Raw genomic sequence first — 55,424 nt, 5'->3', positions numbered from 1 at the left:
ATGGCAGCAAGCCGATGCGCTGGGCGTATCGCAGGGTCACCAGATAGCGATCAGTGCCGCTCGGGCGCGATGAACAGCTGGGGCCCGGGCCAGGGGCCGTCCCAGCAGGGCTGGCGGTCATCCGGGCGGAACCTTGCCGGATCGCGCGGGGCGATCAGCGACGGCGCGCGGGAAAGCGGCGCGACATAGGTCATGTAGCCACCGGGCACGACGCCGAAATAACTGCAACGGATATGCGGCGCGCGCGGCAGGGTGACGGCGCGCCAGATCTCGAAGGCCGGAGTGATCGCCCCGATCGCGAGCGATGCGACCAGCAGGTTCCACCACAGCCGCTTGCCCGGTGATGGCGCCTTGACCAGCTGGTCGGCTACCGCGAACGCGAGCACCACCAGAGCGGGGATCGACGCGCGCATGGTGAAGTCGTTCGACTGGCCGACCTGGCCATAGGGAACCACCAGCAGCACCAGCGTGACGATCGCCAGCGTTGCCCCACCGAAACGCGCATTGCGGCCGATGAACCAGAGCGGCAGCAGATAGAGGTCGACCTCGCAGATCTCGAACACGATATATTGGTGGAGCGGCAGCGCCGCCGCACTGCCGCCGACCGCGTCGCTGCCCGTGGCCAGATAGAGCAGGGCGGGGATCGCCATCAGGGTCGCCGCGGCGGGGGCGATCACTGCAGCAGGGTTCAGGCTCCCCTTGCGAAGCGCCTCGATGCCGGCATGAGCGGCGAACGGCATCAGGCCGATCAGCGACAGCGGCGACCAGAGGGCGAGCAAGGGCAGCGGGGTAAGGAAGCCGGCGAGCGTGAGCCGGTTGTCGCGCCAGAGCAGATAGAGCAGCGCGCCGATCCAGCCGGCCAGGCAGTGCGGCGGCGTCCAGAACAGCTGGCTGATATGCGAGGAATAGACCGCGACGCTCCAGCGCTCGGCATTCCAGCTGATCGGCTGGCCCGCCAGGACCTGGCCCATCGCGTCGAGTCCGCTGAAGCCGATCAGGATCGTCAGCGCGATCACGCGGGCGCGGGTGGTGGAGAAGAGCGTGGCGCCGAGCGCGAGGATCGCGGCGAGGATCAGGCTGTTCTGGACGAGCAGCGCCAGCTCCGCTGCATATTGGCCTCCGACCCGGCCGACCGCGGCGGGCGCCAGATACATGCCGAGCGGCGCGCGCAGCATCTGCGGCGAGGGGGCGACATCATAGACGAAGGGCCAGGGATTGAGCGCCATGTCGCGCAGCACCGCGCCGCGCACCTGCCAGTCGGTGGTGGCGTAGAAGAAGCGCCCCTCGCCGCCGAGGAGGAAGACGACCAGCGCGATGCCGGCGCAGAAGGCGAGCAGGCGCAGGGTCGGACCGTTGCCGCGATCGGGCACCCGCCTTGCGATCCAGATGACCAGACCGGCGACGAGCAGGGCCAGCAACGCGGTGACCCCGGTCGAGATCAGGCCGAGGAAACGCCAGAGCAGGATATTGTCGAGGGCGAGCCACCCGCCGAGCAGCGCGACCAATATGCCGGGAGCAACGGTGCGGTCGCCGAGGCGGGTCGATCCGGTGGGCAAGGCTGCCTGCGGCGCTGCGGATGTTGCCATCGTTCCTCCCCCCGGATGCCGGGCTAGCGGTCATGCGAGAAGAAATGGTTACCGGAGGGGAAGGGCGATGGACAGGGGGCGCCGGGGCACATCGGGCGGCGAAGGCAGCATCCGGGATGCTGATTCACGGCGGACACCGAAAACAGAAAAGGCCGGGCATTGCGCCCGGCCTCGTCCAGCCCTGCCCATTCGGGCGGGCGAGTTTCGGGGCGGCCTTAGCCGGCCTTTTCGGCGAGGACCGTCAGGCCCTTCTCGTTCACTTCGGCGAACCCGCCTTCGATGCGGATCGTCTCCGGCGTGGTCGCACCGGCCTTGTAGATCTCGAGATTGCCGTCGCGGATGGTCGACATCAGCGGGGCATGGCCTTCGAGCACGCCGAAATCGCCCTCGGTGCCGGGGACGACGACCATGTGCACTTCCTCCGAGCGGAGGAGCTTTTCGGGGGTCACGAGTTCGAAGTGCAGGGACATTGCTTTTCTCTCAAAGCCCCTCCCCTTCAGGGGAGGGGTTGGGGGTGGGGCAGGAGTCTCACCGAGACCGGAGCCCGCGGACAGGCCCCACCCCAACCCCTCCCCCGAGGGGGAGGGGCTAGATTTGGCTTACGCCTCTTCGGCCAGCTTCTTGCCCTTGGCGATGGCGTCGTCGATGCCACCGACCATGTAGAAGGCTGCTTCCGGCAGGTGGTCATACTCGCCGTTCACCACCGCCTTGAACGAGCGGATCGTGTCCTCGATCTGCACGAAGGCGCCGGGGATGCCGGTGAACACTTCGGCGACGTGGAAGGGCTGCGAGAGGAAGCGCTGGATCTTGCGGGCGCGCGAGACGGTCAGCTTATCTTCTTCGCTCAGCTCGTCCATGCCGAGGATGGCGATGATGTCCTGCAGCGACTTGTACTTCTGCAGGATCGACTGGACCGCACGGGCGGTCTCGTAATGCTCCTGGCCGACGACGCGCGGCTCGAGAACGCGGCTGGTCGAGTCCAGCGGATCCACCGCCGGATAGATGCCGAGCTCCGAGATCGCGCGGTTGAGCACGGTCGTCGCGTCGAGGTGGGCGAACGAGGTTGCCGGGGCCGGATCGGTAAGATCGTCCGCGGGAACGTACACTGCCTGCACCGAAGTGATCGAGCCCTTGTTGGTCGAGGTGATGCGCTCCTGCAGCGCGCCCATGTCGGTCGACAGGGTCGGCTGGTAGCCCACGGCCGAAGGAATACGGCCGAGCAGTGCCGACACTTCGGCGCCCGCCTGGGTGAAGCGGAAGATGTTGTCGACGAAGAACAGCACGTCCTGGCCTTCGACGTCGCGGAAATATTCGGCGATCGTCAGGCCCGAGAGCGCGACGCGGGCGCGGGCGCCCGGCGGCTCGTTCATCTGGCCATAAACCAGGGCGACCTTCGAACCTTCGCTGATGGCGTTGCCGTCGGCATCCTTGGCGATCACGTTCGCGTCGAGGAACTCGTGATAGAGATCGTTGCCCTCACGGGTACGCTCGCCCACGCCGGCGAACACCGAGGTGCCGCCATGGCCCTTGGCGATGTTGTTGATCAGCTCCTGGATGAGCACGGTCTTGCCCACGCCGGCGCCGCCGAACAGGCCGATCTTGCCGCCCTTCGCGTACGGCGCGAGCAGGTCGATGACCTTGATGCCGGTGACGAGGATCGCGCTCTCGGTCGACTGGTCGACGAACAGCGGGGCCTCGGCGTGGATCGGCGCGCGCAGGTCGGTGGCGACCGGGCCGCGCTCGTCGATCGGCTCGCCGACGACGTTGAGGATGCGGCCGAGCGTCGCCGGGCCGACGGGCACGGAGATCTGCGCGCCGGTGTCGGTCACGGTCTGGCCGCGGGTCAGGCCCTCGGTCGCGTCCATGGCGATCGTGCGGACGGTGTTCTCGCCGAGGTGCTGCGCAACCTCGAGGACGAGCTTGTTGCCGTTGTTGTCGGTCTCGAGCGCCGAGAGGATCGCCGGCAGCTCGCCTTCGAAGGCGACGTCGACGACGGCGCCGATCACCTGGCTGATGCGGCCAACATTGTTGGTCGTCGTCGGCGCAGTGGCCGGAGCGTCGGCCTTGGGCTTCGCGGCGCGCGGCTTGCGCGCGGGCTTCTCTGCGGTCGGGGCTGCGGTGGCCATCTTACTTTCCTTGGGTCTGATTGGCGGGGGCACTAGTCCCGACGCGGGTGAAAGTCACGGTGATGTGGCGATCCTTGGCGTTGCCGCCGCTGATCGGGTTGGCATCGACGACGATCGAGACGCCGTGCTGGACGTCCTTCGCCGATTCGCGGCGCTGGAGCGCGCCGTTGATCGTGTCGCCCGGGCCGACTTCGAAGCGCGACAGGAAGCCGAGGACGATGCGGCGGACATAGCCATAGGAATCGCGGGCGCGCTCCCCGGGCTTCGCGTCATGCTTCACGTCGAAGGTGAAGCGGACGGTCTCGATCCTGTCGGCCGCGGGGCCGGTCGCCTCGAAGACACTCTCGACGGCGATGCCGTTGGGCTTTTCGGGCCAGGTGACCTTGCCGGTGGCGGCATAGCCCTTGCCCGATGCCTTATAGCCTTCGGCCTTGAAGCCGAAATCGTTGGCGGCGGCGACCACGGCGGCCGGATTGGTGAAGATGCCGCTCCAGCGATCGGCCATCACCTTGTCACGGTCGGGCGCGCGGTTCTGTGCGGCAGCCGCCTGCTGCTCGTTGAGCGCCGGATCATGCGCAGCCCCGCAGCCCGCGAGCGGGGCCGCAGCCACGATCAGCAGGAGGGGAGCCGCGAAGCGCATCAGAGGGCTTCGGCGCCCGAGATGATCTCGACCAGCTCGGTGGTGATCGCAGCCTGGCGCTGGCGGTTATACTGGGTGTTCAGGCGCTTGATCAGGTCGCCGGCGTTGCGCGTGGCGTTGTCCATCGCGGTCATCTTCGAACCCTGCTCCGACGCGGCGTTCTCGCGGATCGCGCGGTAAAGCTGGATCGCGACGTTGCGCGGCAGCAGGTCGGCGAGGATCGATTCCTCATCCGGCTCATAGGTGACGGCGGCGCCGCTCGACACGGCCTGGGCCTCGCCCTGCGGGATCGCGACCGGCACGATCTGCTGCGCGGTCGGCTCCTGGGTAAGCACCGACTTGAAGTTCGAATAGAAGAGCGTCGCCACGTCGAACTCACCGGCCTCGTAGCGGGCGATGATGTCGTTGGCGAAGGCGCGCGCATCGGCGAAGGTCAGCTTGCCGAGATCGCCCGGCTCGACCGAATGCACGATGTGCTTCGGGAACAGGCGGTTGAGCGGCGCGCGGCCCTTGCGGCCGATCGTGTAGATCTTCACCGTCTTGCCCTGCGCGATCAGGCTTTCGGCATGACGGCGGGCGAGGCGGGCGATGTTGGTGTTGAACGCGCCGGCCAGGCCCTTGTCGCTGGTGGCGACGACGAGCAGGTGAACGTCATCCTTGCCGGTGCCGGCGAGCAGCTTGGGCGAGCTCTCGCTCAGCGTCACCTTCGAGGCGAGGCTGGCGACGACGCCTTCGAGACGCTGGGCATAGGGGCGCCCGGCCTCGGCCGCTTCCTGCGCGCGGCGCAGCTTGGCGGCGGCGACCATCTTCATCGCCTTGGTGATCTTCTGGGTCGACTTGACCGAGTTGATCCGGATCTTGAGTGCCTTGAGGCTTGCCATTTAGGTATTCCGAGCAAGGGCCAGACGGCCCGCGAGACCAACAAATGCGACGCCGAGAACGCCTTCGATCCAGCGCATCGCGCTGCTCTGCTTGGCGGCACGGCCCGCGCGGGCAGCGACGAATGCGACACCGGCGAGCCAGAAGGCGCCGAGCACATAGGGCACCGCGATCAGCAGCGCGCCCTTGAGCGGCGCCTCCGGACCGGTGCCGACGAACTGCGGCAGGATCGCGAGGAAGAACAAGGCGACCTTGGGGTTGAGCGCGGTGGTGAGCAGGCCCTGCCAGAAGGGCTTGCCAAGCGCCGGCGCCGCAGTGGTGGCGGCCGGTGCCGGGCGCACCGCGCCGCGGATCAGCTTGTAGCCGAGCCAGGCGAGGTAGATCGCACCGGCGGTCTTCACCACCGTGAACAGCGCCGGGAAGACCGTGAGCACGGCGAGGAAGCCGAAGCCGCACAGCGCCATGTACCACAGCCCGCCCAGGGCAACCCCGGACACTGCTGCCAGGCCGGCCCGCACGCCTCCGCGCGCCGCGTGACCCGCGACGAGCATCGTGTCCGGGCCGGGCGTCAGCACAAGGCCGACGCTCAGCAGCGTCCACGCGAGGAGGGAGTGGTCGGCCATCGACTGCGGATCAGGCGAAGGTCTTGGCGAACGCTTCGAGCGCGGCCTTCAGCTTCGCCTTCACTTCGTCGCCCAGATCCTTGGTGTCGCGGATCGTGGTGAGGACATCGGCATGGTTCGCGCGAAGGTCGGCGAGCATCGCCGCTTCGTAGCGCACCACGTCCTGCACCGCGACGGCGTCCAGGAAGCCCTGGGTGCCGGCGTAGATCGACGCGGTCTGCTCCTCGAACGGCAGCGGCGAGAACTGCGGCTGCTTGAGCAGCTCGGTCAGGCGCGCGCCGCGGTTGAGCAGCTTCTGGGTCGAGGCGTCGAGGTCCGAGCCGAACTGCGCGAACGCAGCCATTTCGCGATACTGGGCGAGCTCGAGCTTGATCGAGCCGGCGACCTTCTTCATCGCCTTGGTCTGCGCCGACGAACCGACGCGCGACACCGACAGACCCACGTTGATCGCCGGGCGGATGCCCGCGAAGAACAGGTCGGTCTCGAGGAAGATCTGGCCGTCGGTGATCGAGATCACGTTGGTCGGAATATAGGCCGACACGTCGCCCGCCTGGGTCTCGATGATCGGCAGCGCGGTGAGCGAGCCGTTGCCATTGGCGTCATTGAGCTTGGCAGCGCGCTCGAGCAGGCGGCTGTGGAGATAGAACACGTCGCCCGGATAAGCTTCGCGGCCCGGCGGACGGCGGAGCAGCAGCGACATCTGGCGATAGGCGACGGCCTGCTTCGACAGATCGTCGAACACGATCAGCGCGTGCATGCCGTTGTCACGGAAATACTCGCCCATCGCGGTGCCGGTGTACGGCGCGAGGAACTGCAGCGGGGCGGGGTCCGAAGCGGTCGCGGCGACGACGATGGAATATTCCATCGCGCCATTCTCTTCGAGCGTACGCACCAGCTGCGCGACGGTCGAGCGCTTCTGGCCGACGGCGACGTACACGCAGTAGAGCTTCTTGCTCTCGTCGGTGCCGGCGTTGACGGTCTTCTGGTTGATGAAGGTGTCGATCGCGACGGCCGACTTGCCGGTCTGACGGTCGCCGATGATCAGCTCGCGCTGGCCCCGGCCGACGGGCACGAGCGCGTCAATCGCCTTGAGGCCGGTCTGCACCGGCTCGTGCACCGACTTGCGCGGGATGATGCCCGGCGCCTTCACTTCGACGCGGCTGCGCTTCTCGGCGATGATCGGGCCCTTGCCGTCGATCGGGTTGCCGAGGCCGTCGACGACGCGGCCGAGCAGGCCCTTGCCGACGGGAACGTCCACGATGGTGCCGGTGCGCTTGACGGTGTCGCCCTCGCGGATTTCGGCGTCCGAGCCGAAGATCACGACGCCGACATTGTCGGCTTCGAGGTTGAGCGCCATGCCCTGCACGCCATTGGCGAACTCGACCATCTCGCCGGCCTGGACATTGTCCAGACCGTGGATGCGCGCGATGCCGTCACCGACGCTGAGCACCTGGCCGGTTTCCGAAACCTGGGCCTCGGTGCCGAAATTGGCGATCTGGTCCTTGATGACCTTCGAGATTTCTGCGGCGCGGATATCCATTGTCTTAGCCTTCAGCCTTTCATCGCGTGCGCGAGGGAGTTCAGTCGGGTCTTGATCGAGCTATCGATCATCTGGCTGCCGATCTTCACGACCAGCCCGCCAAGGAGCGAGGGATCGACCGAAAGGTCGACGGCCACTTCCCGGCCGATGCGGGTGCGCAGCTGCTGCTTGAGCGCGTCGACCTGATCGGCGGAAAGCGGATGGGCGGAGGTGACCAGCGCGGTCGTCTCGCCGCGATGCGCGGCTGCGAGCTGACGGAACGCGCGGATGATCGCCGGGAGCTGGCCCAGGCGACGATTCTCGGCGAGCACGCCCAGGAAGTTCGCGGTGGTGCCGTCGAGCTTCAGGCTCTTGGCGACGGCGGCAACCGCCCTGGCGGCATCGCCGCGCGAGATCAGCGGGCTGGCGGTCAGCGCCTTGAAGTCGGCCGATTCGGCAAGTGCCTTGGCGACGGTGGCGAGGCTGTCCTCGACCTTGGCCAGGGCCTTCGAATCACGCGCGAGCTCGAACAGGGCGGTAGCGTAGCGTCCGCTTAGGCTTGCCTGGATACCGGCGGAATTCTCCACGCGTTTCGGTTCCTCTCGGAGGTTCGGGTTACTGCCCATATGAATTGGGGGCCGATTTCCGGCTCCACCAAAGTATTACTCCGGTGGCAACCCCATACGGCCCCCTATGGGTCGCGGCGCGGTTAGCATCGGTGTCACGGGGATGCAACCCGAGTCCGATTCGCTCTCGTGGAAGACTCTCTCACCGGCGGCAAAAGCGCGCGTGGACCGAATCGTTTCATATGGTAAACGATGACCCCATCATCCTTTTGGGGGAAGGGTTGGGGAAATGAACAAGCGGATTCTTGGCGGCGTCGTGCTCGCCGCTCTCGTCGCGGGCATCGCGCATGCCGAAGTGCTGAAGATCACCGGCGAGTTCGCCGCGCCTAGGCGCGAGGCCAGCCTGCTGCGCTCGCTTTCGATCGACCGGATCGGCGGCCAGGACGGTTCGGCGCTGGCGCGCGCGATCGAGCAGGGCCTGTCGGGCACGCATTTCGACCTGATGGGCGGCTATACCGGCCAGGGCAATGCCGAGGGCTCGCTGACCGGCGGCATCACCACCGGTGTGGACGAGCAGCCCTTCAAGCGGCGCGAGAAGCGCTGCGTCGAGAAGGACAGCGCCGACCAGAAGAAGTGCATCCGCGAGGAAGAGGTCGAGCTGCGCTGCCGCCGCCGGATCGTCAGCCTGAAGGCCGACCTGCGCATCGTGCGCAACCGCGACGGCCGGATCGTCTATTCGGCGACCAAGCCGTTCAGCCAGGAAAGCAGCTGGTGCGAGGGCAAGAACGACCGCCCGGCGCCGGTGGAGGACGTGATCGCCGACGGCGTGCGCAACCTGGGCTATGCGGTGCGCGAGGATATCGCGCCGACCATTTCGACCTATGACATCCGGGTGCGCGAGAGCGACAAGGGGATGAGCAAGGATCAGGCGAAGCGGTTCAAGGACCTGGTGAAGCTCACCAAGCGCGACGTGCGCGGGGCGTGCGACGGCTGGGAGGCGATGGCCGGCGAGCTGCCGGGCAATCCCTCGCTCACCTTCAATCGCGGGCTGTGCGCCGAGCAGGCGGGCGACTATCCGCGCGCGCTGCAGCTCTACCATGCGGCCCAGCGTGCCGGCGCGGCCGAAGGCGGCGTCGGTGCCGACCGGGCGATGCGGCTGATCGCGGGCAAGGAAGACGCGGCGATCCGGGCGCGGCGGCGCTAGGACGTATCGATACTAGTCATTCGCCGGCGAAAGCCGGAGCCAAAAGAAAAGGCCAGGCGTTGCGGCCCGGCCTTTCCTGTGTGTTTTGTGGCAGGCTGACGGGATCAGCGCCCGCGATTGCCGCCCTGGCCGCCCTGACGGCCACCGCCGCCCTGGCTACCCTGGCGCTGGCTGCCGCCGCTACCGGTCGGGCGGGGCTGCCACTTGCGCTTGGGACGGGCATAGTTGCGGGGCTGCTCGCCCTGCGGCTGCGCGTCGAAGCGGCGCGGACGCGGCTCGCCTGCGGCGGCGCCGGCGGCTTCCGGACGCGGGGCATGGCCGTCGCGGCGCGGCTGGTCGCCACGTGCGCGATCGTCACGCTGGCCACCGGGGCGACCGCGCTGCGGCGGGCCACCCGGACGGCGACCGTCGCGCTGCATCGCGCGACCGTTGCGGCCATTCTGCTCGTCGCGGCTGGGCGCGACATTGACGCGGCTGGTCTTGATCTTCTCGGCGGCGGCGACGAAGCCCTCGGGCAGCGGCACGACGCTGAGCTTCTGGCGGATCAGCCGCTCGATGTCGCGCAGATAGGGGCGCTCGTCATCGGCGCAGAAGCTGATCGCCTCGCCGTCATTGCCGGCGCGCGCGGTGCGGCCGATGCGGTGGACATACTGGTCCGCCACGTTCGGCAGCTCGAAGTTGAAGACGTGGCTGACGCCCGACACGTCGATGCCGCGCGCGGCGATGTCGGTGGCGACCAGGATCTTCACCTTGCCGGCGCGGAACTCGCCGAGCGCGCGCTCGCGCTGCGGCTGGCTCTTGTTGCCATGGATCGCGTTGGCGGCGATGCCGTTGCCCGCGAGCAGACGGACGACGCGGTCGGCGCCGTGCTTGGTGCGGGTGAACACCAGCGCGCGATCGATCTCGGTATCGCGCAGCATCATGGTGAGCAGCGCCTGCTTCTCCGCCTGCTGGACAAAGGTCACGCTCTGGTCGACGCGCTCGGCGGTGGTCGCCTCGGGGGTGACCTTCACTTCGACCGGTTCCTTGATGAACTGGCCGGCGAGCTCGCGGATCGTCTTCGGCATGGTCGCCGAGAAGAACAGCGACTGCCGCTTGGCGGGCAGCTCGCGGACGATGCGCTTGAGCGCGTGGATGAAGCCGAGGTCCATCATCTGATCGGCTTCGTCGAGCACGAAGATCTCGAGGCCCATCAGGATCGCGTAGCACTGGTCCATCAGATCGACGAGGCGGCCCGGGGTGGCGACAAGGATGTCGACGCCCTTGGCGAGGTCGGTCTTGTTCTTGTGGATCGAAGTGCCGCCGAAGATGGTGGCGACGCTCAGTCGCGTGCCCTTCGAATAATGGCGGGCCTGGTCGGCGATCTGGCTGGCGAGCTCGCGGGTGGGGGCGAGCACGAGCATGCGGCAGCCGCGCGGCTGGGCGCGCTTGCCGCTGGCGACCAGACGGTCGATCGAGGGAAGCATGAAAGCGGCGGTCTTGCCGGTGCCGGTCTGGGCGATGCCGAGCAGGTCGCGCCCTTCGAGCAGCGACGGGATCGACTTGGCCTGGATCGGCGTCGCCTCGCTATAGCCCTTGGCGGCAAGCGCGGCGAGAACGGTCTCCGAGAGACCGAGTTCATTGAACTGCATTGAATATCCTGTGCATACGGCCGGCGCACGCCGGACGGACTCCAGGTGCGAAGGCGGGGTCAAAAATGACGACCCGCGTGACTAGGGAAGCCGTGGAAACAATCGAGACGGAGCCTGGGCCCTTGGGGTTTCCCCGCATGCCCGATCACGCTGCCATAACGCCTCGTTGGCGGCGCATATGGCGATGAAATCGGTTTCCGTCAAGGAAGTGGCACGGACGGCGTCGGGGCACGCCGCCCGTGCCGGGTGATCGGAAGGGTCAGTTCCCGATCACCGGTCCCGGATATTCGCGGGGGCGATAGCCGAGGCGGACCGCCTCGAGCTGGCCGTGGAGCGCGGGATCCTGATAGGCGCAGCGACCGTTCATCTGGGTCGGGCAGCTCGTCGGGGTCACCTTGTCGAAGATGTCGGCGATCAGCGCATCGTCGAAGCTTCGGGTGGGGAAAGTGCCGAAGCGGATGTTGATCAGCCGGGCGAGCAGCAACGGGGTGACCCAGGAGGTGGTGGGCGTGGTGATCGGCTCCAGCGCCAGGCCGAAGCCGTCCAGCTGGAGCAGCGGGGTGGTATTCCACTGGAAGGGGCGCTGGGGCTCGACGCCGGTGTTGAGGAACACGTCCGCATCGGCCCGCGCCGGCCAGATCGGGAAGCCGCCGATCCCGCCGCGCCCGACCTCGTCGAGGTTGGAATCGAGCACGGCGAAATAGCCCGCGCGCAGGCGGTTGTAATATTGCGCGATCTTCTGGTCATAGGGCGCGTTGACGAGCCCGTCATTCTCCACCGCCGCATGGGCGGTCATCACGCCGGGCGTGCTGAACAGCGCGGCGTAGATGGGGGCATAGGCGGCCAGCTTGTCGCGCAGCACCGCTTCACCAGGCGCGGCGGTGCCGCAATCGGTGGTCCAGCTGTCGCGGATCACCTCGTAGCTGTGGCCCGCGCTGTAATTGACGTAGCGGACATTGTTGGCGCGCATCATCGCAACGAGATTGTCCGCGGTGGTCTGCGCGGCGGCGGTGAGGCGCGTCTGCACCGCGGCACTGCCCGAGATGTCGCAATAATCGGCTCGGGCGACATCGACCAGGTCGATCTTGTCGAGCAGCACCAGCGGCTGGGCCGGATTGGTGTCGGCGATCAGGCGGAAGACGGTGGCGCCATGCCCGGTATTGTCGAGGTTGAGTCCCGGATACATGCGATAGGCCATCTCGGCGACGGCGCGCAGCTGCTCGGTGGGGTCATATTCCGGATAGGCGAAGCGATCGAGCGCCTTCCACAGCGAAGTCGGCACGCGCCAGGTCGAGGTGGCGTTGGCCAGCGCGCCGGCGGTGCCGAACCGGTAATAGTTCTTGATCCGCTTGCGGAAGCGGATCGCCGCGCCGGGCAGGCGCGGGAAGTCGTCGACGACCAGCACGGCCTCGTTGCTATTCGGGTCCATGGCGAAGTCGCCCGGGCGATAGGGCTGGTCGGTGAAGCTGCACCCGGTGGTGACGCCGCCCTGGAAGCAGGTGTCCGCCTGCATCTCGGCGCGCGCGGCGGTGATGCGCTCGGCGAGCGGCCCCCGGGGCGGCTGCGGGATCGGGGTGGAGGTTGGCGTAGGGCTGGGTGTTGGCGTGGGCGCCGGGCTGGGGGTCGCGGTTGGCGTGGGTGCGGGCCCGGGTGCGCCGGCGCTGCCGCCACAGGCGGCCAGGGCAAGAGGGAAGAGGAAAGGCGCGCTGCGCGAAGCCGGGCGCGGGAAGCGGAGCAGGGGGAGGGATGCGGACATGGCCCGCGCCCAATAGGTGTCTTGCGTCATTAACTCACCGTTTCAGTTGTAACGATCGTGTTTCGACGCAGAAACATCCCTGTGGCGGTGGAATTAGCCCGGATCGCCGGATCCGCAAAGCTCTCGTTAACGCCTCTCCGGCTAGGCTCGGGGCGCCAACCATGGAGCCCAAAATTGCTCGTCGCCAAGCTTGAGATCCTCGGAGATATCGACCGCCGCGGCGCGATCCGTTTCGATGCGGATTCGCCCTCGACCCTGCGCACCCCCGATGGCGCGCCGATCGACGTGCAGGTCGAGGATTTCTCGCGCACGGGCTTCCGCTTCGGCTCCGAGCTTGACCTGCCGGTGGGTACGCTCGTCTCGCTCGGCCTGTCGGGTGCCGGATCGCGCGCCGCCAAGATCGTGCGCCGCTCGGGCAACACCTATGGCTGCGCGTTCATGAAGGCGCTGACCGAGGAAGAGATCGCGCATGCGTTCCGCGGGCAGGAGCATATCCTGGCCGATCTATCGGCTGCGCTCGCCGCGCGTTTCGGCACCGGCAAGCCGGGCACGAAGCCGACGATCCCGCCGCTGCGCCGGCTTATGCGCCGTCCGGTCCGCGAGGACTGAACTCCCGCTCCCGATAGCTGAACCAGTCGAAGTCCGCGTGGAGCCCCGCGCCGGACAGGTCCTGGCATGCCATGCCGACAAAGGCCCCGGTGAAATTGGGCTGACCCGGCGCGCTCGCTTCGTCCGAGAGGATCGACGCGTCGAACTGTTCCGGGAGCCAGTTCCACGCGTCGCCGGGCACGCGCCAGGCGAAGCGCAGCCGTTCGCAATCGACTTCGACGCGCAGCTCGATCGGGCCCTCCGGGATCGCGATGGGTGCGGTGAAGGCGTCGGCCTGGGGTGAATCGGGCAGCGCCGACATCACCCGGATATGGCGGCCGACTTCCTCGTCCCGGCTGACATGGAGGTAGTGGAATTTGGACGCATTGTACCAGGCGACCAGCCCGGCGGCCTGCTGGAAATGGCGCGGGGCATAATCGAGCGTGCAGCTTGCCGAATAGCAAAAGGCCTGTTGCCGCCGCGCGACCAGCGCCTGGGTGAACAGGCTGCCGATCGTCTCGCGGCCATATAGCCGAAGATGGCCCGGCCGGGCGGCGAGGCTGAAGATCGTCTCGGGCTCGGGCGTGCGCAGCCACTGGAAGTCGATCGGCAGAGCCGTGCTGTCGAAATCGTCGCGGATATCGACTGGTGCGCTGCCTTCGGGGCCGGGCACTTCGAGCATCGGCATGCCGGGATTGCCGGTGGTGTAGAGCCAGCCATCCTCGGCCCAGCGCATCGGCTGGATCGCGGTCTCGCGGCCAAGCACGCAGCGCCCACGATTGGGGAGTGGCCGGCCGCAGAGATAGACCAGCCAAGGCTCGCCCTCGGGCGTCTCGACCAGATCGGCATGGCCGGCGCGCTGGAGCGGTGCATCGGGGCGGGTGCGGCTGCTCAGGATGTAAGTGTCGGGGTGCAGCTCGTACGGGCCGGTGAGGCTGCGCGAGCGCGCCATGGTCACGGCATGGTTCCAGCCGGTGCCACCCTCTGCGGTCAGCAGATAATACCAGCCGTCGCGCTGGTAGAGATGCGGTGCCTCGGTGAGGCCGAGCTGCGTGCCGGGGAAGATGTTGACCCGCTCGCCGATCAGGCGCTGCTTGGCCGGCGAATATTCCTGCGCGACGATCCCGGCGAAGCGGTTGCGGCCCGGGCGGTGGTCCCACAGCATGTTGAGCAGCCACTTCCGCCCATTCTCATCATGGAAGAGCGAGGGGTCGAAGCCGCTGCTGTTCAGATGGATCGGATCGGACCAGTCGCCGTCGATGGTCTCGCAGGTGACGAGGTAATTGTGAAAGTCGCGCAGGGACGCGCCCGATGCGCCGCCGACCGTGGTGCGGCCATAGCGTTTCACATCGGTGTAGATCAGGTGAAAGCGCGCGCCATCGTGGGAGAGGCAGGGCGCCCACACGCCGCAGCTGTCCGGATCGCCGCGCATGTCGAGCTGGCTCGCGCGGTTGAGCGGCCGGGCGACCAAAGTCCAGTTGGCGAGGTCGCGGCTGTGGTGGATCTGCACGCCGGGGAACCACTCGAAGGTGGACGTGGCGATGTAGTAATCCTCACCGACGCGGACGATCGAGGGATCGGGATTGAAGCCGGGCAGGATGGGATTGCGGGTCATGCGGGCTTTCGTACGAGCGTCCAGAGCACGGCGGCGGCGATCAGGTCGAGCAGGCCGAGCGCGATGAAGAAGGGGTTATAGCCGATCGAGGCGACGAGGCTGCCCATCAGCAGCGAGAAGATCAGGATCGAGGCATTGGCGCAGGTGCCCGCCATGCCCGCCACGGTGCCGAGCTCGTCGCGGCGGAACAGGTCGCTGGCCATGGTGATGACGGTGACCGATAGGGTCTGGTGCGCGAAGCCGCCGAGGCAGAGCAGCGCGACCGCCGCCCAGGCATTCTCGACAAAGCCGACGAACATCATGCCGGTCATCAGCACCGCGCCCAGCGTGAAGGTCCAGCGGCGTGCGTCGATCAGGTTGATCCCTCGGCGCTGAAGCCACAGCACCAAAGTGGGGCCGAACAGGCAGCCGAGATCGGCGGCGACAAAGGGCAGGAAGGCGCTGAGCGCGATCTCGGCCAGGTCGAAATGGCGGATCTTCACCAAATAGAGCGGCAGCCAGAAGGTGAGCGTGCCCCAGGTCGGATCCGCCAGGAAACGCGGGATGGCGATGCCCCAGAAGTTGCGCTGGCGCAGGATCGATCCGATCGAGGGGCGTGCGCCGGCAGCCTGGATATGGGCTTCCTGGCCGGCGAGGATATGGGCGCGCTCCTCTTCGCTGATGTCGGGATGCTCGGCGGGACTGCGGTAGAAGCGCAGCCACAACAGCACCCAGAGCAGCGCCATCGCGCCGGCGACGACAAAGGCCGCGCGCCAGTTCCACATCCAGATCGACCAGGCGACCAGGGGTGCGGCGAGCGCGGATCCGGCCGAGGCGCCGAGATTGTAGACGCCGCCGGCAAGGCCACGCTCCTTCGCCGGAAACCATTCCGAGACGACCTTGAGCCCGCCGGTGTGCGAAGTGCCCTCGGCAAAGCCCAGCGCGCCGCGCAGCCCGAACAGCATCTGCCAGTTGAAGGCGAGGCCGTGCGCCATGGTCAGCAGCCCCCAGCAGCTCGCGAAGATGGCGAGGCCGGTGCGCAGCCCGATGGTGTCGAGGATATAGCCGACCACCGGCTGGAGCATGACGCCGGCCTGAAAGGCGGCGGTGATCCAGCTGTACTGATGCTCGTCGATGCCGAGATCGGGCATGAACACGGGCGCCGCGACCGCGAGGGTCGATCGGGTGAGATAGTTCACGATCGTGCCCAGCATCACGATCGCGATGATCCACCAGCGCAGGGCGCGCGTGCGTCGCCAGAAGGACATGGCCTCTCCCTTGCGGGCGTCGGGGTCGCGCCCGTTAGCGCTAACGGTGGCGGGTTTGGCCGGGCAGGGCAATAGGCTTATTGTATGAGTTATTCTTGCTCTCTTTCCTGGAAGGGAGGGGCTGGGGGTGGGTGGAGGCATGGCGATACTGTGGCCGACCGCCTGACCGCACCGTATCGCGCGCAAATACCCACCCCCGACCCCTCCCTTCTAGGGAGGCGAGCTTGCGGTGTAGCTTTGACCGCAAACGCCGGGATGTGGGGCAGGGGATAGAAGCCTATATCACTCCCATGCCCCACTCTCTCTCCCTTCCCGAAGACGCGGCCTGGGCCGCCTTCGAAGCGCGCGACCGCGCATTCGAGGGGCGGCTGATCGTCGCGGTCACCACCACCCGCATCTATTGCAAGCCGACCTGCCCGGCGCGGCGGCCCAAGCGCGAGCATGTCGAGTTCTTCGACGATGCCGAGGCAGCGCGGGCGGCCGGCTATCGCGCTTGCCTGCGCTGCAAGCCCGATGAGGTGGGGCGCGACCGGGTGGCGGTGGCGCGTGCCGTCGCGCTGATCGAAGCGGCCGAGGAGAATGTCTCGCTCGACGCGATCGCGACGGCGGTCGGCTATGCGCCGCATCATTTCCACCGGCTGTTCAAGCGCGCCACCGGCGTGACCCCGGCTGCTTATGCCCGCGGCCTCAAGGCGAAGCGGGCGGCGGCGGCGCTGGACGAAGGCAGCGTCACCGAGGCGATCTACGAGGCCGGCTATTCGGCGCCGAGCCGCTTCTACGAGACCGCCAATGCCCGGCTGGGCATGAGCCCCAGCGTGTGGAAGCGCGGTGGGGCCGGCGTGACGATTCGCTGGGCGCTCGCCGAGACCAGCCTGGGGCCGCTGCTGATCGCGGCGACCGACAAGGGGCTGTGCCGGGTCGCGTTCGAGGAGAATGCGCTCGATCTCGCGACGCGCTTCCCGGCGGCGGAGATCGTCCAGGGCGGCGCCGCGCTCTCCGCATTAGCCGCGCGGGTGGTTGCCGAGGTCGAGAGCCCCGGGCGCGATACCGACCTGCCGCTCGACGTGCAGGGCACCGCTTTCCAGGAAGCGGTGTGGCAGGCGCTGCGGGCGATCCCGCCGGGCGAGACGCGCAGCTATGCCCAGCTCGCGGCGGCGGCCGGCAGCCCGGGCGCGGTGCGCGCGGCGGGCACCGCCTGCGGCGCCAATCACGTGCCGGTGATCATCCCCTGCCACCGCGCGCTGCGCTCGGACGGCAGCATGGGCGGCTATGCGTACGGCGTCGATCGCAAGCGCGCGCTGCTCCGGCGCGAGGGAGGCGACGAATGAACTACGTGATCCAGGGGATCGACCCTGCGCCCTTCCGCCGGCTGTACGGCATGACGGACGAGGCGCTTGCCGCCGAGCAGGTGGTGCGCTTCACGGTCGAGAAGAAGCCCGATGCGCCGTGCCGGGTCGAGCTGGTCGATGTCGATCCGGGCGAGACCGTGCTGCTGGTCAACCACGCGCATCTGCCCGTCGCCTCACCCTATCGCAGCGCGCATGCGATCTTCGTGCGCGAAGGCGCCGAGGTGCCGGCCCGGTTCGAGAACCGGATACCCGAGCCGTTGGCGATCCGCCTGCTCTCGGTCCGCGCGTTCGACGGCGCGGGGATGATGACCGATGCCGATGTGGTCGAGGGCAATGCGCTCGAGCCGCTGATCGCGCGGATGTTCGCCGATCCGGCGGTCGATTATCTGCATGTCCACAATGCGAAGCGCGGCTGCTTCGCCGCGCGGGTGGATCGGGCCTGATCCAGTAGGCCCATTCCCTCGGCACCCCGGCCTTGCGCAGGGGTCCCGCTGCACTTGTCTCGTGGAGGAAGAAGCGGGATCCCGGCGCAAGGCCGGGGTGACGGAAGTTACTTCGCCGCCGGCGTCGCCGCTGCGGCCGGGGCCCCGCCCGAAGCCGCGCACTTGTATACCAGCTTCTCGTTGTAGACCGCCGGCAGCGCGGTGCGGATGTTCTGCTGCTGCGTCGCCAGCTCGGCGCGCTTGGCCTGGTCGGACGAGCATTCCTTCAGCGGCACGCCCTTACGCAGCGCCCGCGCCTGCTTCATCTGCTCGGAGGAGAGCAGGTAGCGGGTATTGGTATAGGTGCCCGTGGCGGGATCGAAGTCGAGCACCGAGACATTGGCTTCCTGGTCCGGTACCAGGATGCGCTGCCAGTGCGTGCCGGCCTCGGCATATTGGGTGCGGCTGTTGATGCAGCCGTCCTTGCCGACATCGAGATCGACATTGTCGGTGGCAGAGACGATCACCCGGCTGCGTTCGGGCACCAGGGTGCAGACCAGCTTGCCTTGCGCCGCCGCGGTCGCCGCGCCCGCCGCTGCCGCCGCCTTGGGCACCGGCACCACCGACGCTTCGTCGAAGCCCGGCCGGCTGAGGAACAGCGCCACCGCGCCCAGCATCAGCACGCCGCCGCCCGCCGCGACCCAGATCGCCTCTCGCTTGCGCTCGCGCGAGAGCAGCAATCCGGCGCCGCCCACGGCAAGCGCGCCGAGGACGAGCAGCACCGCGGCGCCGGCCATGTAATTCTCGCGCGTGGTCTCGGCGCGGTTGCGCGCCCGCGCGATCGCATCGTCCCGTTCCGCCTCGGCCCGGGCGGCATCGGCGCGCGAGGTCTCGTCGGCTGCCAGCCGCGCCTTGTCGTCGGCGCTGCGCTCCTGCGCCATCTGCTCCTCGACCGAGGTGCAGGGCATTTCGATGGTCGCTACCGGCTGCTTCGCCTCCGCCAGGAACGCGGCAAGCTCGCTGTCCGCGATGGCGAAGGCAAAGGTCGAATCGCCTTCGTCATTATGCGTGATCGCCGAATTGACGCCGAGCACGCGGCCGCAGCGGTCGAGCAGCGGACCGCCCGAATTGCCGCGCGCGATGCTGGCGGTGTGGAGCAGCACGCTCACGCCGCTCAACTGGCGCAGTCCCGCGAATCCGCCCTGCGAGCGCACCGGCGATTGCGGCTTGATGAAGTCGGCGGCCGAACGCGCGGTGGCGACATCGACATTGCCCGGATAGCCGAGCGCAACCAGCGCGTCGCCATCGGCGATCTTGCCGGTGAACAGGGTGAGCGGCGGCAGGCGCACGCCGGTGAACTCGATCAGCGCAAGGTCGCGCGCCTGGTCGATCTTGATCACCTTGCCCTGGTAGGACTTGTCGCCCTCGGACGGGACGACGCCGATCACGACATTGTCGGGATAGCGCGAGGCAAGCTCGACGACATGCGCGTTGGTGACCACCCTGTTGGGCGCCACCGCGAAGCCGCTGCCATGGCCGAAGCCGACCACCTCGTCATCGACCACCGCGATAGTGACGATGCGCACCACGCCGCGCGCCGAGGCGGAGATGTCGTCGGCGTGCGCGGGCCCCGCCCATGCGAAGAGCAGCGCCACGACCAGAAGCAACCGACGCATCATCGAACCCGAACCCTTTGTTTCTGGCCGGCAGCTTTCGGGCAAAAGCGGCGCGGGTTCAAGCGGGAGGCGGCGCGGTCCGTACCCCCGGACCGCGCCACCGCGGGTATCATCCCGCCTTCTTCTTGTTCTTGGCGTCTTCCTCGGCCTTCTTGGCCTTGGCCTCGGCATCCGCGATCACCTTGAGCGCGGCCTCCTTGCCGTCCTTGTCGAGCGCTTCCAGCACCTTCAGGGAGACATTCTCGCCGCTCTGGTGCGGGCCATAGGCGATCTTCTCGAACGCGATCTTGGCGCCGGGGATGTTGCCCTGCTCGAGCAGCACCTTGCCCACCTCGAAGCGCAGCCCGTCGTCGAACGGCGCATAGGTATAGGCGCCGACCAGCCCGTCCTGCGCCATCTTGGGCACCGGCTGCCCTGCCGCCTCGTAGCTCTGGTAGAAGAGCACCAGCGGCTGCGGATAGGTGGGGTCGAGCTTGTTGGCCTTGATGAACCAGCCGCGGATCGCCTTCCAGCGGGCCGCATCGGTCACCTTGGCGTCCTTGGCGATCGCCTGCTGGGCCATGCCCTTGTAGAGCAGCGCATGGATCGAGTTCGGATCGGCCGCGAGCGCGCGATCCGCTGCTGCTTCCGCCGCGACATAATTCTTCGCGTCGAACTCGGCTTCGGCCAGTTCGTTCTGCGCGCCCGGGTCGTTGGCATAGGGGGCCGCCGCCTGGCGTGCCCATTCGACCACCATCTTGGCGCGCTCCTCGTTGACGCCGCGGGTGGAATAGATCCGCGCCTTCATCGTCGCGGCCTCGCCCGCGCTCAGCCTGCGCATCGTGACTTCGCCCACCTGGACCTTGCCGGCCGGCACCGCGATGGTCGGCAGCGCGCCGCGTGCGCCATAGGCGTTGAGCTTGGCGTCGAGCTGGCCCAGGCTGCCGAACGCCTTGTTCGCCTCCTCCACCGACTTGCCCTCGTTGAGCGCCTGGATATAGGCGCCCAGTTCCTTGGCATGGCCGCCGAGGACGGAATAATGGGTGAGCAGCCAGCCGCGCCCATAGAGCGTCTGGGTGTCCATCTCCTTGTCCTTGGGATCGAGCTTGAGCAGCCGCTCGGCCGGCATCTGCGCAGTGCGGCTGATGCCATAGGCGCGATATTCGGGCGCCTTGCCGATCACCAGCGTATCGTCACCCCCGCGGTAGAAGGCGGTGCCGACGAACTCGGCGAAGCCCTCGACGAACCATTTCGGGAAGACCACGCTCGGCCAGCTCGAGAACATGAAGCTGTGGCCATATTCGTGCTGCAGGATCGTCTGCGCGTTCAGCGAATTGCCGCCATCGTCCCTCGGCACGAATGCCACCGGCCCGGTGGCACGCGCATCGAAGAAGCCGGCCGGACCGCTGCCGCCGTACAGGCGCTGGATCTCGCCGACATTGGCGACGACGAACACGTGCACCCGCATCATCGGGCTCAGCGGCTTGTCCGGCGTGCCGGTCAGAAAGCGAAGCGTCTGGTCGAATCGCTCCAGCTTCTCGGTATAGGCTTTGAGCTTCTCCGGGTTTTCTTCCGAATAGACGACGAAATGCTTCGAGCTCGCCTCATACCAATCGGCATGCGCGAGCGATGGTGCCAGCAGAAGCGTGGCAGTGATGAACAGGCGTTTGAACATGATCTTGTCCCCCAACAACTCGGAAGCTTAGGAATGACTTGGCGGCTCGGCAAGGCGGCACGATCCGTCGTTCGTGCCGGTCTTCCTCAGGCGGCGTTCGCCCAATTGCCGGCCGTCATTTCCCGCTCTTTTCGTCCGCCGGTTTCTCCAGCGTCTCGATTGCACCCTCGATGTCGCCCGCATCGATCTTCGCGATCAGGGCAGTGGCGATCTTCGCCGTAGCGCGGCCATGCGGGTCATAGGCGAGGGGGGCGAGCAAGGTCCGCGCCGCTTTGCCATTGCGCTCCTGAAGGTACATCGCAGCGGTGTCGAAGCGCAGGCCCTTGTCATAGGGTGCGAGCTGGAAGGCCGTCGCGAGTCCGTCCTTCGCGATCTCCGGCGGCGCGGCGCCCTGTTCGGCGAAGCTGCGGTAATAGAGCCAGAGCGGGAGCGGATCGCGCGGATCGAGGCGATTGGCGGAGGACAGAAGGCTGCGCACGCCGTTCCAGGTTTCGGGCCGGGTATCGCCGGCCTTGCGGGCAGCGACCATTCGCGCGGTCGCCTTGAAAGTCAGCGCGCGCAGCAGCTTCGGGTCGGCCGCCAGCGCCCTGTCCGCCGCGGCCACGGCGCCGGCATAGTCGCTTGCGTCGAGCGCGGCGCCGGCCAGCACCAGCTGCGCATCGGCATCGTTGGGCCAGGGCGCGGCGGCGCGCCGGGCATCGGCATAGATGTCGGCAGCGTTCGCGGCAGTCACGGCCACCCGGGAACGGATCCGCACGTCCATGATCGCGGAGGCGCCGGCGGGAAGCTTGCGCACCGCCACCGGACCGATCGCCAGCCGATCACCCGGGATGGTCGAGATCGGCAGGTGCCGTTTCTTGTAGACGTCCAGCTCACCATCGAGCCGCTTCAGGTCGCCGAACGCAGCCCTGGCCGCCTCGAGCGACGGCTTGCCGCTCTTGAGTGCGGCGATATAGGCGCCGAGCTGGGTGCTGCGCTGCTGCGCGCCGATCCGCAGATAATGGGTGAGCAGCCAGGCGCGCCCGTAGAAAGCGCTCATCTCCTCCTCGCTCAGCGACCTGGCGTCGGCGGTGAGCAGCTTCTCGATCGGCATGGTCTCGCCCAGGATCGCGATGCCGCGATAGAGCGGTGGCTCGCCGAGCGTCACCGATCCGTCCTTGCCGAAACGGGCAGTGGCGTTGAACTCGGCAAAGCCCTCGATCAGCCACCCTGGATAGGCCGTGTCCGGATCGAGGCTCCACATCAGATGATGCCCATATTCATGGAGCAGCACCTGCATCGGCTTGAGCGCCAGGTCGCCGCTTCCGGCGCGTTCCTGGGTGACGACCGCGAAGGATCCGCTGGCCCGGGCGCTGAAGAAGCCGGCAAGCCCGGACCGGGAGAGTTTCTCCACCGTCGCCACGTCATCGACCATGAACACGGTGACGCGGCTGGCCCGGGCGATCTCCGTATCCTTCTGGCCCACCATCAGCCGGATCGCGCGATCCAGCCGTTCCAGTCGCGTGGCGAAGGCCTCCAGCCTGTCGGGATTGCCCTCGGCATAAACGACGAAATGCGGTGTGCTCGCCTCATACCAGTCGGCTCGCGCGACCGCGGGCATGGCAAGCAGCACTAGCGCGAGAAGCACACGCAACATGATGGAAATCCCCCCGATTCCATCGCGATGCTAACCGGCGGGGCAGGCGCCCGATAGCGGAAAACCGACCGATTCAGACGAAACTATAGGGATCCACATCCACCGCCACGCGCACCTTCTGGCTCCAGCTCAGGCTGCCCAGCCAGTCGCGCAGCACCTGCTGCACGTCGAAGCTGCGCCGGGCATGGACGAGCAGCCGGTAGCGGTGGCGCCCGCGCAGCATCGCCAGCGGGGCGGGAGCGGGGCCATAGACGTGCATGTCCTCGCCGATCTCGGGCGCCGTACGGCCGATCATCCGGGCGGTCTCCTCGGCGGCCGCGCGATCCTCCGAGCTGACGATGATCGCGGCGTAGCGGCCGAAGGGCGGGGCATCGGCGTCTCGCCGCGCTTCGGTCTCCGCCGCATAGAAGCTCTCGGCATCCCCCGATACCAAAGCCTGCATTACCGGCGCGTCGGGTGCGTGGGTCTGGATATAGACGGTGCCCGGCTTCTCGCCGCGCCCGGCGCGGCCGGCCACCTGCATGATCTGCTGGAAGGTGCGTTCGGAGGCGCGCAGGTCACCGCCGTCGAGGCCCAGATCGGCGTCGATCACGCCGACCAGGGTGAGGTTGGGGAAGTGATAGCCCTTGGTGACCAGCTGGGTGCCGACGACGATGTCGATCGCGCCATGCTCCATACGGGCAACGAACTCGGCGGCCTTGGCCGGCGACCACAGCGTGTCCGAGGTGACGATCGCGGTGCGCGCCTCCGGCCACAGCGCCGCCACTTCGTCGGCGATCCGCTCGACACCTGGGCCGCAGGCGACGAGCGTGTCCTCGCTCTTGCACTCCGGGCAGATCTCGGGTGCGGGGATGGTGTGGCCGCAGTGATGGCAGGACAGGCGCCGCAGCAGCCGGTGCTCGACCATCCACGCCGTGCAGTTCGGGCATTGGAAGCGGTGGCCGCAATGCCGGCACAAGGTCAGCGGCGCATAGCCGCGCCGGTTGAGGAACAGCAGCGACTGCTCGCCTTTGGCCAGCGTCTCGTCGATCGCCTTGACCAACGGCGGTGCGATCCAGCGGCCGCGCTCGGGCGGTTCCTGGATCAGGTCGATGGGGACGATCTCGGGCATCTCCGCCAGCCCGTAGCGGCCGGGCAGCTTGAGCTCCTCGTACCGGCCGAGCTCGACCTGGTGCCGCGTCTCGATCGCCGGGGTGGCGGAGGCGAGGATCACCGGGCATTCCTCGAACCGGCCGCGCATTACCGCCACGTCGCGCGCGTGGTAATGGACCCCGTCCTCCTGCTTGAAGCTGGTCTCGTGCGCTTCGTCGACCACGATCAGGCCCAGGTTCGGATAGGGCAGGAACAGCGCCGAGCGCGCGCCCACCGTCACCATCGCCTCGCCGCTCGCGATCGCTCGCCAGGCGCGGCGGCGCTGCGAGGTGCGCAGGCCCGAATGCCAGGCGACCGGATCGCAGCCGAAGCGCTTCTCGAAGCGGGTGAGGAACGGCTCGGTCAGTGCGATCTCGGGCAGCAGCACTAGCGTCTGCTTGCCGGCGGCGATCGCGGCGGCGACCGCTTCGAAATAGACTTCGGTCTTGCCCGATCCGGTCACCCCGTCGAGCAGGAACGGCTGGAAGCTCTCCGCACCCACCGCCTGGCGCAGGATCGATGCGGCATCGGCCTGGAGCGGATTGAGCTCGGGCGGCGCGAAGCTCGGGTCCGGCATCGGATAGGGCGTGTCGGTGTCCACGACGACTGACTCGATCGCTCCGACCTTCACAAGGCCCCTGATCACCGCGTCGGACACATCGGCGACCAGCGCCAGTTCCTTGACCAGCCCCTGGCGCTCGCCGATCCGCTCCAGCGCCTGCGCGCGCTGCGGGGTCAGCCGGTCCGGAATCTCGCCCGTCGCGCGATATTCGGTGATCGTCGGCGCGCTTTCGAAGGCTGCGGAGGTGCGCAGCGCCATCGCCAGCACGGCCGAGGGCGGGCTCAGATAATAGTCCGCGGTCCACTCGACGAGCCGGCGCACCGGCGCGGGGATCGGCGGCGCGTCGGCCACGGCCATGATGTTGCGCAGCCGGTTGTCGCCGATCTCCTCGGTCGGCAGCCGCTCGGCTTCCCAGACCACGCCGGCATATTGGCGGGGTCCGATCGGCACGACGACGATCGACCCCGGCGCGACCTGCATGCCGGCGGGCACGCGATAGTCGAGGGGGCCAAGCGCGGGATGGAGGACGAGAACGCGGGCGCGCGACATGCGGCCCCTCATATGGGGTTTTGCGCGCGAAACGGAATCCCCCTATTCCGGCCGACGAAGGAGATCCCCCCGATGTTGCTCGCCGCTGCCCTGCTGCTGCTCCAGACCGCGCCCGCGCCTGCCGCCCAGACCACGGCGTGCAAGGCGACCGATGCCAGCCTGCCCACCGCGCTGCTCGGCTGGGTGAAACCGGGCGACGAATTCGTCCCCGGCAAGGCCGTCGAGCTCGACACGATCGATGCCGCGGCGCTCAAGGGGCTGCCGGCCGGCACCAAGCCGGGCAAGGCGGCGATGATCGGGTTCAAGGTCGAGACCGCCGGCGTCTATGGCGTCGCGCTCGACCAGGGCGGCTGGATCGACGTGCTGCCGGGCACCGAGGGCGGCGCGGCGCTCACTTCGGTGAAGCATGGCCATGGCCCCGAATGCTCGACGATCCGCAAGATCGTCCGATTCGATCTCAAGCCGGGCCTCTACCGGCTCTACGTCTCCGGCCTGCCTGGCGCCAAGGTGAAGGCGATGCTGGTCGTGGGCGAGTAGGAAGTCTTGCCGTCCCGCCCTGTTACCCTGGGCTCCGGCTTTCGCCGGGGAACAATTTGGGGGCAGGGCGACTAGGGCCGCAGCGTCATCCCGAAGGTGATGGCGTGGTCCATCTGGTCGCGCGCGCCGTTGCGGCCGAAGCGATACTGGTTGAGATAGCCCGTCTCCAGCCGCAGCTGGCGACCGATCGGCACGCCGATGCCGATGGTGTGGCGCACGCGCTCGATCCCGCGGCGCTGGCCCCAGCGCGTGTCGTTGAAGTTGAGATAGGTCTCCTGCGTCGCGAACAGGCCCAGCCCGCCGCGGGTCAGCGGCGTGTTGAAGCGCAATTGCCCGCGCACGCGGTGGCCGATGCCGGGTCCGGAACTGTTGAAACGCTGTTCCACGCGGATGCGGGTGGCGAAGCCGGCGCCGAGCGGGATGATGATGTGCTGGCGGGTGCGTTCCTCGTTCGGCAGCACCCGGCCGTCGTTGAAATCCTCGACATGGCGATAGCCGATTCCGAGCTCGACCTTGCCGATCTTCCAGGCGAACAGGCCGCCGATCTCGGTGTGTGCCAGCCCTTTGGCGCGATCGCCGAAGCGGACGATGCTCTCGACCGTCGCTTCCTCATGCTCGCCCACCCGCACGATCCCGCTTGCCTGCAGCCACAGCTGGTCGTCGGTCCGCTGCGCGAGCACGGGCGTGGCGGCGAACAACGGGAGTAAGGCAAGAAGCAAGCGCATCGCGCCTAAACGCATCGTCTTCATTTCGGTGCAAGCTTTTGTTGCTGGCGGTGGAACATTCATGGAACATTCCGCCGATCAGCAAGGGGGATGACAATGATTCTCACGGCACTCGCCCTGGCCGCGGCGATCCAGGGCCGCTGTACTGCGCTCGATACCCGGCTTCCGCGTCCGCTCGCCGGCTGGACCCGCGACGGCAAGGGGCTCGACACGCGGCATGCGGTGACGCTTCCCGTGCGGAGCGGCACGCTGGAGACGCGAATCACCATCCGCAAGGCGGGGCTGGTCGGTATCGCGATCGATCGCGAAGGCTGGATCGATGCCTTCCCGGCGACCGGCAGGCGGCCGTTGCGCATGACGTCGGAGCGCCGGGGCCCGCGCTGCTCGACGATCCACAAGATCCTCACCTACCGGATGCGTCCGGGCACCTATCGCGTCACGGTGAATCGGCTTAAGGGCGGTCGCGCAAAGCTCATGCTCACGCACGACTGACAAGGATTGCTCATGAAGTTCTTCGCCGACACTGCCGATACCGCAGACATCCGCGACCTGGCCGATACGGGCCTGCTCGACGGCGTCACCACCAATCCCTCGCTGATCCACAAGGCCGGCCGCGACTTCCTCGAAGTCGTCAAGGAGATCTGCGAGATCGTGCCGGGCATGCCGGTCTCGGCGGAAGTCGTCGCGCTGGATTTCGAGGGCATGATGCGCGAGGCGGAGATCGTCCGTAAGGTCGCCGACAATGTCGCGGTCAAGGTGCCGCTGACCATCGACGGCCTCAAGGCGTGCAAGGCGCTCACCAGCGACGGCACGATGGTCAACGTCACGCTCTGCTTCTCGGCCAACCAGGCGCTGCTCGCGGCCAAGGCCGGCGCAACCTTCATCTCGCCCTTCGTCGGCCGGCATGACGATATCGGCTATCCGGGCATGGACCTGATCGCCGACATCCGCACCATTTACGACAATTACGCCTTCGACACCGAGATCCTGGTCGCGTCGGTACGCAACCCGATCCATGTGCTCGAGGCCGCCAAGATCGGCGCCGACGTGATGACCGCCCCGCCGGCGGTGATCCGCCAGCTGGTCAAGCACCCGCTGACCGACGCCGGCATCGCGTCGTTCATGGCCGACTGGGCCAAGACCGGCCAGAAGATCGGCTGACTTTCTAACTCCTTCTCCCCTTGTGGGAGAAGGAACGGGCCCGCTCGCGCAGCGAGTGGGAAGGATGAGGGGGCTTGAGTCTCACTCCCCCTCACCCTTCCGCCGACTGCGTCGGCTCCCTCCCTCTCCCACAAGGGGGGAGGGAGATGTATGCTCCCCCCGTGACCGAACCCGCCCTCCCGCTCCTCTACGCGCAGCATCTCGCCCGCGACCGGCGGCGCTCGGCGCATACGGTGCGGGCTTACGGCGCCACGGCCGAGCGGCTGGTCGCCTTTCTCCAGAAGCATTGGGGTGGCCCGGTCACCCGCGAAGCGCTCGGCAAGGCGAGCGCCGCCGATCTGCGCGCCTATCTCGCGCATCGCCGCGAGGACGGGCTCACCAATGCGTCCGCCGCCCGCGAGCTGTCCGCCGTGCGTGGCTTCCTCAAATTCGCTGTCGGAGAGGATGCCGAGCTGCCGCGCCTCAAGGGGCCGCGCGTCAAGAAGGGCGTGCCTCGCCCGATCGCCCCGCACGAAGCGGTCGCACTGGCCGAAACCGTATCCGAGGAAGCGCGCGAACCCTGGCTTGCCGCGCGCGACTGGGCGGTGCTGCTGCTCCTCTACGGCGCCGGCCTGCGCATCGGCGAGGCCGTGAGCCTCACCGGCGCGGTCCTCCCGCTCGGCGCGACGATGGCGGTCACTGGCAAGCGCGACAAGACGCGGATCGTGCCGCTGCTCCCCCAGGTCCGCGACGCGATCGAGGCGTATGCGAGGCAATGCCCCTATGGCGTATCGCGCGACGCGCCGCTGTTCCGCGGGGCCAAGGGCGGGCCGATGCCGCCGGGGGTGATCCGCAAGTCGGTCCGGGCGGCCCGCACCGCGCTCGGCCTGTCGGACCGCACCACGCCGCATGCGCTGCGCCACAGCTTCGCGACGCACCTGCTCGGCCGCGGCGCCGATCTGCGCGCGCTGCAGGAGCTGCTCGGCCATGCCAGCCTGAGCTCGACGCAGATCTACACCGCGGTCGATGCGGCGCACCTGCTGGATGTGTACCGAAACGCGCACCCCCGCGCCTGATCTCCATCAGGTACAGCCGCGCCGTAACCTGCTACGATGGCGTAATGACCGATCCCTATCTCGCCGATATCGCCGATATCCAGCGCATCCCCGAAGTCGAGGCGATCCTCGCCGAGCTGTGCGAGTGCACGGGCATGGGCTTCGCAGCGGTGGCGCGGGTGACGTCGGACCGCTGGATTGCCTGCCAGGTGCTCGACAAGATCGAATTCGGCCTCAATCCCGGCGACGAGCTGGTGGTCAAGACGACGATCTGCGATGAGATCCGCGACAGCGGCCAGGGTGTCTTCATCAACGATGTCGATGCCGACCCCGCCTGGCGCACGCATCACACGCCGGCGCTATATGGCCTGAAAAGCTATATCTCCTGGCCGATCGTGCGCGCCGACGGCAGTTTCTTCGGTACGCTCTGCGCCATCGATCCGGCCTCGCGCAGCGGCCTCGCCGCGCTGGTCCCGCAGATGGAAATCTATGCCGCGCTGATCGCCGCGGAGCTCGATCGGCTCAGCCTCGCGGCTTCCAGGTGAACACCCGCCACAGATAGAGCACCGCCACCGCCGCGATCGCCGCGATCGAGACCGGGGCGATCCAATGGTCGACCGTCTCGAAATTGGTGCCCAGCCAATAGCCCACGCCGACCAGGATCGTGTTCCAGATCGCGCTGCCGATCGTCGTGTAGACCAGGAAGCGGCCGAGCGGCATGTGCATCAGCCCGGCCGGGATGGAGATCACCGTGCGCCCGATCGGCATGAAGCGGAACACCAGCACGGTGATCCCGCCCCAGCGATCGAAGAAGTGGCGCAGCTTCTCGATGTCTTCCCATTCCAGCGTCAGCCAGCGGCCCCAGCGGCGCACCAGCGGCTCGAGCCGCTTGTAGCCGAAGCGCCGCCCGATCTCCCACCAGAACAGGTTGCCGATGGCGCAGCCCGCCGTGCCGGTGAGCACCAGCAGCGCGAAGTCCATCTTGCCCTGGCCGGCGGCGATGCCGGCAACGCTCATGATCAGTTCGGAAGGGACGGGGGGAATGACGTTTTCCAGCACCATCAGCAGGAAAACGCCCAGATACCCCCAATCGAGCCAGTCGATCATCGCGTCAGCGGCGCTCCGCCACGCGGCGTTCGATCGCCTGCCAGATCACCGCGCCGGTATCGCTGCCGTTGAACTTGTCGATCGCGACGATGCCGGTGGGGGAGGTGACGTTGATCTCGGTCAGCCACTCGCCGCCGATCACGTCGATGCCCACGAACAACAGGCCGCGCTTCTTCAGCTCCGGCCCTAGCACCGCGCAGATCTCTTCCTCGCGCGCCGTCAGTTCGGTCTTCGCGGCACTTCCGCCCACCGCCAGGTTCGAGCGGATCTCGCCCTCGCCGGGGATGCGGTTGATCGCGCCGGCCACGTCGCCGTCGACCAGCACGATGCGCTTGTCGCCCGCCGCCACCGAGGGAAGGAACGCCTGCACCATGTGCGGCTCGCGATAGGCGGTGTTGAACACTTCGATCAGCGAGGAGAGGTTGGCGCCGTCGCTGCCCACCTTGAAGATCGCCTTGCCGCCATTGCCGTGCAGCGGCTTGATGACGATCTCGCCATGCACCGCGAGAAAGGCGCGCGCTTCCTCCAGGCTGCGCGTCACCAGCGTCGGCGGCATGAACTGCGGATAGTCGAGGACGAAGATCTTCTCCGGCGCGTTGCGCACACTGGCCGGGTCATTGACCACCAGCGTCTTGTCCGAGATCCGCTCGAGCAGATGCGTCGCGGTGATATAGCCCAGATCGAAGGGCGGATCCTGGCGCATCAGCACCACATCGGCTTCCTCGCCCAGGTCGAGCTGCACCGGCTCGCCGAACTCGAAATGATTGCCCGCCACCCGCTGCACCGTCACCGGATGCGCCTTCGCCCAGACGCGTCCGGCCGAATAGTTCAGGTCCTCGGCGGCATAGTGGAACAGCTTGTGCCCGCGCGCCTGCGCCGAGAGCATCAGCGCGAACGTCGAATCTCCGGCGATGTTGATCGCGTCGAGCGGGTCCATCTGCACGGCGACGTTGAGCGACATTGGGCCTCCTTGGTGAAAACGCTTTAGGTGACTTATCTGGATAAGTCACCCCATCCAGGCGTTTTCGATATGGCGAGGCAGGGTGCGCGGAGCAATGAGGATTACGTCGACCCGGATGTCGTCCCCCGGACCGGCATAGCGGGGCATCAGATACTCGGCCGCGGCCGCGACCCTGGCGAGCCGGCGCTCGTCGATCGCGAAATCCAGGTCGGCGGCGCTGGCGCGGGTCTTGACCTCGACAAAGGCGACAAGGTTGCCGCGCCGCACAATCAGGTCGACTTCGCCGGCCGGGGTGCGGACCCGCGAATCGAGGATTTTCCAGCCCTTGAGCCATAGCCACCAGGCCGCCCGGCGCTCGCCTTCGCGGCCACGCGTTTCCGCAGCGCGGCGATCCGTTGTCCTGCGGCCCCTCACGACTCGCAGCTGTGGATAACTTTGGTTACCATAGCCAGACCGAGTCGCACCGAACCGGGTTTATCGGTGCTTCCGGGGGGTCGCATCTGATGGAATCGAACGAACGCTATTATCGGCGTCGCGCCGCTCAGGAACTCGCCGCCGCCAAGCGGGCGATGACCGAGGCCGCGGCCCTTCGCCGTCGCCAGCTTGCCGAGACCTATCTCAGGCGCCTTGCCGAGCTTACCGGCGCGGACGAACTGCGCATGCTCGAGCAGGAATTCGCCTGAGGGCTTCGCGCTCGCGCGCCCTGACCGCTTCCCCGGCCCGCGCCGGGGAGTCGATTCGCTATCCCTTCATCTCCATCGCCCGCGCGTAGAGCGCCTTGCGATCGAGCCCCAGCTTCTTCGCGACTTCGCCCGCCGCCTTGCTCGCCGGCAGCCGGGTCAGCGCCTCGGCCAGCGCGGCGTCGGCGTCATCGGCCGTAGCCGGGGCAGGGGCGCCCGGCGGGGCGACCACCACCACGATCTCGCCCTTGGGCGGTGCCTCGGCATAGCGCTCGGCCAGCTGGGTGAGCGAGCCGGTCACGCATTCCTCGAACTTCTTGGTGATCTCGCGCGCCACCGCCGCCTCGCGGTCGCCCAGGCCCTCGGCCAGCGCGGCCAGGCAGGCGGAGAGCCGCGGCCCCGATTCGTAGAGCACCAGGGTGGCACGCACCCCCGCGATCTCGGCGATCGATTCGGCGCGCGCCTGCTGCTTCGAGGGCAGGAACCCCAGGAACAGGAAGCGATCGGTCGGCAGCCCCGCCAGGGTCAGCGCCGCGATCGCCGCGCAGGGTCCGGGAATCGTCGTTACCGTGTGGCCCGCCTCGCGCGCGTCGCGCACCAGCTTGAAGCCGGGATCGGAGATCAGCGGCGTGCCCGCGTCGGAGACCAGGGCGATCGCCTCGGTCGCCATCCGCGCCACCAGCCCGGGGCGCACCGCATCGGCATTATGGTCATGATAGGGGAGCATTTTCCCCTTCTGGCCAAGGTGCCGAAACAGTCCCGCTGTCACACGGCTGTCCTCAACGGCAACCAGATCGGCGTTCAGGAGTATTTCCGAAGCGCGCGGGGAGAGGTCGCCGAGATTGCCGATCGGCGTGGCGACGATATAGAGGCCGGGCGTAAGAAGAGCGTTCATCGGGGAGAGTAAATGGCAGACGCGACCCTAACACCGCAACGGGGCATCCTCCGCTGGGCCGCTTTGGGGCTCGCTGCGCTCCTCGCGGCCTGCGCCAGCGGACCTCGTGTAATCCCCGAAACCCGCCCCGCGCCGACGACCGAGGCGCCGCGCGAGCGTCCCTCGACTCGGCCGATCTCGCCGGGCCTGCCCCAGGACGTCGAGCGCCACCGCGTCGCGCTGCTGGTGCCGATGACCGGCCCCAACGCCGGCGTCGGCAAGTCGCTGGCCAATGCGACGCAGCTCGCCATCCTCGACACCAGGTCGGACGTGCTGCGCATCACCACCTACGACACCGCCGGCGGTGCCGCCAATGCCGCGCGCCAGGCGATCGCCGATGGCAACAAGCTGATCCTCGGTCCGCTGCTCGCCGAGGAAGCGCGTGAAGTCGCTCCGATTGCCCGCGCCGCGCGCGTGCCGGTGCTCAGCTTCTCGAACGATACGTCGGTCGCCGGCGGCGGCACCTATCTGCTCGGCTATTCGCCGGCGCAGTCGATCGAGCGCGTGGTCGATTACGCCAAGGGGCAGGGGATCACCAATTTCGTCGGCCTGATGACCTCGGGCGTCTATGGCGAGCGCGCCGCGACCAACTTCCTGCGCGCCGTGGAGGACCAGGGCGGTAAGGTGCTGGCGATGGAGACCTATGACGGTCGCCCCGGCTCGATGACGACCGCGATCACCAAGCTGTCGCGCTCGCCCTATCAGGCGATCCTGATCGCCGGCTCGGGCGCGAGCGGGGTGACGGCGGCGCCGCTGATCCGCAAGTCGGCGGGCGGCAAGACCGCGCGCATCCTCGGCACCGAGCTGTGGAACACCGATTCGGCGATCGGCACGAATGCGGTGCTCAACGGCGCCTGGTTCGCCAGCGTGCCCGACAATTACTACCGCACCTATGCCACCAAATACCGCACCCGCTTCGGTGCAGCGCCGTACCGGCTCTCGACGCTCGGCTATGACGCGGTGCTGCTCACCGTGCGCATCGCCCGCGAATGGCGCCCGGGAGACATCTTCCCCGAACGCCGCCTGGTCGCACCCGACGGCTTTGGCGGCCTCGACGGTGCCTTCCGCTTCGGCCGCGACGGCATCGCCGAGCGCGCGCTCGAGGTCCAGGAAGTGAAGGCGGGGACGACGGTGACGATCTCGCCGGCACCGACGGGATTCGGGAACTAGACGTCCCAATCCCTTCCCTTGCGGGATAGGAATATCCTTGGGTTCCCCGGCGCAGGCCGGGGCCCAGTTGCAATGTCGTTCGAGGGGTTCGACCGCCTGACCAACCGTGCCGATGCTGGACCCCGGCCTTCGCCGGGGAACGGCTTGGGTGCAGGGTCAGGCGTTCTTACGTAACCACCAGCTCGCGAAGAATCGCCTCGAGCACCGGCATCCCGGCATCGGTCACGACCAGCCGCATGCCTTCCCGCCGGACCAGCCCCTGCGCTTCCATCCCCGCCAGCGCCTTCGCATCCAGCGGCGCGTCCGGGATGCGCGACAGGTCCACGCCTTCGGCCAGCCGCAGCCCCATCAGCAGCGCCTCCACCCCGCGATCCTGCGGATCAAGCGGGTCCTCGCGCTCGATGCCATGCCCGTTGCGCTCGATGGCCGCGAGCCAGTTCTCGGGCTTCTTGCGCCGCAGCGTCGCGACGCCGTTCCGCCGGCCATGCGCGCCGGGGCCGACGCCGGCATAGTCGCCATAGCGCCAATAGGTCAGGTTGTGCCGGCTCTCCGCACCCGGCCGGGCATGGTTGGATATCTCATAGGCCGGCAGCCCGGCGGCGGCGGTGATCGCGCGCGTCGCGTCGAACAGGTCGGCGGCCTCGTCCGGATCATAGGCGGCAAGCTCGCCTTTCTCGAACAGCGTGGCGAAGCGCGTGCCCGGCTCGATGGTCAGCTGGTAGAGCGAGAGATGCTCGGTGCCATATGCCAGCGCCCGGCGCAGCTCGGCTTCCCAGCCGGCGAGCGTCTGGCCGGGCCGGGCATAGATCAGGTCGAAGCTCACGCGCGCGAACGCCTGCTGCGCGGTCTCCAGCGCCGCCAGCCCCTCGTCCACGCCATGCGCCCGCCCGAGGAAGCGCAGGTCCGCATCGTCGAGCGCCTGCAGCCCCAGCGACACCCGGTTAACCCCGGCCGAGGCGATGTCGGCGAAGCGCGCGGCTTCCACCGAAGACGGATTGGCTTCCAGCGTGATCTCGATGCCCGGCTCGAAGCCCCAATGCCGCTCCGCCGCCTCGATCACCGCGGCGACCGTCTCGGGCGGCATCAGCGACGGGGTGCCGCCGCCGAAGAAGATCGAGCCCAGCCGCCGTCCCGGCAGCGCCTCGGCCTCATGCGCCAGGTCGGCAAGCATCGCGCTGCGCCACAGCGTCTGATCGACGCTCTCGCGGACATGGCTGTTGAAGTCGCAATAGGGGCATTTCGACACGCAGAACGGCCAGTGCACGTACAGTGCGAGCGGGGGAGCGGTGTCGGTGGTCATGCGCTTGAGAGGCTTGGAGCGGGTAACGGGAATCGAACCCGTGTATTCAGCTTGGAAGGCTGCTGCACTACCATTGTGCTATACCCGCGAGCCATGCGCCGCCTGCCACAAGCTTGGGGGCGCGGTCAACAGGGCTGGGTCGGATCCAAACCTTCTTCGCTTCCCCGGCGAAAGCCGGGGCCCAGGGTTTCTCTGCCGAATCGCTCGTGACCCTGGGCCCCGGCTTTCGCCGGGGAGCAGATAAGCGGGGAGGCCATCTCGAATCACGGAATCGGCAGCGCCGTCGTCGCCTTCACCTGCGACAGCGCCACCGTGGAATTGATTTCCTGCACCCCCGGAAGCTTGGAAAGCTTGGTGAAGAAGAAGCGCTCATAGGCCTCGATGTCGGCGGCGACGATGCGCAGCATGAAGTCGAACACGCCCATCAGCACATAGGCTTCGAGCACTTCGGGGAAGGAGCCGATCGCCGCGGCGAACTCGTCAAGATTGGCTCGGCCATGCGCGTTGAGCTTGATCTGCGCGAAGATGTGGGCGTTGAGCCCAACCTTCTGCCGGTCGACCAGCGCCACGCGCCTGGTGATGATCCCTTCCTTCTCCATCCGGTCCACCCGGCGCCAGCAGGGCGAGCTCGACAGCCCGACCATTTCGCCCAGCTTGGCGGTCGGCATCGAGGCGTCTTCCTGGAGCACCTGCAGGATCTTGCGTTCGAACGGATCGAGGTTGGCGGGCAAATCTGTTCTCCATTTAACCGATATGGGGTGAGATATTGCCCATATGGCCTTGGACTATGCGAAGAAGGCCACATTCTCCCGCAAATCCATGGAAGAGTCATCTCAGGATTTCAGGAGCCCTTTCATGGTCGACGCGCCGCAAGTAACCGCCACCCCGCCCGAGAGCGTGCTTGTGCTGCGCGACGAGGAGAGCGGGCTGGACGGGGTCATCGTCCTCCATTCGAGCCGGCGCGGCCCGGCGGCGGGCGGGTGCCGGCTGTGGCGTTATGGCGATCATGCCGCCTTGGTCGGCGATGCGATGCGGCTGGCCGAGGGCATGACCTACAAGAATGCTATGGCCGATCTGCCGCTCGGCGGCGGCAAGGCGGTGCTCAACCTGCCCCAGGGTGATTTCGACCGGCGCAGGCTGTTCGCGGCCTTCGGTCGGGCAGTCGCGCGGCTCGACGGCAATTACGTCACAGCCGAGGATGTCGGCACCAGCGTCGCGGACATGGAAGCGGTGCGCGGCGTGACGCGCCATGTCGCCGGCCTGCCGCCGCGCGATGGCCGTCCGGGCGGCGATCCCTCGCCATGGACCGCGCGCGGGGTGTTCCTGGCGATGGAGGAAGCCGCGCGCCGCCAGCTCGGCAGCGAGCTCAAGGGGCTGCGCGTCGCGGTGCAGGGGCTCGGCCATGTCGGCTCGGCGCTGTGCGGCATGCTCCATGAAGCGGGCGCCCGGCTGATCGTCGCGGAGCCGCGCCCTGGCGTCGCCGCCGAGATCGCCTGTCGCTACGACGCGGAGATCATGGGCCGTGACAGCATCCTCGATGCCCGCTGCCAGATCTTCGCCCCCTGTGCGCTGGGCGGGGTGATCGACGGGGATGCCGTTGCCCGGCTGCGTGCCCGGATCGTCTGCGGCGCCGCGAACAATGTGCTGGCCACGCCCGAGGATGGCGACCGGCTCGCCGATCGCGGCATCCTCTATGCGCCCGATTATGTGGTGAATGCCGGCGGGATCATCAGCGTCGCCGGCGAATATCTCGGCTGGAGCGTCGACGAGGTGGCGAGCCGCGTCCATGCCACCGGGCTGCGGTTGGGCGCCGTGCTCGCCCATGCCGGGCGCGAGGGGCTGGCGCCGCACCGCGCCGCCGATGCGCTCGCTCGCGCCCGGATCACCGCCGCTCCGCTCGCGCCGGTACGCGAAGCCGCCTGAGCCATGCGTCTCGACATTGTCGGCGAATCGAGCGCTGCCCTGCTGTGCCGGCTGGTTGGCCTGGCCGCGCAGCACGATCTGGTCGCGCCCGAGATGGAAGTGCGGGTTACCGAATACGGCATGGCCGTACGGCTCGATCTCGAGCTGGACGGCCCGCCGGGCATGATCGTCGCGGAGAAGATGCTCCGCTGCATCGGTGTCGAGGCGGTCGCGCTCGACGGGGTGCCGCTCTAGTCGCTTATTCGGGCGCGAAGGCGCGCAGGAAGATGTCGGCCACCTGCCCGGCCTCGCGGTCGCGCTCGGCCGCGGAGAGTTCCTGGCCCCAGATCATCCGCTGCTGCACGCCCAGGCACAGCGAGGCGAGCACCCGCGCCGCGAACAGCGGATCCTCGCGGCGCAGCTGCCCTGCGTCCATCACCCGCTCGAAGAACGCCGCGAGCATCTGCTGGGTCGGCAACGGCGCGCGGCGGTAGAAGATGTCGCCGATCTCGGGAAAGCGCGCGACTTCCGACGCGATCAGCCGGTGCAGCCGCAGCCCGTCGGGTGACGAGACCTTGGCGATGAAGCCCTTGCAGAACTGGCGCACCGCCGCGCTCACGTCCTCGCCCGGCTTGAGCACATCGGCGAGCTGCGCGCGATAATCCTTGGTCGCGTCGTCGAGCACTGCGGCGAACAGCTCTTCCTTGGACGGGAAATAGCTCCACAGCGTGCCCTTGGATCCGCCGAGCTCGGCCGAGATCGCGGACATCGACGCGCCTGAATAGCCCTGGTCGAGGAATACGCGCTTGGCGATCGCCAGGATCGCTTCGCGGCGTTCCTCCTTGCGTGCCTCACGCTTGCCGGGCGCCTTCTCCACAATTTTTGTCATAACCGTACTATAGGGTACGATTTTGGGTTGACAAGATGCTGCGCTGCACCCATTTGCATCGCCGTACCAGACAGTACGGTATTTAAATCATGACTCGATTCTTTCTCCGCCCGCTGCTGCTTACCGCGACTGCCGGGACCGCGCTCCTTTCCGCCTGCGCGCCGGTGCCGAACCTCGGTGCCCGCCCCGAAGTGCGCGCCGCGACCGCCTATGCCGCGGACCAGTCGCTCAAGAGCGATGCCGCCAACTGGCCGGCCAATGACTGGTGGAGCGCCTATGGCGACCCGCAGCTCAGCGGCCTGATCGCCGAAGGGCTTGCCGATTCCCCCGATCTCGCCGCCGCCGCCGCGCGCCTCCGCTCGGCCCAGGGCTATGCCCAGCAGGCCGGTGCCGCGCTGCTCCCGTCGGTCGGCGTCCAGGCCGGCGCGACCGAGGGCAAGCAGAGCTACAACAACGGCGTCCCCGCCGCCTTCGTGCCCAAGGGCTGGAACGACAGCGGCCAGGTCGCCGCCAACCTCAGCTTCGATCTCGACCTGTGGGGCAAGAACCGCGCCTCGCTCGCCGCCGCCACCTCGGACGCCGAGGCCGCGCGGATCGAGCTCGAGCAGTCGCGCCTCGTCCTGTCGACCAACATCGCCGGCGCCTATGCCGATCTCGCCCGCCTCGCCGCGCAGCGCGACGTCCAGGCCAAGGCGCTCGAGCTGCGCACCCAGACCCAGAAGCTGGTCGGCGACCGCGTCACCAACGGCCTCGATACCCGCGCCGAGCTCAAGCAGGCCGATGCCGCCGTTCCCGCCGCCCGCGCCGATCTCGCCGCGACCGACGAGGCGATCGGCCTCACCCGCAACCGCATCGCCGCCCTGCTCGGCAAGGGACCGGACCGCGGCCTGGCCATCACGCTCCCCGCCGGCCCGGCCGAGAGCCACGGGCTTCCGGCGGGCGTTACCACCGACCTGATCGGCCGCCGGCCCGACATCGCCGCCGCCCGCGCCCGGGTCGAGGCCGCCGCCAGCCGCATCAAGGTCGCCCGCGCCGATTTCTACCCTTCGATCAATCTGAGCGCGCTGATCGGCTTCCAGTCCTTCGGCCTCGACAATCTGTTCAAGTCCGGATCGACCTATGGCTCGGTCGGCCCCGCCGTCAGCCTGCCGATCTTCCGCGGTGGCGCACTCGCCGGCCAGTACAAGGGTGCCCGCGCCGGCTATGACGAAGCGGTCGCGACCTATGACTCGACCGTCACCACGGCCTATCGCGAAGTCGCCGACGCGGTGACCAGCAAGAACGCGCTTGTCACCCGCCTTTCCGAGAGCCGTCAGGCGCTCAGCGACTCCGAAGCCGCCTATTCGATCGCCCGCCAGCGCTACGAAGGCGGACTCTCTACCTTCCTCGACGTGCTGACCGCCGAGCAGGCCGTGCTGCAGAACCGCCAGATCGTCGCCGACCTCCAGGCCCGGGCGTTCACGCTCGACGTCCAGCTGGTCCGCGCGCTGGGCGGCGGCTTTTCCACCAACACCGCGGCAGCGAACGCCGCCACCAAGGACTCGACCCATGGCTGATGCCGAACCCAATCTCCATGTCGCGAACGCCGCCGCCGAAACCGCGGCTCCGGAGGCTCCGGCCAAGCCGAGCCTGCGCAAGCGCCTGCTCACCGGCATCGCCGGCGCGGTGCTGGTCGCGGGCGTCGGCTATGGCGGCTGGTACGCGCTGGTCGGCAGCCATTACATCAGCACCGACAACGCCTATGTCGGTGCCGACACCGCCAGCGTGACTCCGATGGTCGCGGCCCAGGTCGCCGGCGTCGCCGTCTCGGATACCCAGGTGGTCAAGAAGGGCGACGTGCTCGTCCAGCTCGACGACAGCGACGCGCGGATCGCGCTCGCCCAGGCCGAGGCCGATCTCGCCAAGGCCCGCCGCCAGTACGGCCAGACCTCGGCCACCAGCGCGGCGCTCGCCGCGCAGGTCCAGGCCCGCAGCGCCGATATTTCCCGAGCCCGTGCCCAGCTCGTCGCCGCCGAGGCGGATTACGAGAAGGCGCGGGTGGACCTCGCCCGACGCCAGCGCCTCGCCCCCAATGGTGCGGTGTCGGGTGAGGAGCTTACCTCGGCGACCAACGCCTTCTCCTCGGCCAAGGCCAATCTGGAGCTGGCGCGCGCCGGGGTAGCCCAGGCCAATTCGACCCGCGGCGCCGCCACGGGCGAGCTGGCCGCGAACAACGCGCTGATCAGCGGCACCACCGCCAATTCGGCACCCGAAGTGCTCGCGGCGCAGGCCAGGGTCGATCAGGCCCGGCTCGACCTGACGCGCACCGTGATCCGCGCGCCGGTCGATGGCGTCGTCACGCGCCGCGCCGTCCAGGTCGGCCAGCGCGTCGCCCCCGGCGCGCAGCTGATGCTGATCGTTCCGATCAACCAGCTCTATGTCGATGCGAACTTCAAGGAAGGCCAGCTGACCCGCGTCAAGGTCGGCCAGCCGGTCACGCTCAAGTCGGACCTGTACGGCGGCAATGTCGAATATCACGGCAAGGTCGTCGGCCTGTCGGGCGGCACCGGTTCGTCTTTCGCGCTGATCCCGGCGCAGAACGCCACGGGCAACTGGATCAAGGTGGTCCAGCGCCTGCCGGTGCGCGTCCAGCTCGACCCGAAGGAGCTCGCCGAGCACCCGCTGCGCGTCGGCCTTTCCATGGACGCCGAGATCGACGTCTCGAAGAACTGAGGACCCAGGCCATGAACGGCAAGGCCGAGGAAATGGCACCGCTGAAGGGCGTGTCGCTGATCCTGGCGGGCGTGGTGCTCGCGCTCACCAATTTCATGGTGGTGCTCGACACCACCATCGCCAACGTCTCCGTGCCGCACATCGCCGGCAGCCTGGGCATCTCGGGCAGCCAGGGGACGTGGATCATCACTTCCTATGCGGTGGCGGAGGCCGTCTGCGTGCCGCTCACCGGCTGGCTCGCCGGCCGCTTCGGCACGGTGCGCACCTTCACCTTCGGCATGATCGGCTTCGGCGTCTTCTCGGTGCTGTGCGGCCTGTCGACCACGCTCGGCATGCTCGTTGCCTGCCGTATCGGCCAGGGCCTGTGCGGCGGCCCGCTGATGCCGCTCAGCCAGACACTGCTGATGCGCATCTTCCCGCCCCAGCAGCGCGCCCAGGCAATGGGCGTCTGGGCGATGACCACCGTCGTCGCGCCGATCCTCGGCCCGATCCTCGGCGGCACCATCTCGGACAGCTGGTCGTGGCACTGGATCTTCTTCATCAACATCCCCGTCGCCGCGCTCTGCGCCTTTGGTGCGATGCGCCTGCTGTCGAAGGTCGAGACCCCGACGAGCAAGCTGCGCGTCGACCGCGTCGGCCTGATGCTGATGCTGCTGTGGATCGGCGCGCTGCAGATCATGCTCGATCTCGGCCGCGAGCATGACTGGTTCAACGACACCACCATCGTGATGCTCGGCGTCACCGCGCTGATCGGCTTCCTGGTGTTCCTTGCCTGGGAAGGGACGGAGGACCAGCCGATCGTCGATCTGCGCGTCTTCCGGCACCGCGGCTTCACCGTGGCGGTGGCATCCTTGTCCTTCGCCTTCGCGACCTTCTTCGCCTCGGCGGTGATCATCCCGCAATGGCTGCAGACGAGCATGGGCTACACCGCGACTTATGCCGGCTATGCCACTGCTTTCACCGGCGTGGCGGCGGTCATCATGTCGCCGATCGTCGCCAAGCTCAGCACCAAGGCCGATCCGCGCGCACTGGTCTGCTTCGGCATCCTGTGGCTCGGCTTCACCTCGCTGCTCCGCGTCCACTGGAACAGCCAGGCCGATTTCTGGAGCCTCGCCTTCCCGCAGATGCTCCAGGGCATCGGCATGCCCTTCTTCTTCATCCCGCTGACCACGCTCGCGCTGGGTTCGGTGCGGCCGGAGGAGACGGCATCGGCGGCGGGCGTGATGAGCTTCCTGCGCACGATGGCGGGCGCGATCGGCACCTCGATCGCCACCACCGCCTGGGACGACAGCGCCCGGGTCGCGCGCAGCGAGATCACTTCGAAGCTCAACAGCGACGGCACCGTCGATGCGCTGGCCGCCCAGGGCTTCTCGCTCGATCAGGCGCGCAGCGTGATCGCCCAGCTGGTCGACAAGGAAGCCTTTGCGCTGGCGACCAGCCACATCTTCCTGATCTCGGCGATCGTCTTCGTCGCGGCGGCGATGATCATCTGGCTGACGCCGCGCCCAACGCGGGCCGTGGGGCCGGGGGCGGCGCATTAGGGGCCCTTAATTCCCCTCCCTGCAAGGGAGGGGTTAGGGGTGGGTTAGGAAAGGCCGGGCTCGATGCCCGGCCTTTTCTTTTTCCGATACCGTCTCGTTGGGCGCCCCCGGCCTTCGCCGGGGTCGCAACCCACCCCCGACCCCTCCCTTTCAGGGAGGGGAGCAGAGAGGGGGAGTGCCTGAGCCCTCACTTCCCCGTGAAATTCGCCTTCCGCTTCTGCAGGAACGCCAGCCCGCCCTCCATCGAATCCGCCGTCCCCCGCGCCGCGCGCTGGTGATTGGCTTCCATCGCCAGCGTCTCTTCCAGCGTCAGCTCGAGCGCCTGGCCCAGCCCGCGGCGGATCATGCCCAGCGCCTGGGTCGGTCCCGCGGCCAGCCGGGTGGCCAGCGCCAGCGCCTCATGTTCCAGCTGCTCGTCCGAGACCACGCTGTGCACCAGTCCCCATTCGCGTGCCTTCACTGCCGGCAGCTTCTCGCCGAGCATCATCATCTCGGCGGCGCGGGCGCGGCCGACCAGCCGGGGCAGCAGCCAGGTGGCGCCGCCATCGGGGACCAGACCGATATTGACGAAGGCCTGGAGGAAATAGCCGGTGTCGCTCGCCACGCAGAAATCGGCGGCCAGCGCCAGGCTGCAGCCGATGCCGGCGGCCGCGCCGCGCACCGCGCTCACCACCGGCACGCCGAGACGCGTCACCGCCAGGATCGTCGGGTTGTAATGGTCGGTCAGCGCCGCATGGGTGGCATTGCCGGGATCGGCCGAAGCCAGTGCCCCGCTCGCCACATCGGCACCCGAGCAAAAGGCGCGGCCGGCGCCCTGGAGCAGCACCGCACGGGCGCCGTCGAGGTTGGCAAGCGCATCGCGGATCTCGTCGAACATCGCCGGCGGCGCGGCATTGAGGCGATCGGGCCGGTTGAGCGTGATCACCAGCACATCGCCGGCGCGCGCGGTCAGGATCGTCTCGTAGGCCATGCTTCCACTCCCGTTTCTCTTCGCAACCGATAGCGGGGAAGGGAGGGGCGGAAAAGCGCGGGCGAATTTCCGCTAGGGCATCGGTGGTTGGCTGGTGGGCCTGTTGCCCGGCGAAAGCTTGGGGCCGGGATTCGCCGCCGAATCGCCCGTGGTTCTAAGCCACTTCCGAAATACCATCGTCATCCCCGCCTTCGCGGGGATGACGATTACAGGGTGCTTTAAGGGGCCGGCGCGGATACTGGCGCAGGCGCAGCCACCTCCGGCCCGTTCGCCGTCACCGTCAGCAGCGAATCCCCGCCCAGCGTGCGATACAGCGTCACCAGGTTGGTCGCTTCCACCAGCCGCGTGTTCACCAGTCCGCGCTGCGCGGTGTAGTAGGAACGCTGCGCGACCAGGTTCGCCAGGAAATTGTCGATGCCGCCGCGATAGCGCGCTTCGGACAGGCGATAGCTGTCCTGCGCCGCCGTCAGGTTCGCGGTGTCTGCCTTGAGCTGGTCGGCGATCGTACCGCGCCGGGCCAGCGCATCGGCGACTTCGCGGAAGGCGGTCTGGATCGACTTCTCATAGGTGGCGAGCGCAGCGTCACGCTGCGCCTGGCTCGCCTGCACGCCCGCGCGCCCGGCGCCGGCGTTGAAGATCGAATAGCTGCCGCTCGCGCCGCCCGACCAGTGGAAGCCGTCGCCTGAGAACAGCCCGGTCAGCGCGTTGCTGGCAAGGCCGAGCAGTCCGGTGAGCGAGATGCGCGGGAACAAAGCGGCGCGGGCGGCGCCGATCTCGGCATTGGCGGCGCGCAGCGTGTACTCGGCCTGCACCACGTCCGGGCGGCGGAGCAGCACGCCCGAATCGACGCCGGCGGGCAGCTCGGCCACCGTCGGCGCGGCTTCCTCGATCGCCGAGGAGAGCAGGGCGGGGTCGATCTCGGCGCCGACGAGCAGGCGCAGCGCGTTGACGTCCTGTGCCAGCGCGGTGGTCTGCGATGCGACGTCGGACTGGGCGCTGGCCAGCGTCTGCTGGGCCTGGGCCAGGTCGGTGCGCGGGGCGATGCCGCCCTTCAGCCGCATGTCGGTGAGCTTGACCGAGCGCTCGGCATTTGCCGCCGTATCCTGCGCGATCTTGAGCAGGCTCGCGTCCGCGGCGTGATTGAGCCAGGCGGAGGCGATGTCGCCGATCAGGGTCAGCCGCGTGGCGCGCGCCGCCGCTTCGGTCGCGAACCAGCGATTCTGCTCTGCGCGGGTGAGCGAGGCGACGCGGCCGAACAGGTCCAGCTCGAATGCCGGGATGCTCACGCTGCCGGTGAAGCTGGTCTGGCGATCGCTGCCATCGGCCTTGGAGACGGTGGCGCCGGCCCCCGCGTCTAGACCCGGGATCCGGTCGGCGCGCTGGATGCGGTACTGCGCGCGGGCGGCGGTGATGTTGGCCGCGGCGATGCGCAGGTCGCGATTATTGGCCAGCGCCGTCTCGATCAGCTTCTGGAGGCGCGGATCGCGGAAGATGTCCTGGTAGGTCACCGTGGGGAGCGCGGCTTCATTGGCCTTGAGATAGGCGTCGCCCGTCGGCCAGCCCGACGGCACCGGCGCGGCCGGTGCCTCGAGCTTGGGGTCCATCGAGCAGCCGGCCAGCGCGCTGCCCAGCATCAGGGTAAGGACGATGCGCTTCATGCCTGCGCCTCCGGCTTGTTGCGGCCGATCCGGCCGCGCACCGCCTTGAGCGAATCGCGCACGCCGCGGCGGACGAGCACGAAGAACAGCGGGATGTAGAAGATCGCCAGCACCAGCGCGGTCAGCATGCCGCCGATCACGGCGGTGCCGATCGCGATGCGGCTGTTGGCGCCGGCACCGGTCGATATCGCCAGCGGCAGCACGCCGAACATGAAGGCCAGGCTGGTCATGACGATCGGGCGGAAGCGGATGCGTGCCGCCTCCAGCGCCGCCTCGATCACGCGCTTGCCTTCCTTCTCGGCGCGCTCGGCGAACTCGATCATCAGGATCGCGTTCTTCACCGCCAGGCCCATCGTCGTGAGCAGGCCGATCTGCAGGTACACGTCGTTCTGCAGGCCCCGCAGGCTCACCGCGAACACCGCGCCGATCAGGCCGAGCGGCACCACGAGCATCGCGGCGACCGGGATCGACCAGCTCTCGTAGAGCGCCGCCAGGCACAGGAACACGATCAGCAGCGACACGCCGTACAGCAGCGGCGCCTGCCCGCCCGCCAGCCGCTCCTGGTAGGAGAGGCCGGCCCAGGCGACGCTGGTCCCCGGGATCTGCGACGCGAGCTGCTCCATCCGGTTCATCGCGTCGCCCGAGCTCTTGCCCGGTGCCGGCTGGCCCTGGAACTCGAAGGACGAGATGCCCTGGAAGCGCGAGACGGTGGTCGGCGCGGTCGCCCAGCCGATGGTCGCGAAGGCGGAGAAGGGCGCCATCTGCCCGTTGCTGCCGCGCACGAACCACTCGCTCAGGTTCTGCGGATCGGCGCGATAGGGCGCGTCGCCCTGGACATAGACGCGCTTCACGCGGCCGCGGTCGATGAAGTCGTTGACGTAGCGCCCGCCCCAGGCGGTCGACAGCGTGTTGTTGACGTCGGCCTGGGTGAGCCCGAGCGCCGCCAGCTTCTCCTGGTCGATCTGGATGTTGAGCGTCGACACGTCGGGCAGGTCCGACAGGCGTACCGCCTGCAGGTCCGGATCGGCATTGGCCGCGGCAAGCAGCTTGTCGCGCGCCGCGACGAAGTCCTCGCGCGACATGCCGCTGCTGTTCTGCAGCTCGAGCGTGAAGCCGTTCGACTGGCCGAGCCCGCGGATCGCCGGCGGCACCAGCGCGAAGACCTGCGCGTCGCGGAAGTTGCGGAAGGCGCCCGCCGCGCGCTGGACGATCGCGTCCGCCGCATTGTCCTTGCCCGGGCGATCGTCCCAGGGGACGAAGTTCACGAAGCCCTGGCCGGTATTCTGGCCGCTCGCGCCGCCGCCGCCGCCGCCACCGGTCACGGTGAAGGTGGTCTTGACGTTCTTGCCCTCCTGCTCGCGCAGATACTTCTCGATCGCCAGCTGCACCTGCTGGGTGCGGCTCTGCGTCGCACCCGCGGGCAGGCGGAACTGGACGCTCGCCGCGCCCTGGTCCTCGGTCGGCAGGAAGCCGGTCGGCAGGCGGTAGAACATCAGCACCAGCACCGCGCAGACCAGCAGGTAGATCAGCAGGAAGATCCACTTGCGATCGACGACGTAGCCGATCGTCCGCGTGTAGCGCTCGATCGTCCACTCGAAGCCTTGGTTGAACTTCTCGGTGCCCGTGCGGAACGCGTTGCCGAGGAACGGCACGCGGCGCGACAGCCAGCCGCTGCCCGGCTCGGCCATGTCCTTCTTGCGCTTGAGCACCGTGGCGGTCAGCGCCGGGCTCAGGATCAGCGCGACCAGCACCGACAGGATCATCGCCGAGACGATCGTCACCGAGAACTGGCGGTAGATCACGCCGGTCGATCCGCCGAAGAACGCCATCGGCAGGAACACTGCCGACAGCACCAGGGCGATCGCGACCAGCGCGATCTGGATCTGGTCCATCGACTTGATCGTCGCCTCGCGCGGGGTGAGGTCGGGATCCTCCTCCATCAGGCGCTCGACATTCTCGACCACGACGATCGCGTCGTCGACGAGCAGGCCGATCACCAGCACCAGCCCGAACAGGGTCAGCGTGTTGATCGAATAGCCGAGCGCATAGAACACCGCGAAGGTGCCGAGCAGCACCACCGGCACCGCGATCATCGGCACCAGCGTCGCGCGCCAGCTCTGCAGGAACACGAACATCACGATGACGACCAGGACGATCGCCTCGATCAGCGTCATCACCACTTCGTGGATCGAGAGCTTGATGAACTCGGTGGTATCGTTGGCATAGGCGTAGTTGAAGCCCTCGGGGAACTCCTTCGCCGCTTCCGCCACGGTCGACTTGACCAGCTCGGCGGTCTTGAGCGCGTCGGCGCCCGGCGCGGTGCTGATCGCGATGCCCGAGCCGGGATGGCCGTTCACCCGGCTGACCGCGTTGTAGTTCTCCGCGCCCAGCTCGATCCGCGCCACGTCCTTCAGCAGCACATGCGCGCCGTTGGTCTGGGTCTTGAGGATGATCTTGGCGAACTGCTCGGGCGTCTGCAGCCGCGATTGCGCGGTCACCGTCGCGTTGAGCATCTGGCTGCTCGGCATCGGCTGGCCGCCGATCTCGCCCGCCGCGATCTCGGTATTCTGGTTGGTGATCGCGGTCACCACGTCGCTCGGCATCAGGCTGTAGCTGGCCAGCGCCGAGGGGTTGAGCCAGATCCGCATCGCATAGGGCGAGCCGAACACGTTGACGTCGCCCACGCCCGGCAGGCGCGAAAGCGTGTCCTGCAGGTTGGACGAGAGCCAGTCCGAAACGTCGCGATTGGTGCGCTTGTCGGTCTCGTCATAGACGCCGACGAGCAGCAGCGTGTCGGGGTTCGACTTGGTGACGCGCACGCCCTGCTGCTGCACCTGGTTGGGCAGGCGGGACAGCGCCTGCTGCACCTGGTTCTGCACCTGCACCTGGGCGATGTCGGGATCGGTGCTCTTGTCGAAGGTCGCGCTGATCGTCACCTGCCCGCGCGAGGTCGAGGACGAGCTGAAATAGAGCAGCCCGTCGATGCCGGTCAGGTTCTGCTCGATGATCTGCGTCACCGAATTCTGCACCGTCTCGGCCGACGCGCCCGGATAGGTGGCGCGGATATTGACCTGGGGCGGCGCGATGTCCGGATATTGCGCGATCGGCAGCGAGAAGACCGCGCCCAGGCCCATCAGCATGGTGATGATCGCGATCACCCAGGCGAAGATCGGGCGATCGATGAATACGCGGGACATAGTGGCTTAGCCGCCCTTCGACTTGGAGGCGCCGGTGGCCTGGCCCCTGCGGGGCGTCTCGATCTTCTGCGGCGTGTCGGCCGGGACCGGGCGGATATCGGCATTGGGCTTCAGGTTGGCGATGCCCTGGGTGATCACCTTGTCGCCGGGGTTGAGCCCCTTGGTGATGACCCAGAAGGCGCCCTGGGTGCGATCGGCGGTCACGTCGCGGCGCACCGCCTTGTTGTCGGCGCCGACCACCCAGAGCTGGGCGCTGCCCTTGGCGTCGCGCGACACCGCCTGCTGCGGCACCAGATAGGCGCGGGTATCGACCGCCTGCGTGAACACCGCGCGGACGAACATGCCGGGCAGCAATATGCCCTCGGGATTGTCGAAACGGGCGCGCAGCGTGACCGTGCCGGTATTCTGGTCGACCATCACTTCGGAGAATTCGACAGTGCCGGTGCGGCCATATTCGCTGCCGTCCTCCAGCTTCACGCGCACGCTGGCGCTGCCGGGCATCACGCCCTGCTGCTGGAGCGAGCGGCGCAGCGCGAGCAGCTCGGTGCTCGATTGCTGGATGTCGACGAAGATCGGGTCGAGCCGCTGGATCACCGCCAGCGGATCGGCCTGGTTGCTGGTGACCAGCGCGCCTTCGGTGAACAGCGAGCGGCCGATGCGGCCGGTGATCGGCGCCGGCACCCGGGTGAAGTGCAGGTTGATCTTCGCGGTCTGCAGCTGGGCGCCGCTCTGGGCGATCTGCGCGCTCGCCTGGCGCGACGCGGCCAGCGCGTCGGTATAATCCTGCTTCGAGACCGCCTCGGCCTCGGCCAGGGGCTTGTAGCGATCGGCCTTGGTCCGCGCCGCCTCGGCATTGGCGCGGGCATTCTGCAGGCTGGCCGAAGCCTCGGCCACGCTGGCGGCATAGAGGCGCGGATCGATCTGGTAGAGCGTCTCGCCCTGGCGGACGATCGTACCTTCCTTGAACAGGCGCTTGAGGATGATGCCCGCCACCTGCGGCCGCACCTCGGAGACCTGATAGGGGTTCACCCGGCCGGTAAGCTCGGCGACGACCGGCACTTCGCCGGGCTGCACCACCACGAAGCCGACCTGGGGCGGCCCGCCCGCGCCCTTCTTCTGCGCGGACTGGCTGCCGCTCCCGCACGAGGCGAGAATCAGCGTGGCGGAAAGCAGGGCAAAGGCAGGAAGGCGGGATCCGCCAGCAGTGATTCGGTGCAAGTGTTCAACCCGGATCAAGGCGCCGACTCGGGGCGCGGTTCTATGCGGAAATTCTCTTGGGCAGCGGCCTGTGCAGGCGCAACACAAGAAATATGCGGGAAACGCGAAACTATGTCCCGCCGCTGGATACGTTTCCACGATATGATTACCGCGCGCAACAATCCTCGGGATGCCGTAGCGTTCCCTGCGGGTGTGGGTGTCGAACTCCCTTCCTGTTTCCCCTCCCTGCAAGGGAGGGGCTAGGGGTGGGTTAGAAAAGGTCGGGCTCGATGCCCGGCCTTGTCTTCTCTCCACACCGTCGCGCCGAGCGCCCCCGGCCTTCGCCGGGGTCGCCACCCACCCCCAACCCCTCCCTTGCAGGGAGGGGAGTAGAAGAAGTGGGAAACTCCACCCCCCGTTGCGGCAAACCCGCAACCGGCCTATTGGCGCGCGCCAATATGGCACGCATCGAAACGCCCGCCCGCATCCGCGGCTTCCAGGATATCTTCGGCGAGGATCAGCGCCGGTTCGCGCATGTCGTCGATACGTTCGATCGCATCCGTCGTCTTTATTGCTTCCAGCGCGCCGAAATGCCGGTGCTCGAATCGACTGCGGTATTCTCGCGCTCGATGGGTGAGACCAGCGATGTCGTCTCCAAGGAGATGTATACCTTCGCGCCCGGCGAGGACGAGGACGGCACGTTCACGATGCGCCCTGAGTTCACTGCCGGCATCTGCCGCGCCTTCATCACCAATGGCTGGCAGCAGCACACCCCGCTGAAGCTGGTGACCAGCGGCGCGGTGTTCCGTCGCGAGCGCCCGCAAAAGGGCCGCTACCGCCAGTTCCACCAGCTCGACGCCGAAGTGCTGGGCGTTGCCGAGCCCTCGGCGGACGTCGAGCTGCTCGTCCTCGCGGACCAGTTGCTGCGCGAGCTCGGCATCGAGGATGTGACGCTCCAGCTCAACACGCTGGGCGACGCCGAGACGCGCGAAGCCTGGCGCACTGCGCTGGTCGCGCATTTCGAGCAGCACAAGGATCAGCTGAGCGAGGACAGCCTTGTCCGGCTCGAGAAGAACCCGATGCGCATCCTCGATTCGAAGGATCCGCGCGATCGTCCGATCGCCGACAGCGCACCGGACATCGACGCGTATCTGACCGAGGAGGCCGCGGCCTTCTTCAAGGCGGTGACCGACGGGCTCGATGCCGCCGGGGTCAAGTGGACGCGCAATTCGCGCCTTGTGCGCGGGCTCGATTATTATCGCCACACTGCCTTCGAGTTCGTCACCGACAAGCTCGGCGCGCAGGGCACCGTGCTGGCCGGCGGCCGCTATGACGGCCTGGTCGGCAGCCTTGGCGGCCTCGAGACGCCGGGCGTGGGCTGGGCAGCCGGTATCGAACGGCTGGGGATGATGATCCCGGAACCGGCAGCCGAGCGCATGCAGGTGGCCGTGGTGGTCGAGGCTGCCGGTAGCGAAGCCGCGGCGATTGGCCTGCTCGCAGCACTGCGCAACAACGGTATCAGCGCCGAGCTGTTCGCCAGCGGCAGCCCGAAGAAGCGCTATGATCGCGCGATGAAGGCCGGCCCGGCGATGACCGTCTCGTTCCAGTCTCGCGACGGCGAAGTCTCGATCGCCCAGCGCGTGATCGATGGCGATGCCGTCGATGCCGATGCCGTCGCCACCCTGGTGTCCGGCGCCGCGCGATGAAGATCCCCGCCGACCGGATTGCCGCGATCGAGGCGCGGCGCGACGAGCTGCAGGCGCAGATGGCGACCGGCGACCTTTCCGGCGACAAGTTCGTCGCGGTGTCGAAGGAATATGCCGAGATCGAACCGGTGGCGCTAGCCGCCGGTGAAGTCCGCCGCCTGCGCGCCGATGCCGAATCGCTCGCGCTGATGGCGCAGGAGCCCGATGAGGAAATGCGCGCGCTCGCCGCGGAAGAGCTCCGCGCCAACGAGGCCGCGCTGGCCGCGGCAGAGCGCGGCCTCGCGCTGTCGCTGCTGCCCAAGGACGCGGCCGATGCCCGTCCGGCGATGCTCGAAATCCGCGCCGGCGTCGGCGGCGACGAAGCCGCGCTCTTCGCCGGCGATCTGCTGCGCATGTACCAGCGCTATGCCGATCGCATGGGCTGGAAGATCGAGCTGATCTCGGCCTCCGATTCGGAGTTCGGCGGCTACAAGGAAGTCGTGCTCAGCGTCACCGGCACCGGCGTGTTCGCCAAGCTGAAGTTCGAAAGCGGCGTCCACCGTGTCCAGCGCGTGCCGGCGACCGAGGCGGGCGGGCGCATCCACACCTCGGCGGCGACGGTGGCGGTGCTGCCCGAGGCCGAGGACGCCGACATCAAGATCGACGACAAGGATCTGCGCATCGACATCTTCCGGGCCTCGGGTCCGGGCGGGCAGGGCGTCAACACCACCGATTCGGCGGTGCGCATCACCCATTTGCCCACTGGCACGATCGTCATCCAGCAGGACGAGCGCTCGCAGATCAAGAACAAGGCCAAGGCGATGAAGGTGCTGCGCACCCGCCTGTACGAGCGCGAGCGCGATCGGCTGGCCTCGGAGCGCTCGGGCGCGCGCGCCTCGATGGTCGGCTCGGGCGATCGCTCGGAGCGCATCCGGACGTACAATTTCCCCCAGGGCCGGGTCACCGATCACCGCATCAACCTGACCCTCCACCGCTTGCCCGAAGTGATGGAAGGCGAGCTCGACGAACTGATCGGCGCGCTGATCGCGCAGGACGAGGCCGATCGCCTGGCCCAGCTCGACGGGTAAGGCTCTCAACTCCCCTCCCTGCAAGGGAGGGGCGGGGGTGGGTTAGAAAAGGCCGGGCTCGATGCCCGGCCTTTTCTGTTCCGGCGCGACCTTCTTGATCGTCATTCCGGTCCCCAACCCCGTCATCCCCGCGCAGGCGGGGATCCAGGGTAGCTCGGGATAAACGCGGAAATCGGACCTCCGCTTGCCGGAGATCGCAGGGCGAGCCGTACCGCCATTGCCCCTTGGCTCTGGATCCCCGCCTGCGCGGGGATGACGCTATTGTTGAGCGAGGGGGATGCTCTCGGCGCGTCACCCCTCTGGCAATGTTGGAAATCTTCTGCTTCGGTCCCGGTATGACCCGCGCCGCGAAAATCCGGATCGATCCCTTGCCCCAGCGTCCCTCCCGCACCCGCGTGGCGTATCAAGGGATTCAACATTTTCCGGCTGCCGGCTCTGTGCGGGAGGCGCGGGATGCCCGCTCCTGATCCCCGGCCCGAGGCGCCGTCGGCGGCAAATGGCAGGAGCGTGCGCGTCGGCCTCAACGAAGCCGCCCGCACGCTCGAGCCCGTCTCCGATTCGCCCCGGCTCGATGCCGAGCTGCTGATGGCGCATGCGCTCGGCGTGACCCGGGAAGCGATGATCCTGCGCCATATCGGCGATCCGGTCCCCGGAGGGTTCGAATCCCTCCTCCAACGCCGTCTGGCACATGAACCCGTCGCCTATATCACCGGCAGCCGCGCCTTCTGGACGATCGAGCTGGCGGTGGGGCCGGGGGTATTGATCCCGCGTCCGGACAGCGAAACGCTGCTCGAGGCGGCGCTCGAATATTTCGGCGCACGGTCGCCGGCGCGAATCCTCGATCTTGGCACCGGGCCAGGCACCTTGCTGCTGGCGGCGCTGGCCGAATGGCCCGAGGCGCAGGGGCTGGGCGTGGACGCGTCGGAAGTCGCGCTCGATTATGCCCAGCGCAATGCCGATGCGTTGGGGCTGGCCGATCGCGCCGGCTTCCAGCGCGGCGACTGGGCGCAGGGGCTGGAGGCGCGATTCGACCTGGTCCTGGCGAATCCCCCCTATATCGGCACCGTGGAGGATCTGCCCGAGCAGGTCCGCCGGTATGAGCCGGGCTCGGCCTTGTTCGCGGGTGCGGAAGGGCTCGACGATTACCTGCGGATCATCCCCGATCTGCGCCGGCTGCTGGCGCCGGGCGGCGCGGCGGTGCTGGAGATCGGCTGGACTCAGGCCGAACCCGTATCCGCGATTGCCCGGAAGTGCGGTTTCGCGGTGACGCTGTACAAGGATCTTGGTGGGCGGCCGCGTGCGCTGCTGCTGACTTGAAACGACGCCAGAACGACACATATTTCTGCTTGGACATTAGTGCTGCACCGGCTAAGACAGCCACGGGGTAGGGCACTTTCAACCAAGAAGTTGAAGCTTGGGCCGTGAAGAACGCACAGCCCCGATTCAGGTCATGATAGCCGCTGCAGTCCGGTGGCCATGGCAGGCGAGTTGCGCCTCCCGAGGCGTTGACGCGCATTTGTAAACTGCATCCGGGACCCAGGAATTGGACCGACGGACAGCGTAAACAAGACAGGACATACAGACCTTGATGAACAATCGTCAGGCCGGCCGCCGTCGTGGTCGTGGCGGGCAGCAGCAGCGCCAGGGTGGCAACCCCGGCCAGGGTAACGGGAATCGCATCGACAACCGTGCGCGCGGCAACGCCGCCCAGCTGCTCGAGAAGTACAAGAATCTGGCGCGCGACGCCCAGATGCAGGGCGATCGGGTCAACACCGAATATTATCTCCAGTTCGCGGATCACTATTTCCGCGTGCTGAGCGAGAGCCGGTCGCGCTTCGAGGAGCAGAACCAGCAGCAGCGCCGCAACCGCGATGATTTCGACAGCGACGACGAGGATTTCGACGTCGAGGCCGATGGCAACCGCGCCGAGGATGGCGACGACCAGCCCGAGCAGCGTGCCCAGCAGCAGCCGCGCCGCGAGCGTGAAGGCCGCGGCGATCGCGAGGGTCGCCAGGAGCGGTCGGAGCGTCAGCCCCGCCGCGAGCGCGAGCAGCGCAACGGTCACGCCAACGGCAATGGCTATGCCAATGGCCATGGTGCCGAGGGTGAAGGCGAAGCTGTTGAGGCAGCCGAAGCCCAGGCGCCCCGCGAGGAGCAGGCTCCGCGTCGTGCGCGCCGCCCGCGCCGTGAGGAAGCCCAGGCCGAGGAAAGCCATGCGATCGACGCCGCGGTGCTCCCGCCCGCGCTCGGCGTGAGCGATGCGGCCCCGGCCGAGGCCGCGGAAGAGCCCGCCAAGAAGCCGCGTCGCACCCGCGCCCGCAAGGACGCCGAAGCGACGGTCTGATGGTGATACGAAAATCGGCGGCTGGGCTCGGGCTCAGTCGCCGATTTCGATTTGGTCGCGCAGCAAGTCTTCCACCTGCGCGTCATGCCCGGTCCCGGAGCTGAGGAACATCAGCCCCATCAGCGCGGCGCCGAGCAGGATCGTGAAGAACACGCCGAGTGCGGTGGCCAGGGTCAGGGTGAAGTTCAGCCAGCCCAGCCAGTACCAGAGGATCAGCACCGAAAGCACCGCCACCGCGAAGGCAACCAGTGCCATCCGTGCCAGGACGCGGCGATAGCGCCCCCAGGCGAAGGCAGCATATTCCGGATCGTCCAGGCCCCGGGGCGCTTCCATCTTTTGCAATTGGGGACGATTCGTGGGACACACAAGCGCCTCAACCCGAACGAGGAGTCGAGCGATGACAATCGCGGCAATCCTGGGTGGCAAAGGGCGTGACGTTGTCTCGGTTGATGGTGACAGCACCGTAGCCGATGCCGTTTCGCTGCTTGCGGGCAAGCGCATCGGCGCCGTGCCCGTGATGGTCGGCAATGCCGTGGCCGGCATCTTTTCCGAACGCGACGTGATCTATTGCCTCGAACGCGAAGGCGCGGCGGCGCTTACCCGCAAGGTCAGTGAAGTGATGACCGCCCCGGCGATCACCGTTTCGCCGGACGAGGGCGTGCTTGCCGCACTGGCGCTGATGACGCGCAGGCGCATCCGCCATCTGCCGGTGGTCGAGGGTGGCACCTGTATCGGCTTCATTTCGATCGGCGACCTGGTGAAGTACCGGATCGAACGGATCGAATCCGAGGCGGATGCGATGCGCGCCTATATCCAGGCGGTCTAGGCGCCGCGGTTGCGGACCAGGTTGATCGAATCGACCAGCATCCGCCGTGCGAACAGGAACAGCAGCGCGGCATAGGCAAGCCCACCGGCGCCGACCAGCAGCGCCAGACGGAGGAGTTCGGGCACCGGAGGGAGCAGGGCGTCGAGGCCGGTGACAATCAATGCCATTGCCGCGGCGGCGAGCGCCGACGGCGCGATCGCCTCGACCAGTGTGCCGAATTTTACGCCGATCACCGGCAGCGTCCGCCAGGTCGAGAGCGCGAGATAGAGCGGATAGGCGGCGAACCAGGCGGCGACGAGCCCCATCACCCCCCAATGCACGCCGATCAGGAAGGCGATCGGCAGGCAGAGCGCGCCGGTCATGGAATTCTGCGCGCTGATCCCGGGGCGTCCACAGGCATCGCTGGCCGGGGCGAACAGCACCTGCAGCGTCATCATCGGCATGGCGAGCGCGAGCCAGTGCACAACCGGCACCGCTTCCATCCATTTGGGGCCAAGCGCGACGGCGACCAGCGGCTCCGCCGTGGCGGCCATACCGAGATAGAAGGGCATGGCGACCAGCATCACCAGCCGGACCGATTTGGTGAAGGCGGCGCCAACCGCGGCCTTGTCGTCCTTCAGTCGGGCATAGGCGGAGAAGGCGACTTCGTTGAGCGGCGGCACGAATTTCGAGACGAAGATCTGGGTGAGGAACAGGCTGGTCGTATAGATGCCCAGCATGTGCGGATCGAACAGGCGGCCGGCGATGAACACATCGGCCTGGCTCTGTGCGAACCAGAAGATCTGGCCGGTGGCCATCACGCCGCCGTAACGGGCGATGTCGCCGGCGCCGCGAAAGTCGAAGCTCG

The 55,424-nt window shown here is 68.0% G+C and carries 52 protein-coding genes and 1 tRNA gene (2 of these 53 running past the window's edge); 22 read left to right on the top strand and 31 right to left on the bottom strand.

Annotated elements, in window-relative coordinates; all coding sequences use genetic code 11:
* A protein-coding gene (locus O3305_RS12775) for a DUF6265 family protein (protein WP_269572901.1) crosses the window boundary here: on the top strand, positions 1 to 47 show its 3' end. The gene continues 388 nt to the left of window position 1, outside the view; only the last 47 of its 435 coding nucleotides appear in the window; its start codon lies beyond the left edge, outside the window; it ends in the stop codon at positions 45 to 47.
* 3 nt (positions 48 to 50) lie between these two features.
* On the opposite strand, the gene O3305_RS12770 is transcribed toward O3305_RS12775, so the two are convergent.
* The 8 genes from O3305_RS12770 to O3305_RS12735 form a co-directional block, all read right to left on the bottom strand.
* Positions 51 to 1,586, bottom strand: coding sequence for a hypothetical protein (locus O3305_RS12770; protein ID WP_269572900.1), 1,536 nt, complete (start codon positions 1,584 to 1,586; stop codon positions 51 to 53).
* 215 nt (positions 1,587 to 1,801) lie between these two features.
* Positions 1,802 to 2,056 carry an ATP synthase F1 subunit epsilon gene (locus tag O3305_RS12765; protein ID WP_116840035.1) on the bottom strand — a complete coding sequence of 85 codons (255 nt, stop codon included), beginning with the start codon at positions 2,054 to 2,056 and terminating at the stop codon, positions 1,802 to 1,804.
* A 129-nt stretch (positions 2,057 to 2,185) separates the two neighbouring features.
* On the bottom strand, positions 2,186 to 3,712 hold the full coding sequence (atpD, locus tag O3305_RS12760; protein ID WP_269572899.1) for a F0F1 ATP synthase subunit beta: 1,527 nt from the start codon (positions 3,710 to 3,712) through the stop codon (positions 2,186 to 2,188).
* Between the two features lies 1 nt (position 3,713).
* Positions 3,714 to 4,352, bottom strand: a complete 639-nt coding sequence (locus tag O3305_RS12755; protein WP_269572898.1) for a hypothetical protein — start codon at positions 4,350 to 4,352, stop codon at positions 3,714 to 3,716.
* A complete protein-coding gene (locus O3305_RS12750) occupies positions 4,352 to 5,233 on the bottom strand; it encodes a F0F1 ATP synthase subunit gamma (RefSeq protein ID WP_184164676.1) in 882 nt (293 codons plus the stop codon). Before O3305_RS12750 ends, O3305_RS12755 begins: the two co-directional genes overlap by 1 nt.
* Entirely contained in the window at positions 5,234 to 5,854 is a 621-nt protein-coding gene (locus O3305_RS12745; RefSeq protein ID WP_184164679.1) for a LysE family translocator, read from the bottom strand.
* Between the two features lie 10 nt (positions 5,855 to 5,864).
* A complete protein-coding gene (atpA, locus tag O3305_RS12740) occupies positions 5,865 to 7,394 on the bottom strand; it encodes a F0F1 ATP synthase subunit alpha (RefSeq protein WP_269572897.1) in 1,530 nt (509 codons plus the stop codon).
* 11 nt (positions 7,395 to 7,405) lie between these two features.
* The gene (locus O3305_RS12735; RefSeq protein ID WP_269572896.1) at positions 7,406 to 7,960 is read right to left on the bottom strand and encodes a F0F1 ATP synthase subunit delta; all 555 of its coding nucleotides are present in this window, start codon (positions 7,958 to 7,960) and stop codon (positions 7,406 to 7,408) included.
* A 268-nt stretch (positions 7,961 to 8,228) separates the two neighbouring features.
* Between O3305_RS12735 and O3305_RS12730 the strand changes: the two genes are divergently transcribed.
* Positions 8,229 to 9,143, top strand: coding sequence for a hypothetical protein (locus tag O3305_RS12730; RefSeq protein WP_269572895.1), 915 nt, complete (start codon positions 8,229 to 8,231; stop codon positions 9,141 to 9,143).
* Positions 9,144 to 9,247: 104 nt separating this feature from the next.
* On the opposite strand, the gene O3305_RS12725 is transcribed toward O3305_RS12730, so the two are convergent.
* Positions 9,248 to 10,774, bottom strand: coding sequence for a DEAD/DEAH box helicase (locus O3305_RS12725; protein WP_269572894.1), 1,527 nt, complete (start codon positions 10,772 to 10,774; stop codon positions 9,248 to 9,250).
* A 259-nt stretch (positions 10,775 to 11,033) separates the two neighbouring features.
* The gene (locus O3305_RS12720) at positions 11,034 to 12,530 is read right to left on the bottom strand and encodes a hypothetical protein (RefSeq protein WP_269572893.1); all 1,497 of its coding nucleotides are present in this window, start codon (positions 12,528 to 12,530) and stop codon (positions 11,034 to 11,036) included.
* A 174-nt stretch (positions 12,531 to 12,704) separates the two neighbouring features.
* Here O3305_RS12720 and O3305_RS12715 point away from each other — a divergent pair, with 174 nt between their 5' ends.
* Complete coding sequence (locus O3305_RS12715) at positions 12,705 to 13,139, top strand: PilZ domain-containing protein (protein ID WP_269572892.1); 435 nt, start codon at positions 12,705 to 12,707, stop codon at positions 13,137 to 13,139.
* Here O3305_RS12715 and O3305_RS12710 read toward each other — a convergent pair.
* Positions 13,111 to 14,733, bottom strand: a complete 1,623-nt coding sequence (locus O3305_RS12710) for a glycoside hydrolase family 43 protein (RefSeq protein WP_269572891.1) — start codon at positions 14,731 to 14,733, stop codon at positions 13,111 to 13,113. The genes O3305_RS12715 and O3305_RS12710 overlap by 29 nt on opposite strands.
* Entirely contained in the window at positions 14,730 to 15,980 is a 1,251-nt protein-coding gene (locus tag O3305_RS12705; RefSeq protein WP_269572890.1) for an MFS transporter, read from the bottom strand. The genes O3305_RS12710 and O3305_RS12705 overlap by 4 nt, the downstream gene beginning before the upstream one ends.
* Positions 15,981 to 16,270: 290 nt before the next feature.
* Between O3305_RS12705 and ada the strand changes: the two genes are divergently transcribed.
* Both ada and O3305_RS12695 read left to right on the top strand, forming a co-directional pair.
* Positions 16,271 to 17,308 carry a bifunctional DNA-binding transcriptional regulator/O6-methylguanine-DNA methyltransferase Ada gene (gene ada / locus O3305_RS12700; RefSeq protein ID WP_269572889.1) on the top strand — a complete coding sequence of 346 codons (1,038 nt, stop codon included), beginning with the start codon at positions 16,271 to 16,273 and terminating at the stop codon, positions 17,306 to 17,308.
* Positions 17,305 to 17,772 (top strand): DUF1203 domain-containing protein, encoded by a 468-nt coding sequence (locus O3305_RS12695; protein WP_269572888.1) that lies wholly within the window; start codon positions 17,305 to 17,307, stop codon positions 17,770 to 17,772. Before ada ends, O3305_RS12695 begins: the two co-directional genes overlap by 4 nt.
* A gap of 107 nt (positions 17,773 to 17,879) precedes the next feature.
* On the opposite strand, the gene O3305_RS12690 is transcribed toward O3305_RS12695, so the two are convergent.
* The 4 genes from O3305_RS12690 to O3305_RS12675 all read right to left on the bottom strand — a co-directional run bounded on the left by O3305_RS12690 (position 17,880) and on the right by O3305_RS12675 (position 24,959).
* The gene (locus tag O3305_RS12690) at positions 17,880 to 19,427 is read right to left on the bottom strand and encodes a S1C family serine protease (protein WP_269572887.1); all 1,548 of its coding nucleotides are present in this window, start codon (positions 19,425 to 19,427) and stop codon (positions 17,880 to 17,882) included.
* A 109-nt stretch (positions 19,428 to 19,536) separates the two neighbouring features.
* Positions 19,537 to 21,081 carry a hypothetical protein gene (locus O3305_RS12685; protein WP_269572886.1) on the bottom strand — a complete coding sequence of 515 codons (1,545 nt, stop codon included), beginning with the start codon at positions 21,079 to 21,081 and terminating at the stop codon, positions 19,537 to 19,539.
* 115 nt (positions 21,082 to 21,196) lie between these two features.
* Entirely contained in the window at positions 21,197 to 22,717 is a 1,521-nt protein-coding gene (locus tag O3305_RS12680; protein WP_269572885.1) for a hypothetical protein, read from the bottom strand.
* Positions 22,718 to 22,790: 73 nt separating this feature from the next.
* Positions 22,791 to 24,959 carry a primosomal protein N' gene (locus O3305_RS12675; RefSeq protein WP_269572884.1) on the bottom strand — a complete coding sequence of 723 codons (2,169 nt, stop codon included), beginning with the start codon at positions 24,957 to 24,959 and terminating at the stop codon, positions 22,791 to 22,793.
* Positions 24,960 to 25,031: 72 nt separating this feature from the next.
* Here O3305_RS12675 and O3305_RS12670 point away from each other — a divergent pair, with 72 nt between their 5' ends.
* Entirely contained in the window at positions 25,032 to 25,496 is a 465-nt protein-coding gene (locus O3305_RS12670) for a hypothetical protein (protein ID WP_269572883.1), read from the top strand.
* Between the two features lie 71 nt (positions 25,497 to 25,567).
* Here the strand turns inward: O3305_RS12670 and O3305_RS12665 are convergent, their stop codons facing one another.
* Positions 25,568 to 26,215 carry a DUF2490 domain-containing protein gene (locus O3305_RS12665; protein ID WP_269572882.1) on the bottom strand — a complete coding sequence of 216 codons (648 nt, stop codon included), beginning with the start codon at positions 26,213 to 26,215 and terminating at the stop codon, positions 25,568 to 25,570.
* Positions 26,216 to 26,317: 102 nt separating this feature from the next.
* On the opposite strand from O3305_RS12665, the gene O3305_RS12660 reads away from it, so the two are divergent.
* The 4 genes from O3305_RS12660 to O3305_RS12645 all read left to right on the top strand — a co-directional run bounded on the left by O3305_RS12660 (position 26,318) and on the right by O3305_RS12645 (position 28,961).
* A complete protein-coding gene (locus O3305_RS12660; RefSeq protein WP_269572881.1) occupies positions 26,318 to 26,713 on the top strand; it encodes a hypothetical protein in 396 nt (131 codons plus the stop codon).
* 12 nt (positions 26,714 to 26,725) lie between these two features.
* On the top strand, positions 26,726 to 27,382 hold the full coding sequence (fsa, locus tag O3305_RS12655; RefSeq protein ID WP_116840059.1) for a fructose-6-phosphate aldolase: 657 nt from the start codon (positions 26,726 to 26,728) through the stop codon (positions 27,380 to 27,382).
* Positions 27,383 to 27,528: 146 nt separating this feature from the next.
* On the top strand, positions 27,529 to 28,437 hold the full coding sequence (locus O3305_RS12650; protein ID WP_269572880.1) for a tyrosine recombinase XerC: 909 nt from the start codon (positions 27,529 to 27,531) through the stop codon (positions 28,435 to 28,437).
* 44 nt (positions 28,438 to 28,481) lie between these two features.
* Positions 28,482 to 28,961 (top strand): GAF domain-containing protein, encoded by a 480-nt coding sequence (locus tag O3305_RS12645; protein WP_269572879.1) that lies wholly within the window; start codon positions 28,482 to 28,484, stop codon positions 28,959 to 28,961.
* Here O3305_RS12645 and O3305_RS12640 read toward each other — a convergent pair.
* From O3305_RS12640 to O3305_RS12630, 3 genes are read right to left on the bottom strand one after another with little or no spacing between them, the layout of a single operon-like run.
* On the bottom strand, positions 28,939 to 29,523 hold the full coding sequence (locus tag O3305_RS12640) for a DedA family protein (RefSeq protein ID WP_269572878.1): 585 nt from the start codon (positions 29,521 to 29,523) through the stop codon (positions 28,939 to 28,941). The two genes, O3305_RS12645 and O3305_RS12640, sit on opposite strands and share 23 nt — an antisense overlap.
* 4 nt (positions 29,524 to 29,527) lie before the next feature.
* Positions 29,528 to 30,484, bottom strand: coding sequence for a glutathione synthase (gene gshB, locus O3305_RS12635; RefSeq protein WP_269572877.1), 957 nt, complete (start codon positions 30,482 to 30,484; stop codon positions 29,528 to 29,530).
* Positions 30,485 to 30,529: 45 nt separating this feature from the next.
* Positions 30,530 to 30,898: a YraN family protein gene (locus O3305_RS12630; RefSeq protein ID WP_269572876.1), complete on the bottom strand. Its 369-nt coding sequence runs from the start codon at positions 30,896 to 30,898 to the stop codon at positions 30,530 to 30,532.
* 89 nt (positions 30,899 to 30,987) lie between these two features.
* Between O3305_RS12630 and O3305_RS12625 the strand changes: the two genes are divergently transcribed.
* The gene (locus tag O3305_RS12625) at positions 30,988 to 31,167 is read left to right on the top strand and encodes a hypothetical protein (protein ID WP_184164748.1); all 180 of its coding nucleotides are present in this window, start codon (positions 30,988 to 30,990) and stop codon (positions 31,165 to 31,167) included.
* A gap of 58 nt (positions 31,168 to 31,225) precedes the next feature.
* Here O3305_RS12625 and rsmI read toward each other — a convergent pair whose 3' ends face one another.
* Complete coding sequence (gene rsmI / locus O3305_RS12620; RefSeq protein ID WP_269572875.1) at positions 31,226 to 32,059, bottom strand: 16S rRNA (cytidine(1402)-2'-O)-methyltransferase; 834 nt, start codon at positions 32,057 to 32,059, stop codon at positions 31,226 to 31,228.
* A gap of 12 nt (positions 32,060 to 32,071) precedes the next feature.
* Here rsmI and O3305_RS12615 point away from each other — a divergent pair, with 12 nt between their 5' ends.
* A complete protein-coding gene (locus tag O3305_RS12615; RefSeq protein ID WP_269572874.1) occupies positions 32,072 to 33,268 on the top strand; it encodes a penicillin-binding protein activator in 1,197 nt (398 codons plus the stop codon).
* A gap of 166 nt (positions 33,269 to 33,434) precedes the next feature.
* Here O3305_RS12615 and hemW read toward each other — a convergent pair whose 3' ends face one another.
* The 3 genes from hemW to O3305_RS12600 all read right to left on the bottom strand — a co-directional run bounded on the left by hemW (position 33,435) and on the right by O3305_RS12600 (position 35,236).
* Positions 33,435 to 34,568 (bottom strand): radical SAM family heme chaperone HemW, encoded by a 1,134-nt coding sequence (hemW, locus tag O3305_RS12610; RefSeq protein ID WP_269572873.1) that lies wholly within the window; start codon positions 34,566 to 34,568, stop codon positions 33,435 to 33,437.
* 14 nt (positions 34,569 to 34,582) lie between these two features.
* A tRNA-Gly gene (locus O3305_RS12605) sits at positions 34,583 to 34,656 on the bottom strand.
* A 175-nt stretch (positions 34,657 to 34,831) separates the two neighbouring features.
* Complete coding sequence (locus O3305_RS12600; protein WP_269576508.1) at positions 34,832 to 35,236, bottom strand: Lrp/AsnC family transcriptional regulator; 405 nt, start codon at positions 35,234 to 35,236, stop codon at positions 34,832 to 34,834.
* Positions 35,237 to 35,423: 187 nt separating this feature from the next.
* Here O3305_RS12600 and O3305_RS12595 point away from each other — a divergent pair, with 187 nt between their 5' ends.
* On the top strand, positions 35,424 to 36,491 hold the full coding sequence (locus O3305_RS12595; RefSeq protein WP_269572872.1) for a Glu/Leu/Phe/Val family dehydrogenase: 1,068 nt from the start codon (positions 35,424 to 35,426) through the stop codon (positions 36,489 to 36,491).
* Between the two features lie 3 nt (positions 36,492 to 36,494).
* Complete coding sequence (locus tag O3305_RS12590) at positions 36,495 to 36,725, top strand: hypothetical protein (RefSeq protein ID WP_269572871.1); 231 nt, start codon at positions 36,495 to 36,497, stop codon at positions 36,723 to 36,725.
* A gap of 4 nt (positions 36,726 to 36,729) precedes the next feature.
* Here the strand turns inward: O3305_RS12590 and O3305_RS12585 are convergent, their stop codons facing one another.
* On the bottom strand, positions 36,730 to 37,359 hold the full coding sequence (locus tag O3305_RS12585) for a TetR/AcrR family transcriptional regulator (protein WP_269572870.1): 630 nt from the start codon (positions 37,357 to 37,359) through the stop codon (positions 36,730 to 36,732).
* An 89-nt stretch (positions 37,360 to 37,448) separates the two neighbouring features.
* Here O3305_RS12585 and O3305_RS12580 point away from each other — a divergent pair, with 89 nt between their 5' ends.
* Genes O3305_RS12580 through O3305_RS12570 form a run of 3 tightly spaced genes read left to right on the top strand, consistent with a single transcriptional unit; the run spans position 37,449 to position 41,612 of the window.
* On the top strand, positions 37,449 to 38,915 hold the full coding sequence (locus tag O3305_RS12580) for an efflux transporter outer membrane subunit (protein WP_269572869.1): 1,467 nt from the start codon (positions 37,449 to 37,451) through the stop codon (positions 38,913 to 38,915).
* Positions 38,908 to 40,071: an HlyD family secretion protein gene (locus tag O3305_RS12575; protein ID WP_269572868.1), complete on the top strand. Its 1,164-nt coding sequence runs from the start codon at positions 38,908 to 38,910 to the stop codon at positions 40,069 to 40,071. Before O3305_RS12580 ends, O3305_RS12575 begins: the two co-directional genes overlap by 8 nt.
* A gap of 11 nt (positions 40,072 to 40,082) precedes the next feature.
* A complete protein-coding gene (locus O3305_RS12570; protein WP_269572867.1) occupies positions 40,083 to 41,612 on the top strand; it encodes a DHA2 family efflux MFS transporter permease subunit in 1,530 nt (509 codons plus the stop codon).
* A 187-nt stretch (positions 41,613 to 41,799) separates the two neighbouring features.
* On the opposite strand, the gene O3305_RS12565 is transcribed toward O3305_RS12570, so the two are convergent.
* The 4 genes from O3305_RS12565 to O3305_RS12550 form a co-directional block, all read right to left on the bottom strand.
* Positions 41,800 to 42,582 carry an enoyl-CoA hydratase-related protein gene (locus tag O3305_RS12565; protein WP_269572866.1) on the bottom strand — a complete coding sequence of 261 codons (783 nt, stop codon included), beginning with the start codon at positions 42,580 to 42,582 and terminating at the stop codon, positions 41,800 to 41,802.
* Between the two features lie 218 nt (positions 42,583 to 42,800).
* Positions 42,801 to 44,240, bottom strand: coding sequence for an efflux transporter outer membrane subunit (locus O3305_RS12560; protein ID WP_269572865.1), 1,440 nt, complete (start codon positions 44,238 to 44,240; stop codon positions 42,801 to 42,803).
* Positions 44,237 to 47,437 (bottom strand): efflux RND transporter permease subunit, encoded by a 3,201-nt coding sequence (locus O3305_RS12555; protein WP_269572864.1) that lies wholly within the window; start codon positions 47,435 to 47,437, stop codon positions 44,237 to 44,239. The genes O3305_RS12560 and O3305_RS12555 overlap by 4 nt, the downstream gene beginning before the upstream one ends.
* 6 nt (positions 47,438 to 47,443) lie before the next feature.
* Positions 47,444 to 48,646 carry an efflux RND transporter periplasmic adaptor subunit gene (locus O3305_RS12550; RefSeq protein ID WP_502958203.1) on the bottom strand — a complete coding sequence of 401 codons (1,203 nt, stop codon included), beginning with the start codon at positions 48,644 to 48,646 and terminating at the stop codon, positions 47,444 to 47,446.
* Between the two features lie 446 nt (positions 48,647 to 49,092).
* Here O3305_RS12550 and hisS point away from each other — a divergent pair, with 446 nt between their 5' ends.
* The 4 genes from hisS to O3305_RS12530 all read left to right on the top strand — a co-directional run bounded on the left by hisS (position 49,093) and on the right by O3305_RS12530 (position 53,751).
* Positions 49,093 to 50,340: a histidine--tRNA ligase gene (hisS, locus tag O3305_RS12545; protein ID WP_269572862.1), complete on the top strand. Its 1,248-nt coding sequence runs from the start codon at positions 49,093 to 49,095 to the stop codon at positions 50,338 to 50,340.
* Positions 50,337 to 51,407: a peptide chain release factor 1 gene (gene prfA / locus O3305_RS12540; RefSeq protein ID WP_269572861.1), complete on the top strand. Its 1,071-nt coding sequence runs from the start codon at positions 50,337 to 50,339 to the stop codon at positions 51,405 to 51,407. The genes hisS and prfA overlap by 4 nt, the downstream gene beginning before the upstream one ends.
* Before the next feature lie 453 nt (positions 51,408 to 51,860).
* Positions 51,861 to 52,724: a peptide chain release factor N(5)-glutamine methyltransferase gene (gene prmC, locus O3305_RS12535; protein ID WP_269572860.1), complete on the top strand. Its 864-nt coding sequence runs from the start codon at positions 51,861 to 51,863 to the stop codon at positions 52,722 to 52,724.
* 271 nt (positions 52,725 to 52,995) lie between these two features.
* Positions 52,996 to 53,751, top strand: a complete 756-nt coding sequence (locus tag O3305_RS12530; RefSeq protein ID WP_269572859.1) for a DUF4167 domain-containing protein — start codon at positions 52,996 to 52,998, stop codon at positions 53,749 to 53,751.
* Positions 53,752 to 53,784: 33 nt separating this feature from the next.
* Here O3305_RS12530 and O3305_RS12525 read toward each other — a convergent pair whose 3' ends face one another.
* On the bottom strand, positions 53,785 to 54,084 hold the full coding sequence (locus O3305_RS12525) for a hypothetical protein (RefSeq protein ID WP_269572858.1): 300 nt from the start codon (positions 54,082 to 54,084) through the stop codon (positions 53,785 to 53,787).
* A 64-nt stretch (positions 54,085 to 54,148) separates the two neighbouring features.
* Between O3305_RS12525 and O3305_RS12520 the strand changes: the two genes are divergently transcribed.
* Positions 54,149 to 54,577 carry a CBS domain-containing protein gene (locus O3305_RS12520; RefSeq protein WP_269572857.1) on the top strand — a complete coding sequence of 143 codons (429 nt, stop codon included), beginning with the start codon at positions 54,149 to 54,151 and terminating at the stop codon, positions 54,575 to 54,577.
* On the opposite strand, the gene O3305_RS12515 is transcribed toward O3305_RS12520, so the two are convergent.
* Positions 54,574 to 55,424 carry the 3' portion of a lipopolysaccharide biosynthesis protein gene (locus O3305_RS12515; protein WP_269572856.1) on the bottom strand. The gene runs 628 nt beyond the window's last position, so the window shows 851 of its 1,479 coding nt (coding positions 629–1,479); its start codon lies off the right edge, out of view; it ends in the stop codon at positions 54,574 to 54,576. The genes O3305_RS12520 and O3305_RS12515 overlap by 4 nt on opposite strands.

Origin of the sequence: Sphingomonas sp. NIBR02145 (assembly GCF_027359115.1) — a bacterium.
Lineage (GTDB): Bacteria > Pseudomonadota > Alphaproteobacteria > Sphingomonadales > Sphingomonadaceae > Sphingomonas > Sphingomonas kyeonggiensis_A.
Note: the sequence above shows the minus strand (reverse complement) of the source record. Positions and strands in the feature narration are given on the sequence as shown.

Excerpts from the sequence above, each read along its gene's own strand:
- O3305_RS12745 (WP_184164679.1), bottom strand. The coding sequence starts at position 5,854 with ATGGCCGACCACTCCCTCCTCGCGTGGACGCTGCTGAGCGTCGGCCTT.
- O3305_RS12560 (WP_269572865.1), bottom strand. The coding sequence starts at position 44,240 with ATGAAGCGCATCGTCCTTACCCTGATGCTGGGCAGCGCGCTGGCCGGC.
- O3305_RS12595 (WP_269572872.1), top strand. The coding sequence starts at position 35,424 with ATGGTCGACGCGCCGCAAGTAACCGCCACCCCGCCCGAGAGCGTGCTT.
- O3305_RS12685 (WP_269572886.1), bottom strand. The coding sequence starts at position 21,081 with ATGTTCAAACGCCTGTTCATCACTGCCACGCTTCTGCTGGCACCATCG.
- O3305_RS12575 (WP_269572868.1), top strand. The coding sequence starts at position 38,908 with ATGGCTGATGCCGAACCCAATCTCCATGTCGCGAACGCCGCCGCCGAA.
- prmC (WP_269572860.1), top strand. The coding sequence starts at position 51,861 with ATGCCCGCTCCTGATCCCCGGCCCGAGGCGCCGTCGGCGGCAAATGGC.
- O3305_RS12650 (WP_269572880.1), top strand. The coding sequence starts at position 27,529 with ATGTATGCTCCCCCCGTGACCGAACCCGCCCTCCCGCTCCTCTACGCG.
- fsa (WP_116840059.1), top strand. The coding sequence starts at position 26,726 with ATGAAGTTCTTCGCCGACACTGCCGATACCGCAGACATCCGCGACCTG.
- O3305_RS12770 (WP_269572900.1), bottom strand. The coding sequence starts at position 1,586 with ATGGCAACATCCGCAGCGCCGCAGGCAGCCTTGCCCACCGGATCGACC.
- O3305_RS12525 (WP_269572858.1), bottom strand. The coding sequence starts at position 54,084 with ATGGAAGCGCCCCGGGGCCTGGACGATCCGGAATATGCTGCCTTCGCC.
- O3305_RS12675 (WP_269572884.1), bottom strand. The coding sequence starts at position 24,959 with ATGTCGCGCGCCCGCGTTCTCGTCCTCCATCCCGCGCTTGGCCCCCTC.
- gshB (WP_269572877.1), bottom strand. The coding sequence starts at position 30,484 with ATGTCGCTCAACGTCGCCGTGCAGATGGACCCGCTCGACGCGATCAAC.
- O3305_RS12600 (WP_269576508.1), bottom strand. The coding sequence starts at position 35,236 with ATGCCGACCGCCAAGCTGGGCGAAATGGTCGGGCTGTCGAGCTCGCCC.
- atpA (WP_269572897.1), bottom strand. The coding sequence starts at position 7,394 with ATGGATATCCGCGCCGCAGAAATCTCGAAGGTCATCAAGGACCAGATC.
- O3305_RS12640 (WP_269572878.1), bottom strand. The coding sequence starts at position 29,523 with ATGATCGACTGGCTCGATTGGGGGTATCTGGGCGTTTTCCTGCTGATG.
- O3305_RS12585 (WP_269572870.1), bottom strand. The coding sequence starts at position 37,359 with ATGACAAAAATTGTGGAGAAGGCGCCCGGCAAGCGTGAGGCACGCAAG.
- O3305_RS12730 (WP_269572895.1), top strand. The coding sequence starts at position 8,229 with ATGAACAAGCGGATTCTTGGCGGCGTCGTGCTCGCCGCTCTCGTCGCG.
- O3305_RS12690 (WP_269572887.1), bottom strand. The coding sequence starts at position 19,427 with ATGCGTCGGTTGCTTCTGGTCGTGGCGCTGCTCTTCGCATGGGCGGGG.
- O3305_RS12705 (WP_269572890.1), bottom strand. The coding sequence starts at position 15,980 with ATGTCCTTCTGGCGACGCACGCGCGCCCTGCGCTGGTGGATCATCGCG.
- O3305_RS12660 (WP_269572881.1), top strand. The coding sequence starts at position 26,318 with ATGATTCTCACGGCACTCGCCCTGGCCGCGGCGATCCAGGGCCGCTGT.
- hisS (WP_269572862.1), top strand. The coding sequence starts at position 49,093 with ATGGCACGCATCGAAACGCCCGCCCGCATCCGCGGCTTCCAGGATATC.
- ada (WP_269572889.1), top strand. The coding sequence starts at position 16,271 with ATGCCCCACTCTCTCTCCCTTCCCGAAGACGCGGCCTGGGCCGCCTTC.
- O3305_RS12750 (WP_184164676.1), bottom strand. The coding sequence starts at position 5,233 with ATGGCAAGCCTCAAGGCACTCAAGATCCGGATCAACTCGGTCAAGTCG.
- O3305_RS12755 (WP_269572898.1), bottom strand. The coding sequence starts at position 4,352 with ATGCGCTTCGCGGCTCCCCTCCTGCTGATCGTGGCTGCGGCCCCGCTC.
- prfA (WP_269572861.1), top strand. The coding sequence starts at position 50,337 with ATGAAGATCCCCGCCGACCGGATTGCCGCGATCGAGGCGCGGCGCGAC.
- atpD (WP_269572899.1), bottom strand. The coding sequence starts at position 3,712 with ATGGCCACCGCAGCCCCGACCGCAGAGAAGCCCGCGCGCAAGCCGCGC.
- O3305_RS12645 (WP_269572879.1), top strand. The coding sequence starts at position 28,482 with ATGACCGATCCCTATCTCGCCGATATCGCCGATATCCAGCGCATCCCC.
- O3305_RS12565 (WP_269572866.1), bottom strand. The coding sequence starts at position 42,582 with ATGGCCTACGAGACGATCCTGACCGCGCGCGCCGGCGATGTGCTGGTG.
- rsmI (WP_269572875.1), bottom strand. The coding sequence starts at position 32,059 with ATGAACGCTCTTCTTACGCCCGGCCTCTATATCGTCGCCACGCCGATC.
- O3305_RS12590 (WP_269572871.1), top strand. The coding sequence starts at position 36,495 with ATGCGTCTCGACATTGTCGGCGAATCGAGCGCTGCCCTGCTGTGCCGG.
- O3305_RS12720 (WP_269572893.1), bottom strand. The coding sequence starts at position 12,530 with ATGTCCGCATCCCTCCCCCTGCTCCGCTTCCCGCGCCCGGCTTCGCGC.
- hemW (WP_269572873.1), bottom strand. The coding sequence starts at position 34,568 with ATGACCACCGACACCGCTCCCCCGCTCGCACTGTACGTGCACTGGCCG.
- O3305_RS12625 (WP_184164748.1), top strand. The coding sequence starts at position 30,988 with ATGGAATCGAACGAACGCTATTATCGGCGTCGCGCCGCTCAGGAACTC.
- O3305_RS12530 (WP_269572859.1), top strand. The coding sequence starts at position 52,996 with ATGAACAATCGTCAGGCCGGCCGCCGTCGTGGTCGTGGCGGGCAGCAG.
- O3305_RS12580 (WP_269572869.1), top strand. The coding sequence starts at position 37,449 with ATGACTCGATTCTTTCTCCGCCCGCTGCTGCTTACCGCGACTGCCGGG.
- O3305_RS12615 (WP_269572874.1), top strand. The coding sequence starts at position 32,072 with ATGGCAGACGCGACCCTAACACCGCAACGGGGCATCCTCCGCTGGGCC.
- O3305_RS12680 (WP_269572885.1), bottom strand. The coding sequence starts at position 22,717 with ATGTTGCGTGTGCTTCTCGCGCTAGTGCTGCTTGCCATGCCCGCGGTC.
- O3305_RS12555 (WP_269572864.1), bottom strand. The coding sequence starts at position 47,437 with ATGTCCCGCGTATTCATCGATCGCCCGATCTTCGCCTGGGTGATCGCG.
- O3305_RS12765 (WP_116840035.1), bottom strand. The coding sequence starts at position 2,056 with ATGTCCCTGCACTTCGAACTCGTGACCCCCGAAAAGCTCCTCCGCTCG.
- O3305_RS12710 (WP_269572891.1), bottom strand. The coding sequence starts at position 14,733 with ATGACCCGCAATCCCATCCTGCCCGGCTTCAATCCCGATCCCTCGATC.
- O3305_RS12695 (WP_269572888.1), top strand. The coding sequence starts at position 17,305 with ATGAACTACGTGATCCAGGGGATCGACCCTGCGCCCTTCCGCCGGCTG.
- O3305_RS12670 (WP_269572883.1), top strand. The coding sequence starts at position 25,032 with ATGTTGCTCGCCGCTGCCCTGCTGCTGCTCCAGACCGCGCCCGCGCCT.
- O3305_RS12725 (WP_269572894.1), bottom strand. The coding sequence starts at position 10,774 with ATGCAGTTCAATGAACTCGGTCTCTCGGAGACCGTTCTCGCCGCGCTT.
- O3305_RS12570 (WP_269572867.1), top strand. The coding sequence starts at position 40,083 with ATGAACGGCAAGGCCGAGGAAATGGCACCGCTGAAGGGCGTGTCGCTG.
- O3305_RS12520 (WP_269572857.1), top strand. The coding sequence starts at position 54,149 with ATGACAATCGCGGCAATCCTGGGTGGCAAAGGGCGTGACGTTGTCTCG.